The organism is Streptomyces sp. NPDC004031, from assembly GCF_053604375.1.
On the sequence record NZ_JBSGHL010000060.1, the window covers coordinates 1 to 51,814 of the forward strand.

Below are 51,814 nucleotides of genomic sequence, written 5' to 3' on the forward strand. Positions count from 1 at the left end.
GACGTCCGATGACCTCGACCGTTTCCCCCGCCGAACCTCCCGCGTCCCCCGCCCCGCTGGACGCCCTCCTGCGCCACTTCGCCGATCTGCGCGAGCCTGTCCGCGCGTCCAGGGCGCCCCGGCCCCGGGCCGCGTCAGGCCGCCTCCACGGCGGTGCAGCGCCAGCGCTCGGGCCCGTAGCCGGTGGCGGCGTCCGGGCCGCCGGCCTCCAGCCGGAAGGCCAGCGCGCGGAAGACGTCCTGGCCCAGGCACACCACCGCGCAGACCTCCAGCGCCCCGCCGGCCGTGCGGAAGGGGTGGCAGCGGTACACGAATGGGGTACGGCCGCGGGCACCGCGCGGGCGCCAGTCCGCGCGCCGGGCGTGCAGCTCCCACAGCCGCTGGTACGCCTCGTCGCGCACCTTTCCGGCCAGCATCGTCAGCGGCTGCCGCCCGGTCAGGACGTCCAGCAGCCGGCCGGCGAACCAGTCGTGCGGCGACTGCGGGCGCAGCACCCCGCCCGGCACCCGGCCCGCGGGCGGCCGCCCGCCGGGGCGGCGCGGGTCCCGGCGGCCGGGCGGGGCCGCGCCCGCGCCCCGCGGCCTGCGGGGCGGCGCGCCGGCGGCGGGAAGCGGGGCGGAGGCGGCGGGCTGGTGCGGTGGCTGCGGCACGGTGGCTCCCCAAGATCGTTACTGGCTGGTAGTCCGGTTCTAGGGGGCGCCCCGGCGGATGGGCAAACGCGTCGGGCGCTGTGCGAGGCCGCCGCGGAATTCACCTGTGAGGCTGGTTGCGCACGTATGCTTCACGCCATGCGCGTCTATATTCCGACGACCATTGCGGGACTTGCCGAGGCGTACAAGGCGGGCGAGGTGGGGCCCGCGCCGATCGACGCCTTCGCCGTGACGCCGAGTCTGCGCGAGTGGTACGTCTCCGACGACATAGAGGAACTGGAGTACGCGGCGCTGTCCCGGGCCGCCCAGGCGTCCCTGCGGCTGCTGGCCGTCCAGCCCGACCTGCCACGACGCCGCACGGTCGTCGCGGTGGACGTGCCCGACGCCGCCGTGCGCTTCGACCCCGACCGGGGGCTGGACCCGTCCGCGCTGGGCGAGGTGCGGCTGAGCCGCCCGGTGCCGCTGTCCGACGCGGCCGCCGTCCACCTGGACTCCGACGAGGCCGAGGGCGACGTGTCCGCGGCCGCGGCCGCGCTGGGCGCCGCCGACGCGGGGGACGACGACGCGCAGTTCACGGTGGACGGCGCCGAGGACCACGAGCTGCTCTGGTACGCGACGCAGGAAATCCCCAACCTGATCGGGTGAACCGCGGGTCCACCGGTCGGCCCATCACCCGTATGTGCGTACGGTCCGACCGTGCGCCTGTCGGGTGTTCGGAATGTCGCACTGCGGGTGGAGTTATCCACAGGCCGTGAGACCCGGTGGGGGCTCACGCGAGTACGGTTCCTTCCATGAGCACGCATCTCGTATGGGACTGGAACGGGACCCTCCTCCACGACATCGACGCGGTGATCGAGGCCACCAACGCCTCCTTCGCCGAGATCGGACTGCCCCCGATCACCCTCGACCGCTACCGCGAGCTGTACTGCGTGCCCGTGCCCCGGTTCTACGAGCGGCTGACCGGCCGGCTGCCCTCGGACGCCGAGTGGGAGGTCATGGACAGCGCCTTCCACCGGCACTACTGGCGGCTGGCGCAGTCCTGCGGCCTCGCCGAGGGCGCCGCCGACCTGCTCGCCGCGCGGCAGGCGGCGGGGCTGACGCAGTCGCTGTGCTCGCTCGCGCCGCACGCCGAACTGGTCCCGTTCGTGGCCTCGCACGGCATCACCGAGCGCTTCGTGCGGGTCGACGGCCGCAAGGACGCCTCGACGGCCGGAAAGTCCGAGCAGATGGTCCGCCACGTCAGCTCGCTCGGCGACATCGACCCGCGCCGGGTCGTGGTCATCGGCGACGCCCTGGACGACGCGGCCGCCGCCGCGCACGCCGGAGTGCGCGCCGTGCTCTACACCGGGGGTTCGCACAGCAGAGCGGCTCTGGAAGCGGCCGGGGTGCCGGTGGTGGACAGCCTGGCCGAGGCGGTCGAGCAGGCCGAGCGAATAGCGTCCTGACGGATCGCCGCAGGTCGGGGCCCGATCGCGGCGGCATTCTGTCCATCGGGGCCAAAGGTGGCCGGTGCATTTGTACGAAGACGTCGCCTGACAGCCCTCCCGGGCGGAGCGATAGCCTGGACGCCGTGATCACTGGTGATCCGTTCTCCAGGGGCGGGTTCGTGCCGACGCGCACGACTGACCCCTTTCCCGGCATAGCGTCGTCCCGTAGCGGAAACCCCGCGTACCGGTACGTCGTGCCATCAACCGACGTCACGCAATGGCGCGCGACAGGAGTCAGAAGACATGCAGAGCAAGCTGGACGAAACCAAGGCCGAACGGCTGGCGCAGGCGGCGCAGGTCGGTGAGCACAGCCAGCAGGGGAGGCTGCCCGGCCAGGGACTCGACGCGGAGGCCCTGAGCGCGTTCCTCCAGCGGTACTACCTGCACAGCGCACCGGAAGACCTGGTCGACCGCGATCCGGACGACATCTTCGGGGCGGCGCTGTCGCACTACCGGCTCGCCGAGGTACGCCCGCAGGGCACCGCCAACGTCCGGGTGCACACCCCCACGGTGGAGGAGAACGGGTGGCAGTGCAGCCACACCGTCGTCGAGGTCGTCACCGACGACATGCCCTTCCTCGTGGACTCGGTGACCAACGCGCTGACGCAGGCCAACCGGGCGATCCACGTGGTGGTCCACCCGCAGTTCACCGTCCGCCGGGACCTGACGGGCAAGCTGCTGGAGATCCTGCCCGCCGGCACGGAGCCGGACAGCGGGGCGCTGCCGCACGACGCGCTGGTCGAGTCCTGGATCCATGTCGAGATCGACCGTGAGACCGACCGGGCCGACCTCCAGGAGATCACCGCCGACCTCCGTCGGGTGCTGTCCGACGTGCGGGAGTCCGTCGAGGACTGGGCCAAGATGCGGCAGGCCGCGCAGTCCATCGCCGACGAGCTGGCGGCGAGCCCGCCGCCGCTGCCGCAGCGGGAGATCGACGACGCCCTGGAGCTGCTGCGCTGGCTCGACGGCGACCACTTCACCTACCTCGGCTTCCGCGAGTACGAGCTGATCACCGAATCCGGCGAGGACGGCGGCAGCGAGGACGTGCTGGTCGCCGTGCCGGGGACGGGCCTGGGCATCCTGCGCTCCGACCCGCAGCACCCGCGGGCCGACAGCACCCACCCCGGCCACCCGGGGCACCCCAACTCGCCCTCGTTCAGCAGGCTGCCGGCCGACGCGCGGGCCAAGGCCAGGGAGCACAAGCTGCTCATCCTGACCAAGGCCAACAGCCGCTCCACGGTGCACCGCCCGTCCTACCTGGACTACGTCGGCGTGAAGAAGTTCGACGCCGAGGGCAACGTCATCGGCGAGCGGCGCTTCCTGGGGCTCTTCTCGTCGGCCGCCTACACCGAGTCGGTACGGCGGGTGCCGGTGGTCCGCCGCAAGGTCGAGGAGGTGCTCGCGGGCGCCGGCTTCTCCGCCGACAGCCACGACGGCCGCGACCTGCTCCAGATCCTGGAGACCTACCCGCGCGACGAGCTGTTCCAGACCCCCGCCGAGACGCTCCAGTCCATCGCCACCAGCGTGCTCTACCTCCAGGAGCGCCGCAAACTCCGGCTGTTCCTGCGGCAGGACGAGTACGGCCGCTACTTCTCCGCGCTGGTCTACCTGCCGCGGGACCGCTACACCACCGCGGTGCGGCTGCGGCTGACGAACATCCTCCAGGAGGAACTGGGCGGCCACAGCGTCGACTTCACCGCCTGGAACACCGAATCGGTGCTCTCCCGGCTGCACTTCGTGATCCGTATCGATCCCGGCGGCTCGCTGCGCGAGCTGACCGACTCCGACGTCGAGCACATCGAGAACCGGCTGTCGGAGGCCACCCGGTCGTGGTCCGACGGCTTCGCCGAGGCGCTGACGGCCGAGTGCGGCGAGGAGCGGGCGGCCGAGCTGCTGCGCCGCTACGGGCAGGCCTTCCCCGACGGCTACCGCGCCGACTTCCCGCCGCGGGTGGCCGTCGCCGACCTCCAGCACTTCGAGCACCTCGGCGAGGACGACTTCACCCTCAGCCTGTACGAGCCGGTGGGCGCCGCTCCCGAGGAGCGCCGCTTCAAGATCTACCGCACCGGGGCGCCGGTGTCGCTGTCCGCGGTGCTGCCGGTGCTCCAGCGGCTCGGCGTCGAGGTCGTCGACGAACGCCCCTACGCGCTGCGCCGCTCCGACGGCTCCCGGGTGTGGGTCTACGACTTCGGGCTGCGGCTCGACCCCGCGCTCGGCGACCTCGGGGAGGACGCCCGCGAGCGCTTCCAGGAGGCCTTCGCCGCGGCCTGGACCGACCGCGCGGAGAACGACGGCTTCAACTCCCTGGTGCTGCGCGCGGGTCTGGACTGGCGGCAGGCGATGGTGCTGCGCGCCTACGCCAAGTACCTGCGGCAGGCCGGGTCCACCTTCAGCCAGGACTACATGGAGGACACCCTCCGCACCAACGTCCACACCACCCGGCTGCTGGTCAACCTCTTCCAGGCGCGGCTGTCACCCGACCACCAGCGGGCCGGCAGCGAACTCACCGACGGCATCCTGGAGGAGCTGGACGGCGCGCTCGACCAGGTCGCGAGCCTCGACGAGGACCGCATCCTGCGCTCCTTCCTCAGCCTGATCAAGGCGACGCTGCGCACCAACTACTTCCAGCGCGCCGAGGACGGGCAGCCGCACCGCTACCTGTCGATGAAGTTCGACCCGCAGGCCATCCCCGAACTGCCCGCGCCCCGGCCCGCGTACGAGATCTGGGTGTACTCCCCGCGGGTGGAGGGCGTGCACCTGCGCTTCGGCAAGGTCGCGCGCGGCGGCCTGCGCTGGTCCGACCGCCGGGAGGACTTCCGCACCGAGGTGCTGGGCCTGGTCAAGGCGCAGATGGTGAAGAACACGGTCATCGTGCCGGTCGGCGCCAAGGGCGGCTTCGTCGGCAAGCGGCTGCCCGACCCGGCCGCCGACCGCGACGCATGGCTCGCCGAGGGCATCGACTGCTACAAGACCTTCATCTCCGGCCTGCTCGACATCACCGACAACCTGGTGGCCGGCGAGGTCGTCCCCCCGCAGAACGTGGTGCGGCACGACGGCGACGACACCTACCTGGTGGTGGCCGCCGACAAGGGCACCGCGTCCTTCTCCGACATCGCCAACGAGGTCGCGATCTCCTACGGCTTCTGGCTCGGCGACGCCTTCGCCTCCGGCGGCTCGGTCGGCTACGACCACAAGAAGATGGCCATCACCTCCTCCGGTGCCTGGGAGTCGGTCAAGCGGCACTTCCGGGAGATGGGCGTCAACACCCAGGAGGAGGACTTCACGGTCGTCGGCATCGGCGACATGTCCGGTGACGTGTTCGGCAACGGCATGCTGCTGTCGGAGCACATCCGGCTGGTCGCCGCCTTCGACCACCGGCACATCTTCCTGGACCCCGACCCGGACGCCGCCACCTCCTACGCCGAGCGGCGCCGGCTGTTCGAGCTGCCCCGCTCCAGCTGGGCCGACTACGACACCTCGGTCATCTCGACCGGCGGCGGCGTCTATCCGCGCACGGCCAAGTCCATCCCGGTCAGCGCGGCGGTCCGGGCGGCCCTCGGGATCGAGAAGGGACCGGGCCCGGCCAAGCTCACCCCGGCCGAGCTGATGAAGGCGATCCTCCAGGCCCCCGTGGACCTGTTGTGGAACGGCGGCATCGGCACGTACGTCAAGGCCTCCACCGAGAGCCAGCTCGACGTCGGCGACAAGGCCAACGACGCGATCCGCATCGACGGCACGGATCTGCGCGTCAAGGTGGTCGGCGAGGGCGGCAACCTGGGCTTCACCCAGCTGGGCCGGATCGAGTTCGCCCGCTCCGGCGGCCCGGAGGGCACCGGCGGGCGGATCGACACCGACGCGATCGACAACAGCGCCGGCGTGGACGCCTCCGACCACGAGGTCAACATCAAGATCCTGCTCAACGGTCTGGTCACCGACGGCGATCTGACGGTCAAGCAGCGCAACACGCTGCTGGCGGAGATGACGCACGAGGTCGGCAACCTGGTGCTGCGCAACAACTACGCGCAGAACGTCGCGCTCGGCAACAGCATGGCGCAGGCCGGCAGCCTGCTCCAGGCGCACCAGCGGTTCATCCGGCGGCTGGTGCGTGACGGCCACCTGGACCGGGCGCTGGAGTTCCTGCCCACCGACCGGCAGATCCGCGAGCGGGCGGGCGCCGGACAGGGCCTGAGCGAGCCGGAGATGGCGGTGGTCCTCGCCTACGCCAAGATCACCACGGCCGACGAGCTGATCGGCACGGGCCTGCCCGACGACCCGTATCTGCGCGGGCTGCTGCACGCGTACTTCCCCGTGCCGCTGCGCGAACGCTTCGCCGCGCAGATCGACGCCCACGCGCTGCACCGCGAGATCATCACCACGCTGCTGGTCAACGACACGATCAACACCGCCGGTACGACCTTCCTGCACCGCTTCCGGGAGGAGATCGGCGCGACCACCGAGGAGATCGTGCGGGCGCACACCGCGGCCCGGACGATCTTCGGCCTCGGCGGGATCTGGGACGACGTCGAGGCGCTGGACAACCAGGTGACCGCCGACGTGCAGACCCGGATCCGGCTGCACTCGCGGCGGCTGGTCGAGCGCGCCACCCGCTGGCTGCTCAACAACCGGCTGCAGCCCCTGCAGATCGCCGAGACCATCGACCACTTCGAGGACGGGGTGGCCGCGGTCTGGTCGCAGTTGCCGAAGCTGCTGCGCGGCGCCGACCTGGAGTGGTTCGACACCGTGCACGGCGAGATGACCGGCAGCGGGGTGCCGGAGGACCTGGCCACCCGGGTCGCCGGGCTCTCCTCGGCCTTCCCGGCGCTGGACATCGTGGAGGTCGCGCACCGCAGCGGCAAGGAGCCGCTGGACGTCGCGGAGGTCTACTTCGACCTCGCCGACCGGCTGCAGATCACCCAGCTGCTCGACCGGATCATCCTGCTGCCCCGGTCCGACCGCTGGCAGTCGATGGCCCGCGCCGCCATCCGTGAGGACCTCTTCGCGGCGCACGCGGCGCTGACCGCCGACGTGCTGTCCGCCGGGGACGACGTGGCGACACCCGAGCAGCGCTACCAGGCCTGGGAGGACCAGAACTCCGGTCTGATCGGCCGGGCGCGGACGACGCTGGAGGAGATCCAGGGCGCCGAGGAGTTCGACCTGGCGAGCCTGTCGGTGGCGATGCGCACCTTCCGGACGCTGCTGCGCACGCACCGCTGAGCCGGCCGGGCCGTGGGGGCGCCGGTACGGCCCGGCGCCCCCACGGCCCCCCGCCGGAACCTGAGCAGGCCCCGCAGCCGGCCCCGGGCTCCCGCCCGGACCCCGCCCCGGTCCCACGGCCGGGCCCCACGGCCCCGGCCCCCCGCCGGGCCACCGGCCCTACGGTCCGAGGCGGAAGAGACGCTCGCCCGTGTGCGGGGAGACGGCGACCAGGGTGACGCCGCGCGGGGACGGGCGGTCCGCGGGCAGCAGCAGCCACCGCGCGCCGTAGCGGCGGGCGATGGCCGAGCGGCGCGCGGGTGAGGTGCCGCGGGCGAAGTACGTCCGGACGTCGGCCCAGCGGCGGGCGCGCTCGGCGGCCGGGGTCGACGGGTCGGGCCATGTCGGGGCGGCCAGGAAGAGGCCGTAGGCGGGCAGCACGTGCAGCGGCACGTTGTCGTCCGTCAGGACGGTGCCGCCCGCTGGCACCCGGTCCGCGACCCAGCGGTAGTCCGGCCAGCGCGCCGGGTGCGGGGTCGCGGCGGGCAGCCAGCGCTGCGGCACCACCGCGCCGACCTGGGCGAAGAGCGCGAAGCCCAGCGCCACCGCGGCCAGCGGCGCGAGCACCGCGCGCAGCCGGGTCCACGGCGGTACGGCCGCCAGCTCCACCGCGAGCGCGAACTGCGGCGGCACGAGCAGCAGCCCGATGACCCGCCCGTAGGTGTAGTGCCCGCTCACCCACCCGTATCCGGCGAGGAGGGCGTCGGCGGCGAACATCAGCACCAGCGGGTCGCGCGGCCGCCGCCGCACCCGCAGGGCCAGCGCCGGGAGCCCGGCCAGGGCGAGGCCGTACCACTGCCAGGGGTGGGTGTAGAGGCGGCGGTGCACCGCGTCCACGGTGGTGTCACCGGCCAGCGCGAAGACGTCGAAGTACGGCCAGGCCGCCGCTGCCGCGACGCCCGCCGCCGCGGTGAGGGCCCAGCGCAGCCACACCGTGCGGGACCGCCCGCGCTGCCGCCCCGCCACCGTCGCCGCGATGCCGACGGCGGCGCCCAGCGCGGTGATCGGGTGGATCAGCAGCAGCGCCCCGCCCGCCGCCCCGAGCCCCGCGTGCTGCCACCACGAGCCTCCGCGCCGGGCCAGCCGGTCGGTCCAGGCCCACAGCAGGAAGGTCACCCCGACGGCGAAGGTGCTCGGGTACGAGGCCCCGCGGGTCAGCGACCACACCCCGCAGAAGCCGCTCCACTCCTTGCCCCGCACCCCCCACAGCAGCGTGAAGGCGAGCAGCGCGTACACCGGTGCGAGGCGGCGCGTGCTCAGCGTGCGGGCGTAGGCGCCGACACCCGTGACGAGCACCGCGAGGTTGAGCGGCCCGGCCCAGCGCACGGCCTCCCACCCGGCGGCCCCGGTCAGCCGGGCGGCCAGCCCCAGCGCGACGATGTACGGCGAGTAGTACGGGCTCCCGGCGCCGGATTCGTCCAGCAGCGGGTTCGCCGGGTGCCACGGGTCGTCCCGGACGCGCTGGACGGCGGAGGCGTGCTGCCCGAAGTCCGACATCACCGGGGTGTGCCAGGCCACCACGGCGATCAGCAGCCAGAACGCGCTCCCGGCCACCGCGTACGGCGACGGCCGCCACGCCCGCACGCGCGGTGCGACCGTGACCCGCGCCGTCCCCGTCACCACCGGCCCCACCCCGCGCCCGTCACCGCTGCTCCCCACCCGGTCCCGTCCCCCGCCGTCCCCGTCACCACCGGTCCCACCGACCCCACCCGGTCCCTTCCCCCCGCCCCGCAGCCGCGGGCCCCCGCGTCCTCACGCCGCCGCCTCCTCCTCCGGGCGCGGGGGAGCCGACCGGCCGCGGAAGGGGCGGCGCCAGGCCGGGACCGGTTCCGCGGGCGGCCGGTCGGCGGGGTGCGCCGCGGCGAGCAGCGGCACCGACAGGAAGCCCAGCAGCACGGGCGCCGCCATGTAGCGGAAGAGCCCCGCGGGTGTCGCGACCAGCACCGCGATCTGCAGTCCCGCGGTGGTGGCGGCGAGTGCGAGGGCGGCGCGCAGCGGGCGCCGCCGCATCACCCGGGCCACGATCAGGTACGTCGCCCAGCACCACAGGGAGCCGGTCCACAGCAGCCAGGTCAGTTCGGGTGCGCGGGCGGCGGTGTAGGCCCACACGCCCGCGCGGTGCAGGGTCGCGGAGGGTACGCCGGTGCGCAGCGCGGGCAGCCAGCGGCTGCCGGCCATGGGGTGGCCGGGGAGGGCGTAGCCGAAGCGGTCGGCGGGGATCACCGGCGGCTGGACGTAGATGTCGGTGTCGTTGTGGGGCAGGGCCCAGGCGATGCGTCCGCGGCACAGGTGCGCGGAGATCATCAGGTCGGGCCGCTGGGTGAGTACGTGCTTCCACACGCCCATCAGCCGGCCGTTGAGGCGCTCGGCGGCGGGCCGGTCGAACGGCGGGGCCATGAGCGGGTCGACCCAGGCGCAGTTGGCGCCGCCGCCCGACCAGTGTGCGAGCGGTGCGACCTGCCGCATCACCGCGAGGTCGGAGCCGCGGAAGGACTGCGGGGCGCGGTGGTAGGCGACGGCGATGTCGGCGTAGTTGAAGGCGTAGTACGAGCTGGTGCGCGGTGACTGGATGCCGATCGCCGGGTAGACGGCGAAGTTCAGGCCGAGCGCGACCGCGGTCGGGATCAGCGTGACCGCGGCGATCCGGCGCCACCAGCGCGGGATCGCGGCGAGCAGCACCAGGCCCGCGACGACGACCGCGGGGTAGGCGTTGTTGCGGAAGAGCGACAGGCCGGTCATGGCCGCGGCCAGCATCCACCAGTGGGCCGTGGGCCGCTGCCGCACGGCCAGGTGCGCGCACGCGCCGAAGGCCAGCACGGCGGCGATGGCGTAGGCGCTGTCCTTCCACACGAAGATGCCGAACGTGCCGGTGGACGGGATCAGCACGACCACCAGCGGGGCGAGGGCCGCCCACCGGCCGCGCACGCCGAGGGCGCGCAGGCCGTGGCAGGCGTAGCCGAGTCCGGCGGCCAGCACCACCGTCTGGAGGAAGGTCAGCGCGCCGAGGCCGCCGGTGATCTGGAGCGACAGCCACACCAGCACGTCGTAGGCGACGGAGTGGTCGCTGCGCCAGTGACCGGTCGTCACCTGCCAGACGTAGGTGACCGTGTCGAAGCTCATCAGGCCCGGGTAGAAGGCCAGCCACCACAGCAGCAGCACGAACTCGCAGGCCGCGGCGACCGCGAGGGGCAGCCGGGCGTGCGGCGGGACGCGGTCGGCGGCCCGCCGCAGCGCGGCCGGCGGCAGCGGCAGGCGGCGGGCCCCGGACGGCGGTGCGTCGACGCTCACCTGGCGGTCCGGCGGTCCGCCGAGGGGGCTGCGGGCACCGCGCAGACCATCACGAACTCGTTGTACTTGAAGATCCGTCCGGCCCGCCGCGGCAGCGGGAAGGAGTACGTCCGGCGGATCGCGAGCCCGGCGGTCGCGGCCTCCTTGGCCAGCTCCTCGAAGCCCACGTAGCGCACGTGCGTGGCGTCGCTCGCGAAGCCCGCCTCCTGCGGGGTGATCAGCACGACGCGCCCGCCGGGCCGTACGTACGGCAGGTAGGCGTCCAGCAGCGCGGTGGCCGTGTCGCCGTCGAGGTGCTCCAGGACATGCGCGCACAGCAGGGCGTCGAAGGCGCCGGGCACGAAGCCCGCGGCGGTGAACTCGTCGGGGGTGTACGCGGTCAGGCCGCGTTCGCGGGCCGCGGCGACCGAGTACGGGTTGTGGTCGACGCCGACGCTGCCCGGCGGGCAGTGCTGGAGGTTGCGGCCCACCCCGCAGCCGACGTCCAGTGTTCTGCCCAGCCGCAGCCGGCGCAGGTTCCAGCGGTAGGGCGCCTGGGTGGGCAGCAGCCGCCGCCCCAGCAGGCGGGCGGTGTAGTCGGGGGTGGTGGTGTCGGACATCGCGGGTCTTTCACGCCTTTCACGTCACAGCTGGTACGGCCGGGTTGGCCGAGGGGAGTCCGGCGGCCCGTCGGCGTCCCGCCCACCGGGCCGGGCCGCCTGGGCCGCCTCCGGTACGGGCCCGGTCCCGGCGGGGTCCGCGCCGGGTGCCCCCGGCGCACGGACCGGCGGGGCCTCCGGCCACGGGGCCCGGCGCGGGGCGAAGGCGTGCCGCAGCAGGGCCTGCGCCGCCGGGCGGGAGGACACGGCGGCCGGCAGCAGCGTCAGGGCGTGCAGCCGGGAGGACCAGTGGCGGCGGGCCGCGCGGGCGGCGCGCGGCCACCCGTGGGCGAGCAGCCGCGCGCAGGCGCCGAGGAAGAAGTCGCGGGCCTCGTCGAAGCGGGCGCCGGTCGCGGCCTGCGCGGCGGACGCGCTCTCCGCGTGCCGCCGGTAGCGGAAGCAGATCTCCGGGTCGGTGGCCAGCCGCCCGCCGTCCAGCAGCAGGTCGAGGACGACGGCCAGGTCCTGGATCACGCCCAGGTCGGCGCGGAAGGGGTGGCGGCGCAGCGCGTCGGTGCGCCAGCACACGGAGGGGAAGTAGAGCCAGTTGCCGCGCAGCAGCGACACCGCCAGGTCCTCGCCGCCGAGCAGCGCGGGGGCCCGGCGCACCCGGCCGGGCGCGTACAGCCGCTTCTTCGCGGTGTCGGTGAGGGTGCGGCAGGGCCGTCCGTCGGCGTCCACGACCTGCACGCCCGGCTGCACCATGACGGCGCCGGGGGAGCGGCGCAGCGCGCGCCGCACGGTCTGCAGGTAGCCGGGCAGCATCAGGTCGTCGCAGCCCATGAGCACGACGTAGGGTGCGCGGGCCAGTTCGACGCAGCGGTTGAAGTTGCCGGTCACCCCGAGGTTCTCGGGGTTGCGCAGGTAGTGCACGCGCGGGTCGTCGAGCCCGGCGAACCACTCCGGCACGCCCGGCTCGCGCCCGTCGTCCACGACGGTGAGCCGCCAGTCGTCCCCGTCCTGCGCCTGCACGCTGCGCACCGCCGCCCGGAGCAGGGCGACGTCCCCGTAGTACGGGATCATCACGTCGAACCGCACGCCGCCGCCGTTCACCGGTGGGCTCCTGGGGTGTGCGGCATACGGGGCAGGTCGGCGCGGGTCGGGGCGGGCACCCGGCGGGTCAGCGCGAGCAGCAGCACCAGGCCGGTGCGGGCGAGGTAGACCAGGGCGCGGCCCGCGGACTGGCTGGGCGCGCCCGCCGCGCGCGGCCGCATCGCGACCGGCACCTGGCACACGTGGTAGCCGCGGCGCAGCGCCCCCACCATGCTCTCGACGGTGTCGCCCAGGTATTCGGCCGGGTACCAGCGGGCGAAGAAGGCGATGAGGTCGCCGTTGCAGGCCCGGAAGCCGGACGTGGAGTCGGTCAGCCGGGTGCCGGCGAGCGCGGACAGCACGAGCGACAGCAGCCGCATCGTCCAGCGCCGCGGCCCGCGCACCTGGTAGTCGCCGACGCCCGCGAAGCGCGCGCCGACCGCGAGGTCCGCGGTGTCCAGGGCGGCCAGCAGCGCGGGCACGTACGCGGGGTCGTGCTGGCCGTCGGCATCGACCTGCACGGCGGCGTCGTAGCCGTGGTCGAGGGCGTAGCGGTAGCCGGTGCGCATCGCGCCGCCGACGCCCAGGTTGTACGGCAGCCGCGCCACCATGGCGCCCGCGCTGCGGGCGGTCGCGGCGGTGAGGTCGGTCGAGCCGTCGTCGACGACCAGGACGTCCGCCCACGGCACCGCGGTGCGCAGCTCCTTGAGGACGGCGGCGAGCCCCGCGGCCTCGTTCCACGCGGGCACGATGACCAGCACCCGGCGCGTCCCGCCCGGCGTGCGGGGGGCGGCAGGGGCGGTGCCCGGCGCGGTGGCCGTCCCCGCGCCCGCCGCCGGGTCCGCCGTGCCCGGGGCCGTGTCCGTGCGCGCGGCGCCGCCCGTTCCGGCGCCGAGACCGGCGCCCGCGTCGAATCCCGCTCCCGACCTCATCCGGAGCGCTCCGGGCGCTGCGCGGCCGTGGGGGCGGGCGCGGGGGAGGGGGCCGGGCCCGGGTCGGGGGCGTCGATCTCCGTCCTGAGCAGGGCGATCTCCTCGGCCAGCGTCCTGGTCTTCTCCTCCAGGCGGCTGGACTCCCAGCTCAGGTGCAGGCAGACCAGGAGCAGCAGCACGATGCCCGCGAAGAGCACCAGGCTGACGCCCGACTTGATGCCGACGCTGCCCGCGACGGAGTCCAGCATCCACGGGAAGAGCCCGAGCGGGACGACCGCGGAGCCGACCGCGAGCCACAGGGCCGCGTACTTCTCCTTGAGCTGGTGGCGGCGCAGCAGCTCCAGGATGCAGGCCAGCAGGGCCAGTCCGGTGAGCGAGGTGATCACGGACAGCTGCACGGTGACGGCCTCCAGGAATCGCAGGGGTGCCGGGGTGCGTGGGGCATGAGAGACCAGGGGGGTGAGGGAGGGGAGGGGGGTTCGGCGGGGCGCGGGCCGCGGGGCGGGGCCGTTCCGCGGCCCGCGCCCCGCCTCATCAGATCCGCGGCCCGCGCAGAATCAAGTCCGCCACGCGGGCGGCGGCGCCGCCGTCGTCCAGATGGCAGAAGGCGGCACGGAAGGCGTCGTACGCGGCCCCGTACGGCCCGACCGCGGCGGCCGGGTCGCGCAGCGCGGCGATCAGCTCCGCGGTGTCCGACAGCAGCGGGCCGGGGGCCTGCGCCTCGAAGTCGAAGGTGAAGCCGCGCAGGGTGTCCCGGACGTGCGCCAGGTCCGGGGCGAGCAGCAGGACCGGGCGGCCGGTCACCGCGAAGTCCGCGAGCAGCGAGGCGTAGTCGGTGACCAGCACGTCGGCGGCGAGCAGCAGCTCGGCCAGGTCCTGGTGGCCGGACACGTCCCGGACGAAGCCGGTGCCGTCCGGCGCGGCCGGCACGGTGTCGGCGACGCGCGGGTGGGCGCGCACCAGCAGCACGTGCGTGTCGCCGAGTTCGGCCTCCAGCGCCGCGAGGTCGGCGGCCAGGTGCAGCCGCTGGTGCCCGGCGTCGTAGGCCTCGTCGTCGCGGACGGTCGGCGCGTACAGCACGACCGTGCGGCCCGGCGGCAGGGCGAGCCGGGCACGCACCTCCTCGGCGACCTTCTCCCGGTCCTCGCCGCTGAGCAGGTCGGTGCGCGGCAGCCCGGTCTCGGCGGTCTCGCCGTGGAAGTCCAGCGCGCGCCGCAGCACGGGCGTGCTCTGCGCGTTCGGCGAGAGCAGCAGGCTCCACTGGTCGCCGCGCCGCGGCTGCGGCCACATGTGGGTGAGATCCGCGCACAGCGTGCCGGCCAGGTCCTGGCCGAAGCGCTTGACCGGGCTGCCGTGCCAGGTCTGCACGACGTGCTGCCCGTCGCGGCGGCGGAAGAAGGCGGGCAGATGGGTGTTGGTGACGACGCAGCGGCTGCGCGCCAGCGCCTCGTACCAGTCATGACTGCCGATCACCACCGCGCGCGCGGCCGCCGGCACGGGCACACCGCGGTCGGCGACCGCCCACACGTGCTCCATCGCCACCCCACGGCGCACCAGCTCGCCGTGCACGGCGCGCGGCGAGTCGTCGCAGCGGCGGCCGTCGAAGCTGCTGTAGAGGACGGTCTCGGTCAGCTCGCGGCGCAGCAGCACGGGGTAGCGGCGCTCGCGCAGCATCCGCTGCCGGTACGGGCCCCGGTCGTCGGCCGGTACGGGGTCGCCCGCGGCGACGAACAGGTGGTCGTGGAAGCGCCGGTCGACGGTCACCGGGCGGGCACCCTCGGCCTCCGGCCGCGCCAGCGGCAGCGCGGGCATCGCGGTGGGCGCGATCCGTACGGGGGTGTCCCGGCCGTCCGCCCGCAGGTGCAGATACCAGCGTCCGGCGTGCGGGAGGGCGCCGACGTCCACGGACGCGGCGAACCGGGCGCCGCCCTCCTCCTTCCTGACGCCGACACCGGTCTCGGCGCCGTACGTGCCGTGCCGCAGCACGAGCCGCACGGATTCCGCGGCCGCGGGCGCGGCGGGGTCGGCGGCGGTCCCGGCCACGGCAGCCGGTTCGGCGGCGGGCTGCGGTACGGCCCCGGGCTCGGCGGCGGGTTCCGCGGGCTCGCCGGGTGCGGCGGCCTCGTCGGTACGGCCGGGTCCGGCTGCTGCGGCGTCCTCGTCCGTGCGTCCGGGTTCGGCGCCGGGCGCGGCTGCTCCGGCCGGTTCGGCGGTGGGCTCCGTACCCTCGGCAGGTCCGGCGTCCGCGTCTGTACGCCCGGGTTCGGCCCCGCCCGCCTGCGCGGCCCCGCCCGCCTCTGCGGCCTCGTCCGCCGGGCCGGGCTCGGCGGCCTCCGTTTCCGTGCCCTCGTCCGCCGGGTCCGGCTGCCGCCGCGGGGTCAGGGAGGACGGGAGGTCGCCCTCGACCAGGAGCTGGCCGTCCGGGGTCAGGGTCACGTGGTCCGCGACGGCGTGCGGGATGCGGTCGCGCAGGACGAGGTTGCCGGCGGCCGTGCCCTCCACTGTCAGTTCGCGGGGCACCGGGCCGTCCGCGCCGCGGTCGTCGGCGGGCAGCGGGTAGTGGCCGGGGGGGAGGGGGCGGTCGAGGGCGACGCGGGCGGTGCCGCCGTCGGGGAAGACGAGGTCGGCGGTCCAGGTCGCGGTCGTCTCCGGCGCGACCTCCTTGGGCAGCCCGGTGAGGTCGGGCCGCGCGCGGCCCAGCCGGGCGAGCGGCACCTCGGCGGTCAGCGGTGTCCAGCCGCCCGACGCCTCGCCCGGCGCCAGCCGGACGTCGAGCACGGAGCCGGCGGCCTGCTGGGCGAGCCGCAGCGAGACCGGCAGGGTGCCGTCGCGGACGTCGAGCGCGAGCCGCAGCGCCGTGCCGTCGGGGCTCTCCCGGTGGCCGGTGAGGCGCCGGGTGACGGGTTCGACGGACAGGTGCAGCCGGCCGTCCTTGTACCAGGGCACGAGGCGGATGTCGTCGGTGAGCGGGAAGGGCACGGGAGAGGATCCGGCGCCGGTCTCGGCGGCGCGCAGCGCGGCGGGGCGCACGCCCGCGGCGCCCGCGAGCACCACACCGATCCGCCACTGCCCGGCCTTCCACTGCCCCTGGTCGCGCAGCCGCGCGGGGTCGACGGTGATCTCGAAGCCGGACCAGTCGTAGCAGTGGCGTTCCTGACGCTGCTCGTCGGTGACGTCCTGCGTCCGGACCGCGCGCAGCGGCAGCAGCAGGCGGCGCCGCCCGCAGGTGGCCACCGCGGTGGTGAACTGGGTGTGGCGGCCGCGGGCGTCGGCGTTGCGGACGTAGGCGTAGCCGCTGAGCACCAGTTTGCCGTCGCGCCACCGCAGGTCGCGCAGCCGGGCGACGACGGGCAGGTCGGAGCGGCCGACGGCGGTCGCGGCGCGGGACAGCGGCACGGGTGTGCCGTCCGGGCGCGGCAGGGCGGCGCGCTTGCGCAGCGGCGGGCCCGTGAGGTCGAAGACGGTGCGGCCGCCGTGCTGCTCGTGGGCGAGGACGTCGAGCAGGTCGTCGAGCCGGCCCTCGCGGATCAGCTCCCAGCGCAGCCGCAGTTCGACGGGCAGGCCGGGGAAGAGGCCGGGGTCGACCCGGCTGAGGTAGTCGGCCGCGCGGTCCATGAAGACCCGGCGGTAGTCGGGGCCCGCCATCGGCAGCGCCTCGATGAAGTAGAGCAGGTCGTCGGTGAGGACGGAGCGGTCGTAGTCGCGCTTGTACCTGCTCCAGCGGGTGTTGGCGGGGTCGGCGAGGAAGCGGGAGACACCGTCGACGGCGGCGATGCGGTCGGTGACGCCCTTGACGTCGGTGCGCCGCCGGGTGATCGAGCCCTCCCGGATGCGCCAGTAGTACACGTGCTCGTGGGAGACGTCGACGGCCTCGGCGAGGAAGTGCGCGGGGATCGTCACCGGTGTGTCCTCGTAGAGGACGCCCTCGGGGAAGGCGAGCCGGTGCCGGTTCCAGAAGTCGCGGCGGAAGACCTTGTTCCAGGCCACGCGGTCCGACAGCAGGCCCAGGTCGCGGGTGATGTGGGTGCGGCTGACGGTCTTCGTCATGCCGCGGTGCTGCCAGGCCTGGCTGCGCCCGGCGGCGGTGAGCCGGTAGACGTTGCCGGTCGCGAAGTCCGAGCCGGAGCGGTCCAGCAGCGCGGTGAGCCGGTCGTACGCGTACGGCGGGAGGACGTCGTCGCTGTCGGCGAAGGTCAGGTACTCGGTGTCCGGGTGGGCGTGCCGGGCGCCGGTGTTGCGGGCGTGGCCGAGCCCGCCGTTGGCCTGGGAGACCAGGCGGAAGCGGGAGTCGCCCGCGGCGAACGCGCGGGCGATGTCCGCACTGGCGTCCGTGGACCCGTCGTCGACCATCACCACGTCGAGGGCGGCCAGCGACTGCGCGGCGATCGACCGCAGGCACTCCTCCAGGTACTGCTCGACGTTGTAGACGGGCACGACGACGGTCAGGCGGGGCGTCATGGGACGGCAACGCTCCTTTCAGTGGCGGCGGCAGACCATGCCGTGTGGTTCAACTCGCCGCGCCCTGAGCGGTCACCGTAGGTAGGCCGAACGAGCGACACGACCCCGCGGATCGACACACGGTGTCCGTGTGATTACCCTCGGAAGCTACCCCGTGCCGGAAACCGCCGATCTGTCCAGGATGGTCATGCCACGCTTCAGCGTCGTCGTCCCCGCCCACCGAGCGCAGGGCTTCCTGCGCGTCTGCGCCGAGTCCGTGCTCGGCCAGTCCTACGGCGACCTCGAACTGGTCGCCGTCGACGACGCCTCGCCCGACGCGTCCGGCGCGGTCGCCGCCGACCTCGCGGCCGCCGACCCGCGGGTCCGCCCGGTCCGGCTCGACGTCCACCGCGGCACGGGGCTCGCCCGGGACGCCGGAGCCGCCCACGCCACCGGCGACTACCTGCTCTTCCTCGACGCCGACGACGTCATGACCCCCGGCACCCTCGCCGCCCTCGACGCCCGCCTGACCCGCACCGGCAACCCCGACGTGCTGCTCTTCGACCACGAGCGCTTCACCGTGTGGGAGAACGTCCAGGAGAGCGGCGACGGCGACTTCCTGGCCGCCGCCGGGGAGCGCGTCTTCACCGCCGCCGAACGCCCCGGCTGCCTCGGCTGCTACCCCGCCGCCTGGAACCGCGCGGTGCGCCGCGACCACTGGACGGCGCACGGCTTCGCGTTCGGCGACGCTCCCTACGCCGACATCGCCGTCGCCGCCCGCGTGCTGACCGCCGCCGAACGGATCGCGTGCCTGGACCGGGTGTGCGTCCGGTGGCGCAAGCGCCGCTCCGGCAGCCTCACCACCACCCGCGGCCCCCACCACCTGGCCGTACTCGACCGCTACGACGAGCTGTTCGCCGAGATCACCGACGGGCCGCAGCGCGCCGCGCTCTACGGGCAGATGGCCGCGCAGCTCATGGCCGTCGGCGAGGACCGGCTCACCCCCGACGCCACCCCCGACTTCGTCCGCCGCGCCGGGCGGCTGCTCACCGCGCACCGCCCCGCCGGATGGACCGCGCCCGAACCCGCCGAGGCCCGCTGGGTACGGGCCGCCGGCAGCGGCTCCTACCCCCGCTACCGCGCCGCCATGGCCCTGCGCACCCTCGCCGCGGGCGCCCTCCGGCGGCTGCGCGCCCAGCGGCACGGCCTGGCCCGCGCGGCCTACCAGCGCTACTACCGGATGCGGCTGCGCCGCCCGATCGACCCGAACCTGGTCGTCTACGCCGCCTACTGGAACCGCGGTGTCGCCTGCAACCCCGCCGCCATCGCCCGCAAGGCCGCGGAGATCGCCCCGCACCTGCGCGCCGTGTGGGTCGTCACCAAGCGCGACCGGGACGCGCTGCCGCCCGGCACCGACCACGTCGTCGTCAACACCCGCCGCTACTGGGACGTCCTCGCGCGCGCCCGCTACCTCGTCAACAACGCGAACTTCACCGGGACCGTCGTCAAACGCCCCGGGCAGACGTACGTCCAGACCCACCACGGCACACCGCTCAAGCACATGGGCATGGACCTGCGGGCCCGGCCCGCCGTCGGCAAGGGCATGAGCTTTGGGCGGCTGCTCGACCACGCCGACCAGTGGGACTACTCGCTCGTCGCCAACCAGCACTCCGCGGAGGTCTTCGACCGCGTCTACCCCAGCGGCTACACCACGCTGCCCAGCGGATACCCGCGCAACGACGTCTTCTACGCGGCGGGCGCCGAGCAGGTACGGGCCGCGCGGCAGGCCCTCGGCATCGCCGACGGCACGGTCGCGATCCTCTACGCGCCCACCCACCGCGACTACCAGCGCGACTTCGTGCTGCCGCTCGACCTCGGACGGCTCGCCCGCGAACTCGGACCCGGCCACACGCTGCTGGTGCGCGCCCACTACTTCTACGGCGAGAGCCCCGAACTGGAGGCGCTGCACGCGGCCGGGGCGATCGTGGACGTCTCCGCCCACCCCAGCGTGGAGGAGCTGTGCCTCGCCTCCGACGCGCTCGTCACCGACTTCTCCTCGCTGATGTTCGACTACGCGAACCTGGACCGGCCGATCGTCGTCCACGCGGCCGACTGGGAGGCGTACCGGGCCGCGCGGGGCGTCTACTTCGACCTGCTGTCCGGCAGGCCCGGCGAGACGCCGGGCGCTGTCGCGCGGGACGAGGCATCGCTCGCGGAAGCTTTCCGCTCCGGGGCGTACCGCGGGGAGGCCGCGGCTGCTCTGCGGGCGGCTTTCCGGACGCGCTTCTGCGCGTACGACGACGGGCTCGCGGCGGAGCGCGTCGTCCGCCGCGTGTTCCTCTCCGAGGAGGGGCTGCTTCCTTACCGGCCGCTGGAGGAACGGCGTCCGGCGCCGGCGCCCGTGCTCGCGCCCGCTCCCGCGGAGACCTCGGCCCCTGCGGTGCCGGCGCCCTGACGCCGGGGGCTGCCTCTTGCCGTAGACGTCGCGATCTGCCGGTGCGTGGGGGCTGAGCGCGCAGTTCCCCGCGCCCCTGGGTGATTGCCACTTGGCGTGGCATGTCGCCTTCCCCCGGTGGGGGCTGAGCGCGCAGTTCTCCCCCAGGCTTCGCCCGGGAGGTGCCCCCACGCGCCCCTGAAAAACGCTCACCCTGCGGGGGAGGGCACCCACCGGGGGCGCGTGGGGGCACCCCCCGGGCGAAGCCTGACCGCAAGGTCCGGAGCGGAGCTCAGGGGGCTGGGCGAACGGCCCCGCGGGTCGGGGCCGGGGGCAGGCCCGGGACCGGGGTGCGGTCGGGGAGGGGGACGACCGCGGGGAGGCCGCCCTCCTCGGAGAGGAACACGCGGCGGACGACCCGCTCGGCCGCGTGCCCGTCGTCGTAGGGGCAGAAGCGTGCCCGGAAGGCCGCCCGCAGGGCGGCCGCGCGGGTGCCGGACCAGGAGCCGGTCGCGAGGATGTCGGTCAGCTCGTCCTGGGTGCGGGCGACGGGGCCGGGCGGCGTGGCGGTGACGTCGAAGTACACCCCCCGGGTGGCCCGGTAGGTCTCCCAGTCGGGGACGTGCAGGACGATCGGCCGGTCCAGCCCGGCGTAGTCGAACATCAGGGACGAGTAGTCGGTGATGAGCCCGTCGGAGGCGAGGCACACCTCCTCCGCGCAAGGGTGCGCGCTGACGTCGATGACGCGGGGGTGGGCCGCGGGCGGGGCGGTGTCCGGCGTGTGGAAGTAGTGCGCGCGCATCAGCAGGACGACGGAGGGGCCGAGTTCCTCGGCGAGCCGGGGCAGGTCGAGCAGGGGCCGGAAGCCGCGTTCGTAGTCGCGGTGGGTGGGGGCGTAGAGGAGGGCGGTCGCGGTGCGTGGGATGCCGAAGCGGTCGCGCAGCGCGAGGACGTCCTCGGGGGTGGCCCGGTGGAAGACGTCGGTGCGCGGCTGCCCGTACTCCAGACAGGTGAACGCCGCGGGGTAGGCGCGCTCCCACACCAGGCTGGAGTGGCGGCTCGCGGAGACGCTGTAGTCCCAGCGGTCGACGTGCCGCAGCATGCGTTCGAAGTCCGTGCCGCGGGCGGCGGCCGGGTGCGCCATCAGGTCGATGCCCATGTGCTTGAGCGGGGTGCCGTGGTGGGTCTGGACGTTGACCTGGCCGGGGCGTTTGGCGTAGCGGCGGTGCAGGTTGACGTTGCTGACCAGGTAGGACGCGCGGGCCAGGGCCTTCCAGCAGGCGGCCGAGCCGGGTTCGAGGCGCTGGACACCGTGGGGGAGGGTGTGCGCGTGGGCCTCGGTGGTGATCCAGGCCGTCCGCATGTGCGGGGCCAGTTCGCGTACGGCGGCCTCGATCGCGGCGGGGTTGCAGGCGTAACCGCGGTCCCAGTAGGCGGAGAAGACGGCGAGGCCGGGGTCGAGCGGGCGGCGCCGCTGGAAGCGGTAGTACGCGTGCAGGGCGGCCTCGCGGGCCCGCCGCCGCAGCACACCGGCCTGCCGGGCGGTGCGCAGCCGCAGCCGGTGCAGCCCGCCGAGGGCGGTGAAGGTGCGGCGGGCGCCGAGTGCGATGAGCAGGTAGCGCACCCCGCTGCGGCGGCCGGGGGCGATGCGGAAGCCCTCCGGGCGCAGCTTGCGGTACTGGGCGCGGCAGCGGCGGAAGAACTCCGGGCGGGAGGAGGGGGGCAGCCGGTCGGGCAGGGTGAAGACGGTCGAGAGGTGGTCGAGCATCCGGCGGAAGAGCACCCCGCGCCACTGCTCCAGCGCGGGGTCGGCGTCGATCAGGGCGAAGAGCAGGTCGTACTGCCTGAAGATCTCGAAGTGCCGGCGGCTGGTGGTGCGCAGGATGCCGCGGCGGCGGCGCTGCCGGTAGTGGACGCACACCTGGTCGAGCAGGGCGATGCTGCGCGCGGTCATCAGCGCCGGGTACGTCCAGGGGGTGTCCTCGTAGTAGCCGGTGGGGAAGAGCAGGCCGGTGCGGGTGAGGAAGTCGCGGCGGTAGGCCTTGTTCCAGGCGACCATGATGAGCCGCAGCAGTTCGGGGCGCTCGGCGAGGGTGAAGACCTGCGGGCCGGTCTGTGCGAGCAGCGCCGCGAACTGGTTGCGCTCGGCCCGGCCGTCCCAGTACGTGCGCACGTAGTCGAAGACCAGCAGGTCGGGGTGGCCGGTGGCGTCGATACGGGCGGCGACGGCGGCGAGCGCGCCGGGCGCGTAGGTGTCGTCGCTGTCGAGGAAGAGGACGTACTCCCCGGTGGCGCGGGCGAGACCGGCGTTGCGGGCGGGGCCGAGGCCGACGTTCTCCGGCAGGTGCAGCACGGTGACGCGGGGGTCGCGCGCGGCGTAGGTGTCGGCGATCTCTCCGCTGCCGTCCGGCGAGCAGTCGTCCACCACGATGACCTCGATGTCGCCGTAGGACTGGCCGAGCACGGAGTCCAGGCAGGCGTGCAGATAGGCCTGCACGTGGTAGACGGGCACGATGACGCTGAAGCGGGGCACAGCAGCACATCCAGGTTCGGCACGGGGGCAGGGACGCTTACGCCGCATACGCGAGGAATGCGGCGTGTGACGCTATATATCCTGCGAACGCGCGGCCGCCCCGGTGGTTACGCCTGGTGGCGCAGCGCCGCCCTAAGCCTTACGAAGCCTTGGGACACGAACGGCGGCAGCACGGCGAGCGCGAACCGCCGCAGCGGCGACCGCCGCCGTACCGCCACCTGCGCGTCCGGCGGCTGCGGCACCTCCACGGCCGGCTCGGCGGGCGGCTCGGGCGGCCGGTGCCGGGAGACCGGGTGCGCGGGCGGTACGACGGCCTTGCCGCCCTTGACCCGCACCAGCGTCCCGCCGCCCACCGTCTCGCTGCCGTGCCACAGGTCGTCACGGCCGGCCAGGAAGGCCAGCAGTGCCTCGCGCACCGGCGCCGGGTCGCCCCAGGTGCCGTAGAGCTTGGTGCCGGTCACGCACACCGGGTTGAGGCCGCCGGTGGCGACCGCCTCCCAGACCGCGGCGGCCACCCCCGGGCAGTGCTCGGAGCGGTAGTCGTCGAGGGCCACGACGCCGTGCGGGTGCAGCAGGGCGCGGGCGCTGTCGATGTCGCCGCGCACGTGCTCGTACAGGTGCGAGCCGTCGATGTGCGCGAAGCGGCAGCTGGCCGCGGCCACCCGGTCGGGCACGAGCGAGGACAGGCCCTGGACGACGGTCGGCAGGGCGTCGTGGAAGGACAGGTAATTTGCCTCGAACGAGCGACGGGTGAGCGTCGCGTAGGAGTACCGCATCTCCGCGGAGTTGGCGTCGTCCTGCGCCGGGGAATCGAACAGGTCGCAGACGGTGAAGGTCTCGCCGTCGCGCAGGTAACCGCCGAGGAAGATCGCGCTCTTGCCCATGTAGGCGCCGATCTCCAGCAGGTCGCCGGGTTCGGTCAGCTCCTGCTGCCGGGTCAGGAACCAGTCGAAGAGCACCTGGTCGGCGGGGAAGAACCAGCCCTTGACCTCGTCCAGCGAGGTGGGCGCGGGCAGCTGCTCGCCGGCCGGTCCGGCGGCGGCGGGGGAGAGCGTCATGACGATCCGTTCGAACGGGTGGCGGCCCCCGGCGGGGGCCGCTCCGGGCTGCGGGGGGCGTCAGTGTAGACGTCCCCCGCTGCCCGGAATGCCCGGTCGTACCCGGCCGGCTCACTTCACGGCGCCGGCCATGACCCCGTTGACGAACTGCCGCTGGAAGGCGAAGAAGACCGCCAGCGGGATGACCATCGACACGAAGGCGCCGGGCGCCAGGATGTCGATGTTGTTGCCGAACTGCCGCACCTGCTGCTGCAGCGCCACCGTGATGGGCTGCGAGTCGCTGTCCGCGAAGATCAGCGCGACCAGCATGTCGTTCCACACCCACAGGAACTGGAAGATGCCCAGCGACGCGATGGCCGGGCCGCCCAGCGGCAGCACCACCCGCAGGAAGAGCCGCAGTTCGCCCGCGCCGTCCAGCCGCGCGGCCTCCAGCAGCTCGCGCGGGATCTCCGCGAAGAAGTTCCGCAGCAGGAAGATCGCGAACGGCAGCCCGAAGGCGGTGTGGAAGAGCACCACCCCGGAGATGTCGCCGAAGATCCCGATGTCGCCGAACAGCTTCGCCACCGGGATGAGCGCCACCTGCACCGGCACCACGAGCATCGCCACCACCGCGATGAACCACCAGTCGCGGCCGGGGAAGTCCATCCAGGCGAAGGCGTAGCCGGCCAGCGCGCCGATCACCACGACCAGCAGCGTGGCCGGGACGGTGATCAGCGCGGTGTTCACCAGCGAGTCGGTGACGGCGTGGTTGTCCAGCAGTGTGCGGTAGTTGGTCACCGTCAGCTGCGAGGGGGAGGTGAAGACCTTCCACCAGCCGCTCGCCGCGATGTCGGTCGGGGTGCGCAGGCTGGACAGCAGCAGGCCCACCGTCGGCAGCAGCCAGAACAGGCCCACCACCAGCAGCACGATCCGCGTCAGCCCGCCGCTCGCCAGCTCCGCCAGCCGCGCCCCGAGCCGTCGGCCCGGCTTCTCGGCGGGCCGCGCCGCGCGGGCCGGCTCCACCGCGGGTCCCGCGGATCCCGCGGCCTGGTCCGCGCTCATCGGCGCCCCTCCTTCCGCAGCCGCCGGATGTTGAAGATCATCACCGGCAGCACCAGCAGCAGCAGGATCACGCCGATCGCGCTGCCCACGCCCTGGTTGTTGCCGCCGCCGAAGGACGACAGGTACAGCTGGAGCGCGAGCACGTTGGCGTCCTGCTGGCTGTCGCCCGGCGCGATGATGTAGACGAGGTCGAAGATCTTCAGGACGTTGATCATCAGCGTCACGGTGACGACCACCAGCACCGGCGCCAGCAGCGGCACCGTGATCCGGCGGAAGACCTGCCACTCGTTGGCGCCGTCCACCCGGGCCTGCTCCAGCAGCTCGCGCGGCATCCCGGCCAGACCCGCCGCGATGAGCACCATCGCGAAACCGGCCCACATCCAGATGTACGACGCGATGATCGACGGCGTCACCAGGCTCGGGCCGAGCCAGTTGATGCCCTCGTACTTGCCGGAGAAGTTCGACCCGGGCAGCCGCAACTGCGCGCCGACCGCGTCCGCGGGCAGCTCGTACGTCCCGTCCTTGCCGGTCTTCGCCGACGCGACGACCTTGCCGTCCTTGACCGCCTGCACCTTCACGCCCGACAGCGCCTTCTCACCCGGGTCGATCTTCCCCGGGGTGCCCGTGCCGCCGGGCCGGAAGTCCAGCCACACCGTGCCGGTGACCGCGCCCTGCTTCGGCGCCGCGGGCCTGGCGTCCCGCGCGCCCGAGGGCACCTTGTTCTGCGGGATGCCGACGAGCGGCAGATCCGCCGGGGTGTCCGCGGCCGCCTTCGCCTGCGACGTGAACGAGCCGCCCGCGGACGGCTTCAGGTCGCTGTTCGGCCGCGGTCTCGCGCCCGGGTAGGCCGCCGAGTCGCTGAAGGTGTCGTGGACCGCCACCACCACCGCGTTGGCCACACCCTGGTGCGGGTCCTGCTCGTAGACCAGCCGGAAGATGATCCCCGCGGCCAGCATCGAGATCGCCATCGGCATGAAGACGACGAGCTTGAACGCCGTGCCCCAGCTCACCTTCTCCGTCAGCACCGCGAAGACCAGCCCGAGCGCGGTCGCCACGGTCGGCGCGACCAGCACCCACACGACGTTGTTGCGCACCGCCGTGAGGATGCCGTGGTCGCTGAAGACCGTGCCGAAGTTCTTCAGCCCCACGAAGGCGCTGTCGTCCGCGTCGTACAGGCTGCGCTTGACCGTGTAGACGATCGGGTACGCCACCAGCGCACCCAGCAGCACCAGCGCGGGCAGCAGGAAGAGCGCCGCCACCCACGGCCGGGTCGTCATCACACTGCGCCGGGGCCCCTTGGCGGGCCCCGGCGGGGGCGGGACGGCGGCGGCACCGCCGCCGCCCGCCCCCGCGGTGGCGTCCGCCACCGATGCCGGGGCCACCCTCAGCCCCCGTAGGCCTTGGCGGCGTCCGCCTCCAGCTTGGCCTGCGCGCCCGCGATGTCCGACGGGTTGGCGAGGAAGTCCTGGAGGTCCTTCCACTCGCCCTGGCCCTTCGTGCCGCCGAAGGCCGCCGGCGCCTGGTCCGACATGTCGAAGCGGAAGTCGTCGCCCGCGCCGATCAGCGAGGTGGCGATGTTGCGCTGCACGTCGTCCGGGTACGCCGCCATGTCCAGGTTCTTGTTCGGCGACAGGTAACCGCCGCCCTGCGCCCAGATCTTGGCCGCGTCCGGCGAGGCGATGAAGGTCAGCAGCGCCTGCGCCGCCGGGGTGTCCTTCAGCGCGACCGCCACGTCACCGCCGCTGACGACCGGCGCCTTGCCGCTGCCGACCGCCGGGAAGGCGAACTCCTTGGCGTCCGTGCCGACCTTCGCCTTGGTGTTGCCCGAGATGAACGCCGAGACGAAGTCCGCCTCGTAGACCATCGCGGCGGCCGGCGGGTTGCCGGTGAAGGTCTGCGTCACCGACTTCGGGAAGTCCGTCGCCAGCGCGCCCTTCGTGCCGCCCGCGATCAGGTCCTTCTTGCCGAACAGCTGCGCCAGCGTGGTCAGCGCGTCCTTGACGGACGGGTCCGTCCACTTGATCTTGTGCGCGGCCAGCTGGTCGTACTTGTCCGGACCGGCCTGCGACAGATAGACGTTCTCGAACCAGTCGGTGAGCGTCCAGCCGTCCGCGCCGCCGATCGACACCGGCGCGGTGCCCGAGTCGAAGACCGTCTCCGCCGTCTTCAGGAAGTCGGCCCAGGTCTTCGGCTCCGTCGCACCCGCGTTGCTGAAGGCGGAGGTGTTGTACCAGATCATCGACTTGTTGGACACCTTGGCGTAAATGCCGTACTGGGTGCCCTTCCAGGCGCCGAGATCCTGCCAGCCCTGGGAGAAGTTCTTCTGCAGCTCGGCCTTGGCCTGCGCGCCCAGCGGCTTGAGCCAGCCCTTGTCGGCGAACTGGTGCAGCACGCCGTTCTGCGCGAGGAACGCGACGTCCGGCGGGGCGCCGCCCTGGATCTTCGCGCCCAGGAAGGTCGACTGGCTGTCACCCGTCGGCACGAACGTGCTCTTCGCACCGGTGCGCTTGTCGAACTCGTCCAGCACCTTCTGGAAGTTCTTCTGCTCCGGACCCGTCCAGACCGCGGCCACCTCCAGCTTCTGGCCGTGCAGATCCGGCAGTTGCAGCGCGTCGCCCGCGGCGCTGCTCGAACTCGCGCCGGAGCTGGGCGCGTTCTTCTTGTCCCCGTCGTCCTTCTTGCTGCCGCCGCACGCCGCGGCCGTCAGCGCGAGGGCGGACGCCACCGCGGTCGCCACCGCTATGCGCGTAGCGCGCCGGAAAGCGGTTCTCTGCGGCTTGCCCTTTAACGTGTGCATCTCGCATCCCCTCAGTCCCGTGGCGTCCTGTCCTACGCCCGGTGAACTTCCCCCGGCAAGGCCGCGAACGCCGCGCCCGCGGTGCTGTGACCACTCCGTGATCTTGGCGCAAACACGTTGGGGGGTACGGGGGTTGACGCTCCCGTCCGCCCCGCGCGGTGCGTCGCGCGATCTTCCGCCGGTGGGTGGCCGGTCGCGCAGTTCCCCGCGCTCCCTTCGCCACGGGCCGGCCTGCGCGACGCCTGCCGCAGGAGGCAGCCCGGAGCGCACGGGGGCGCGAAAGACCGCGTGGAGGTCAGGAGGAGAGCGGGGCGGCCTCCGAGGCGCGCTGCAACGCGCTGGCGAGAAGCGCGAGGTCGGTGGGCCCGTTCCCCAGCTCACGGACCTGCCGCCGCGCCGGCGGATCCCCCATCCGCTCCCACTCGACCGCCACCACCGTGGGCCGCAGCGTCGCCGTCCGGGGAATGCGCCCGCTGACCCGCCCGGCCTGGAAGGCCGTCACCGCCCCGCCCGGACGGCGGAGATAGCCGCGTCCGGGCACCGCCTCGTCGAGCCCCGCCGCGTCCTCGACGCCCACCAGGAGCGCCGCGGACTCCGGATCCGCGCTCCGCAGCGCGATCCGCAGCGGCGCCCGCTCGTCCGCGTCCGTGCCCGCGGTCCGCTCGGGCCGCCCGGTCGCGGCGACGAGGTGGACGCCGAGCCGTTCGCCCTCCCGGGCCACCGCCTCGACCGCGCGGACGACGCTGCCCGCCGCGGGCCGCCCGGGGCTGCCGAGCGCGGGCGCGACCAGCGCGTCCAGGTCGTCGACGAGCAGCACGATCCGCGGCATCGACGGCGCATCGGGCGGCTGCTCCGCGTCCGCGGGCCGCCCGCCCTGGTGCGGGACGCTCGCGGTGACGACCTGCTCGGCGTGCCACGCCGCGAACGTCTGCTCCCCGAGCACCGCGGCCCGCCGCTTCAGCTCCGCGCCCAGCGCCTGCGCGAACTCCCGCATCCGCACCGGGTCGGTCGCCACCAGGTGCTCGGTGACGTGCGGCAGGTCCGCGCACGCGGCGAGGCCCTCGCCGCGTTCCTGGCCGCCGCCGTCCAGCAGGACGAGCGCCAGCCGTTCGGGCCGCTCGCCCGCGGCGAGCGCGGCCGCGACCGACCGCAGCAGCTCCGTCTTGCCCGCGCCGGGCGCGCCCCCGACGAGCAGGTGCGGCCCCTCGGCCACGAGGTCGACGGCGACCCGCCCGCCGCCCGCCCCGGCCCCGCCGCCCGCGCCGAGGACCGCGCTCGCGGCCGGCACCGCGGGGTGCGCGGCCGCCCAGCGCGCGGCGATCTTCGCGGGGGTGGCGAGCGCGAGATCCAGCTCGTCGAGCAGCCGTACGGCCGCGGGCAGCGCGTGCCGCGACCCGGCGCCGTACGACTCCGCGTCGGCCTCCCGCAGCGGGGCCAGCGCGCGGGCGAAGTGCTCGGCCCAGGCCGCGGACACCGCGTCCAGCACGATCTCGTCGGCCTCGTCCGTGCCGTCGGCGTCCGCCGGGCCGCCGCCGCCCGCGGGCTCGACCCGCAGCGTCGTCGCGACGTCCCCGGACAGCCGGGCGACCACGCCGGTGTCCACCGCGGGCCGCTCGCCCGGCTCGGCCAGGCACAGCACGTGCACCCCGGCCGCGGGCCCGGCGGCCGCGATACGGGCGACCGTCTCGCGCAGCGCGGCCGAGCCGGGGTCGCCGTCGACGACCAGCAGCGTGTACGTCCCGGCGCCGCTGCCCGTACCGCCGGGGGCGTCTGTCGCGTCCGCCGGGTCCGCGGCGCCCGCAGCGCCCGCTTCGAGCCTGCGGACCAATTCCGCCGTCCGTGCCTGGGCCTGCTCGCGGTCGAAGGCGAGCAGCAGCCGGCAGTCCTGGCCGCGGGCCGGACGCACATGGGGGAGCCAGTTCAGCCACGCCCACTCCTCCGCCCGCTGGTCGGCGGGGCGGGCGCGGTCGGCGCTGAGCAGCACGATCTCCAGCGTGCCGGGGGCGTGCAGGGCGCACAGCTGGGCGAGCACCGCGCGGGCCAGCCCGGACAGCCGCGGGCGCGGACCGGCGAGGGTCAGCGCGGCGGACCGCGGTTCGCGCAAGCTCACGGCGAAGGGGACGCCCGCGGGCTGCCGCGGGCCGTAACCGGTCGTGCCGAGCCGTACGGCCAGCGCGTCCCGGTGGCCGGGGCCGCGCTCCCACAGGCGGCGGCCCGGCCCGAGGGCCGTCAGCAGCACCGCCGCCGGATCCGGCCACCGCTCGCGCAGCGCCGCGGCCTCCGCCCCGGCGTACGCCTCGGCGCCCTCCGCGCGCCCCGCGCCCTGGAGCCTGCGCCGGGCCCACGCGCCTATCGAGCCGACGACCCCGCCGCGCCCGGCGCCCACCCCGGGCCGCCGGGCCTGGCCGGTGTCCCGGCGCCCGTACCCCGCGGTTTCTTCCGCCTCTTCCGCGCCTGCGGGCCGGGCGCGCGGGGGAGCGCCCGGCGCGTTCCCGTACGCCGGGGGGTCGGCGGGCGGCGGGGGCGCGGCGGCCGGCTGGAGCGTGCCGTGGCCGTACGCGGTCGGCCCAGGGGCGTACGCCGCGGGCTCCGCCTCCGGCTTCGGCTCAGGCCCCGCGTCCCGCAGGCTCACCCGCAGGTGGCCCTCGCCGTCCGGGACGGCCGGCAGCGGGTGCGGGGCCGGGGCACCCGGCGGGTCGAGGCGCAGCGTGGACTCGCCGAGCTGCAATAGCGCGCCCGGCGGCAGCGGCACCGGCTGCGGGCCGACGGGCCGCCCGTCCAGCGTCGTGCCGTTCGTGGAGCCCAGATCAGCGACGACCGGCGTGCCGTCCGGGCCGAAAGCCACCTCGCAGTGCAGCCGCGAGACGTCCGGGTCGTCCAGCGGGACGTCCGCCTCCGCGGACCGGCCGATCGTCACCCGCCCGCCCGGCAGCAGATGCACACCGCCCGCGTCCGGGCCGCCGACCACCAGCAGCCGCGCCGCACCGGCCGCGGGGCTCCCGTACTCCCCGAAGCTGCCGTACGGCCCCGGGTCGTGCGGGCCCGCGGGCGCGTGCAGGGCCAGCACCGCGCCGTCCACGAGGGGCGGCACACCCAGCACCGCGGTCGGCGGTACGCGCTCCTGCCCCGCGAAGAGGGCCACCGAGGACCCGGCGGAGCGGCCCGGCTGCCCGGACCCCGCCGCGGACGCGAGCGCGCCCGCGACCGAGCCCAGCACGGTGCCCGCGGGCGCCGTCACGAGCACGTCGCTGCCGCGGGCTGCCCGGCCGCTGCGCGGCCCGAGGACGGTCAGCCGGATCTGCATCTCGTCCGCGGTCCCTTCTGCCCGGGGCGTGCGGCGGGGCGGACGTCCCTCCCCCGGCCGCGCGCACGGGCGCGTTGGCGTTGCACTGGCACTGCACTGGTACGTAGCCGCACCGACCGCGTACCGGAACGGGCGGCTCCCGGCGGAACGCGGGCACATGCACGGCGGGGCGCCGTGACCCGCCTGCCCCGCCGGGCCGTACGGGTGCATCCTCCCACCCGCCGCGGACATCGCGCCGCCGGTACCGGCACTCGCGATCTTGCCCGTGGCTGCGCTGGGCTATACGTGTGGGCCGGCGGTGCCCTGGGCGGCCTGTGCGCTTCGGGGTGCCCCCGGGGCTGCTTTGCGCGATCGTCTCGCCGTGGGTGGTTGCTCGCGCCGTTCCTCGCGCCCCTGGTTGTTGCCCGGCGGGGCATCGCGCGTCTTGTCCGGTGGCTGGGTCGGGTGCCGCCACGGGGCACCTCCTCGGAATGCGCCTTCACCCTCCCCCGTAGCCGCTGAGCCCCTCCCAGCGCATTCCTGCGGGGGCACCCCGCACCGTCCCCCTCCAGGCCGGTCTGGCGGCCACCTGCCGGTGGGGGTGATGCGCGCGGGGTGACGGCACTCGTTTTTCAAGGGCGCGGAGGCGCCGGGCACGGGCGCGTGGGTGGGCACCCGTTTTTGAGGGGCGCGGGGTACGGGTGCGTGGGTGGGCACGCGTTTTTTAGGGGCGCGTGGGGGCACCTCCCAGGCGAAGCTCTGGGGGAGAACCGAGCGACCAGCCACGACGGCGGGGAGGTCGCGGCGCCCGCCGCAGCAGGCAGCCCGGGGCGCAAAGGGGCGCGGGGGTACGGGTGCGTAGGTGGGCACTCGTTTTTAGGGGCGCGGGGAACTGCGCGACAAGCCCCCACCGACGGGGAGGTCGCGACGTCCGCCGCAACAAGCACCCCCGGGGCGCAAAGGGGCGCGGGGCGCCCCGAGGGGGAGGGGCGCAACCGGTGGGGGGTTGGGGGCGTCCTACCCGGGGATTCGGCGTTGCCGCCCGCCCCACCCCGCGCCGCACGGCACTACGCTTGGCCGGAACCGGGCATCGGGCACCGGGAGGAAGCGCCCGGTCACTACGCAGCAGGGAGCGCATGACGTGCGGCCGGTAGGCAGCAAATACCTCCTGGAGGAGCCGCTCGGGCGCGGAGCCACGGGCACCGTGTGGCGTGCCCGGGTGCGCGGCGCCGCGGAGGGCGGGGACGGCTCGGACGCGCCGCCCGCGGCGGAGGGGCTCGCGCCCGGGGCGACGGTGGCGGTGAAGGTCCTCAAGGAGGAGCTGGCCGGCGATCCCGACGTGGTGATGCGTTTCCTGCGCGAGCGCAGCGTCCTGCTGCGGCTGCGGCATCCGCACATCGTGCGGGTCCGTGATCTCGTCGTCGAGGGCGATCTGCTCGCACTGGTGATGGATCTCGTGGACGGCCCGGATCTGCACCGCTACCTGCGGGAGAACGGTCCTTTCACGCCGGTCGCGGCCTCACTGCTCACCGCGGCGGTCGCGGACGCGCTCGCCGCGAGCCACGCGGACGGCATCGTCCACCGCGATCTGAAGCCCGCGAACGTGCTGCTGGCCACCCTCGTCGACAGGGACGGCAACGAGCGCATGCACCCGATGCTGACGGACTTCGGCATCGCGCGGCTGGCCGACTCCCCGGGGGTGACCCGGACGCACGAGTTCGTGGGCACGCCCGCGTATGTGGCGCCCGAGTCGGCGCAGGGCCGTCCGCAGACGTCGGCGGTGGACGTCTACGGCGCGGGCATCCTGCTGTACGAGCTGGTCACGGGCCGGGCGCCCTTCCAGGGCGAGAGCGCGATCGAGGTGCTGCAGGCGCATCTGCGGCAGCAGCCGCAGCGGCCCGGCAACATTCCCGAGCCGCTGTGGACGGTCATCGAGCGCTGCATGCGCAAGGAGCCCGCGCAGCGGCCGAGCGCGGAGACGCTGGCCCGCGCGCTGCGGGTCGTCGCGGCGGGTGTGGGTGTGCATGCGACGCCCGCCGCCGCGGAGGCCGCGCTGGGCGTGGGGGCCATGCTCGTGCCCGACGAGGCGCCGACGCTGCCGCGCGGCGCCAACCTCGCGGCAGCGGCGGGGGCGGCCGGTCCGGACGCCGATCCGACGCAGGTGCTGCCGTCGGGGTCGGGCGGCGGGCAGCAGTACGACCCGTCGGCCGCCACCAGCGTGCTCCCGCCGACCGGCGACGGCACCCGCGTGCTGCCGCCCGTCCCGGACGCGGGTCCGCCGCAGCCGCAGGGCCCGCATCCGTGGGAGTCGCAGCTCAACGCGGCCCGGCAGCGCAACGACCAGACCGAGGCGCACTACCTGCCGCCCGAGATGGACCCGCTCTTCCGCCGCCCGCGCCGCCAGCCCGCCCGCCCCGCACAGGGTCAGGGCCAGGGACGGGGCCAGAACCAGGGCCAGGGGTACGGCTATCCGCAGCAGCAGCAGCAGGGCGGGCAGGGGCAGGGCTACGGCTACCCGCAGCAGCACCAGCCCCAGCAACAGCAGCCGCGCTACCAGCAGCCCCCGCAGCAGCAGGCGTACGACCAGCGGCGCTACGAGCAGCAGCCGCAGCGGTACGAGCCGCCGCAGCAGCAGCGCCCGCAGGCGCCGGAGCGCGAGCCGCGGCGGCGCGGCGCCAATCCGGTCAAGATCCCGGGTCTGGGGTGCCTGAAGGGCTGCCTCGTGGTGATCCTGGTGCTCGTCGCGCTGTTCGTGCTGGTCTGGTACACCACGCCGCTGCCCGACTGGTTCAACACCACGCGCAACCTGTGGGACGCGTCGTCGGACTGGCTCAAGTCGGCCTGGCACACCATCTCGTCCATCACCGGCGACTCCGGCGGCGGCAACGGCACGGGCACACCCACGCCGGGCATCAACGGCACGCCCGGGATCGACGGCGACCGGCTGAAGGACCTCGGCAACGGGCTCACCGGCGGCTGACCGGCGGGGTGTGCCGGGCGACATGGGCGACGGTCGCGGTGAGGAAGGCGCGCAGCACCTCCTCGGTCTCCGGCGAGGTGCTCCCGTCCGCCGCGATCAGGTCCGGCGTCCACCGCAGGCACGTCTCGGGGGCGCCGAGCACCACCGTGCCGCAGTAGCCGAGCACGGCCCGCAGTTGGGCCTGCGCGACGGCCGTACCGGCGGAGCCGAGGCCCGCGCCCACGAGCGCGACCGGCTTGCCCGTCCAGGAGTTGTCGCCCCAGGGGCGGGAGGCGTAGTCGACGGCGTTCTTCAGCACCCCGGGGACGCCCCGGTTGTGCTCGGGGCTGACGACGATCACCCCGTCCGCCGTCTCGACGGCCTTCTTCAGCGCGAGCGCCGCCTCGGGGAAGGCCGCGTCGTCGTCCTGGTTGTAGAGCGGCACTCCGGCGATCGGGATCTCGCTCATGGTCACCTCCGGGGGTGCCAGCCGGGTCAGCGCGCGGGCCACGCGCCGGTTCACGGAGTGCCGGGAGAGGCTGCCGACGAGATAGCCGAGGGTGAGGGTCATGCGGTGCTCCTGGAGGGGTCCGGCGGGCGGGTCGTGACCACCGTCGCGGACGGCCGCACCCCGGCAGAAGACCGGTCCTGCGCATGGACTCATACACTGCGCGCATGAATACCGACGCCGTGGACGTCCGCGAGCTGCGGGTGTTCACCACCGTCGCCGCGTGCGGCAGTTTCAGCGCCGCCGCGCGGGAGCTGGGCATCACGCAGCCGTCGGTGTCGCGGGCGGTGGCGCGGCTGGAGGCGGCCGTCGGCGTGCCGCTGGTGGTCAGGACGACCCGGCGGCTGAGCCTCACCGACGCCGGTACGGTCCTGCTGCGCGAGGCCCGGCAGGCCCTGGACCAGCTGGCGGCCGCCGTGACGCTGGCGCGCCGGGCCGCGCGCGGACCCGGGCGGCTGACCGTCGCCGTCAAGCCCGACGGGGACGCCGGGCTGCTGGCCACCGCGCTGCCGGGCCTGGAGGCGCTGCTCGGCGACCGGATCGACCTGGTCCTGGCCGAGACCCCCGAGCTGGCCCCCGCGGTGCGGACCGGCCGCGCCGACGTCTGCCTGGTCGCGGGCCCGGTCGATCTGACGGGTCTGGACCACGACCTCGTCCTGAGCGAGCCCCGGCTGGCCGTCCTGCCCGCCGCGCACCGGTTCGCCGGGCGCGACCGGCTGGAGCGGGCGGAGCTGGACGGCGAACCGGTCGTCCGGTGGCCCCGGCTGCCGCGCCCACTGGACCGCTTCTACCAGGGCCTCGTCGGCGACGAACCGCCGCGGACGGTCCCGGCGCCCGACGCCCGCGACCTCGCCGAGGCGCTGCGGCTGGTCGAACTCGGGCGCGGCGTCACCTTCCTGCCGGTGAGCGTCGTCCGCCGCTTCGCCGCGCGCGCCGTCCGTACCGTCGCGGTCGGCGGCCTCCCGCCGAGCGAACTGCGCCTCGCCTGGCGGGCCGTCAGCCGCGATCCGGCCGTCTCCCGGCTCATCGACCACATCCACGCCACGGCGGCCTCGTGACGGCCCGCGGCGCCCGTGCGGAAGGCCAGTGAGGGGATTTGTCGACTTCTGGAGGGTGATTTCTCGTGCGGAAAGCGTCCTCACCGACCTCCCGTATCCCGAACCGCCGCTCATCCGCGTAGCTTTGTCGCCAACGCGACGGACCGTCGGAGGAGTCGGAGCAAGCCTTGGCCAGGAAGATCGGCAGCCGCTACACCGCCCACCAGGTGCTCGGGCGGGGATCCGCGGGCACGGTGTGGCTCGGTGACGGCCCCGAGGGACCGGTCGCCATCAAGCTGCTGCGCGAGGACCTCGCGTCCGACCAGGACCTCGTCGGACGCTTCGTGCAGGAGCGCACCGCCCTGCTGTCGCTCGACCACCCGCACATCGTCGGCATCCGCGACCTCGTCGTCGACGGCAGCGACCTGGCCCTGGTCATGGACCTGGTGCGCGGCACCGACCTGCGCTCCCGGCTGGAGCGCGAGCGGCGCCTCGCCCCGCAGGCGGCGGTCGCCATCGCCGCCGATGTCGCCGACGGGCTCGCCGCCGCGCACGCCGCGGGCGTCGTGCACCGCGACGTCAAACCCGAGAACGTACTGCTGGACTCCGCCGCCCCGACCGGCCCCGGCGGCGCGCCGCCCGCGCTGCTCACCGACTTCGGTATCGCCCGGCTCGTCGACACCCCGCGCCGCACCCGCGCGACCCGCATCATCGGCACGCCCGACTACCTCGCCCCGGAGATCATCGAGGGCCTGCCGCCGCGCGCCTCGGTCGACATCTACGCGCTGGCCACCGTGCTGTACGAGCTGCTCGGCGGCTTCACCCCGTTCGGCGGCGGCCACCCCGGCGCGGTGCTGCGGCGGCACGTCACCGAGGCCGTCCAGCCGCTGCCCGGCCTGCCCCCCGAGCTCGACCGCGTCCTCACCGCGTGCCTGGCCAAGGCGCCCGCCTCCCGGCTGACCGCCGCCGAGCTGGGTGCGAAGCTGCGCGACCTGCTGCCGCGGCTGGCCGGCCTGCCCGCCCTCGACGTCGCCGCGCCCGGCGACCAGGGCGAGGGAGGCGACGCCGGGTACGACGCCGAGGACGGCACGGAGCCCGGCGTCCCGCTGCCGCCCCCGCCCCCCGCCGGAGCCGACGGCGGCGACCGGCGGCGCGGCGCCGTACCGCTGGTCCGCGGCTCGGCCCCGGACTCCAGCCGGGACACCCACACCAGCATCAAGCTGCCCACCCCCGAGGAGCTGGCGAGCTACGGCGCCGCCTCCCGCGCGGGCGGCAAGGCGCGCGCGTCCTCGCCCGGCCGCCCGGCGAGCCCGCGGCACCGCTCCGTCTCGGACGCCATACGGCAGCGCCGCATCCGCTTCGCCGCCGCGGCGGCCGCGGCGCTCGCCGTCGCCGGGATCGGCGGCTGGGGCATCGCGGCGGCCGGGTCCTCCGGTTCGTCCGGCTCCGGCGACTCGCGCGGCGACACCCCGCCCAGCGACCCGCCCGCGACGCAAGCGAAGCACGCGACCACCCCCGCCGCCCCCACGGCCGCCGCCGACGCCCCGCAGAGCCGCACCGGGCAGCCCATCGCGCTGCCGCGCTGGTCCGGCTTCCAGGGTGTCCCCGCCGCCGGGGTCCCGCTGACCGGCGGCCCGCGCGCGCTCGCCGTGCACGGCGCCACGTACGTCTTCGCGCGGGGCAAGGACAAGAACGTCTGGTACGTCGTCCGCGACAGCCACGGCGGCTACGGGCGCTGGCACAAGCTCACCGGCATAAACGTCGACGACGACCCCGCCGTGGTCTCCGCCCGCGACGGCCGGATCGACCTCTTCGCGCTCGGCACCGACGGCCTGCTCTACCGCCGCACCATGACCGGCGCGACCGGCGCCACCTCCGGCGGCGACTGGAACGCCTGGTCGCAGGTCGACGAGCGCACCCACTTCGACGCCGCCCCCGCCGCTGCGTCCTCCGAACCCGGCCGGGTCGACCTCGTCGGCCGGGTCGGCGGCGACCTGGTCACCGCCTCGCTCGTCGGCGACCGCTGGAACGCCTGGGCCGTCGTGCCCACCGCAGGCCGTGTCACCGCCGCCCCCGCGCTGGTTTCGCGGGCCCGCGGCACCCTGGACGCCTTCGTCGTCCGCAAGGCCGACGGGGCCGTGCTCCAGCTCCCCTACTCCGGCGGCGCGTGGCGCCCCTCCGCCGTCGTCCAGGGCCTGGACGCGACCGCCCGGCCCGACGCGGTGGCCGCGGGCGGCCGCCTCTACGCCTTCGCCGCGGGCAGCCAGGCCGCCGCCACCCCCGACACGGACTGGTCCGCCGCCCCGCTGCCCGGCACGGACGCGGACCGGGCGGTCGGCACGGTCGCCGCCTCCCCGCACACCCTGGAGCTGTTCACCCGCACCGCGGGCGGCACCCTGACCCGCGCGACGGCCTCGGTATGAGCCGCGGCGGGCGGCACCGGCCCCGCGGTGCGGCGGCGGGCGGACGGCGTCGGCTTGATTCGGCCAGCCGGTAGGCTGGACCCGTGGCAATCGTCGATGTATCCGAAGAACTGAAATCCCTGTCCTCGACCATGGGGTCGATCGAGGCCGTCCTCGACCTCGACCGGATGCGGGACGACATCGCCGCGCTTGAGGAGCAGGCGGCGGCGCCGACCCTCTGGGACGACCTGGACAACGCCCAGAAGATCACCAGCCGGCTCTCCCACCTCCAGGCCGAGCTGCGCAAGGTCGAGGCACTGCGCGGCCGGATCGACGACCTCGGGGTCCTCTTCGAGCTGGCCGAGGCCGAGGACGACGCCGACACGCGCGCCGAGGCCGAGGCCGAGCTGGGCGACGTCCGCAAGGCGCTGGACGAGATGGAGGTCAGGACCCTGCTGTCGGGCGAGTACGACGCCCGCGAGGCCCTGGTCAACATCCGCGCCGAGGCCGGCGGTGTCGACGCGGCCGACTTCGCCGAGCAGCTCCAGCGCATGTACCTGCGCTGGGCCGAGCGCCACGGCTACCCGACGGAGATCTACGAGACGTCCTTCGCCGAGGAGGCCGGCATCAAGTCGACCACCTTCGTCGTCAAGGCCCCCTACGCCTACGGCACCCTCTCCGTCGAGCAGGGCACCCACCGCATGGTGCGCATCTCGCCCTTCGACAACCAGGGCCGCCGCCAGACGTCCTTCGCGGGCGTCGAGGTGCTGCCGGTCGTGGAGCAGAGCGACCACGTCGAGATCGACGAGTCCGAGCTGCGCGTGGACGTCTACCGCGCCTCCGGTCCCGGCGGCCAGGGCGTCAACACCACCGACTCCGCCGTCCGCATCACCCACCTGCCGACCGGCATCGTCGTCTCCTGCCAGAACGAGCGCTCCCAGATCCAGAACAAGGCGAGCGCCATGAACGTCCTCCAGGCCAAGCTGCTCGAACGCCGCCGCCAGGAGGAGCAGGCCCTGATGGACTCCCTCGGCAAGAGCGACGGCGGCAACTCCTGGGGCAACCAGATGCGTTCGTACGTCCTGCACCCCTACCAGATGGTCAAGGACCTGCGCACCGAGCACGAGGTCGGCAACCCCCAGGGCGTCCTCGACGGCGACATCGACGGCTTCATCGAGGCGGGCATCCGCTGGCGCAAGTCCCGCGAGAAGTCCGCCGCCTGAGTCCCGGGCAGCCCCGCCATGTCACAGACGTGTACGGAAGTGCCGTGCACGTCAGGGCAATTGGTGCATTGTGTGCTTAATGCCCTTGACGGTCCGCCGGAAAGCCGCAAGGGTAATGCGCGGCATGCGCATGCGCGGAGGAGTCAGCGCACGGGGGAGAGCGTCGAAGCCCTCCAGTGACAACACCACCACGATGCTGCGCAGCCCGAAGCAGACATCTACTGGGGGTAATTGACTCATGAGCAAGCGCAACACGCGGGTGCGTGTGGCTCGCATAGCCGCGGCGGTCGTCGTCGCCGGCGGCGCGTCGCTGACGGCGGTGGGCGCGGCGCAGGCCGTCTCCCCGAACCACACGGTCGTCAAGGCTCTTGACGGCGAGGGCGACACCGACGGCACGATCTCCGGCACGTCGGAGGGCACGTCCACCGGTACGTCGGAGGGCACGTCCACGGGCACGTCCGAGGGCACCTCGACGGGTACGTCGGAGGGCACGTCCACGGGTACGTCCACCGGCACCTCGACGGGTACGTCCGAGGGCACGTCCACGGGTACGTCCACGGGCACCTCGACCGGTACGTCCACCGGTACGTCCGAGGGCACGTCCACCGGTACCTCGACGGGTACCTCCACGGGCACGTCGGAGGGTACGTCCACCGGTACCTCGACGGGCACGTCCACCGGTACGTCCGAGGGCACGTCCACGGGTACGTCCACGGGCACCTCGACCGGTACGTCCGAGGGCACGTCCACCGGTACCTCCACGGGCACGTCGGAGGGCACCTCGACCGGTACGTCCACGGGCACCTCGACGGGTACGTCCACCGGTACGTCCACGGGCACCTCGACCGGCACGTCCACCGGCACCTCGACCGGCACGTCCGCGGGTACGTCCCAGGGCAACCAGAACGGTGGAAACCAGAACGGCGGCAACCAGAACGGTGGAAACCAGAACGGCGGCAACACCGGCACCGACGGCAACAACAACACCTGCACGCTGACCGGCGAGAGCGTCGACTGCGGCAACAACAACACCAGCACCGACAACACGGCGCCGGTCCCGCAGGGCAACACCACGAGCCAGCTCGCCGAGACCGGCTCCAGCGGCACCACCTTCCTGCTGATCGGCGCCGCGACGCTGATCGCGGGCGGTGTCGGCTTCACGCTGACCCCGCGCCTGGCGGGCCGTCGCGGCGGCGGCACCGCCGCCTGACGGCAGCCGTACGCCACCCACGCACGAGACCGGGGCCCGGAACGCGACAAGCGTTCCGGGCCCCGGTCTGTGCCGATGTACGGCGGGTGTTCTCAGCGGCGCCTTTTCCTCACGGAGGGTGACGAACGGCGGCTCACGCCGTGGCGTGCTCCACGACCAGCACGACCGCGAGGAGGGCCACCAGGAGGGCGACGAGGGTCGCGGGGGATATCGAGGACCAGCCGGGCTCCTGCTGCATGCGGGCGCGGTTGGCGCGGCACACGGGGCAGCGGCCCTCGGCCACCGGGCCGGAACAGTTCGCGCACACCAGTCGGTCGACTGTCATGGTGATCTCCTCACTCCGTCCGGTGAACGCAGCCGGTGGGGGAATCGTTCCCGAGCGGACGCGCTCTAGTCCTGCGACACCGTGCGTTCACCGTGTGCTCGAAGGGGTCACGCTGTCTCCACTGTGCCAGGTTCCCGGGCGGTGTGCGCAAGGGGGCGGTAGAACGCGCGGGCGCGAGGCCGCGGCCGCCGGACGGGAATGCCAGAGCTTGCCCGGTTATGCCCTGTGGGACGGCGCACGAACCCTCCGCGACGACTGCGCGGCAGTTGCGCTCTCGCGTAGTGTCGCCCTACATCCCCAGTCCGCTCACCCCGCAAACCATTGGTGCGAACGTGATCCGATTCGACAACGTCTCCAAGACCTACCCGAAGCAGAACCGTCCCGCCCTGCGCGATGTATCGCTGGAGATCGAGAAGGGTGAGTTCGTCTTCCTGGTCGGCTCGTCGGGGTCGGGCAAGTCGACCTTCCTGCGGCTGATCCTGCGCGAGGAGCGGACCGACACCGGCATGGTGCACGTCCTCGGCAAGGACCTCAACCGGCTGTCGAACTGGAAGGTCCCGCACATGCGGCGCCAGCTCGGCACCGTCTTCCAGGACTTCCGGCTGCTGCCGAACAAGACCGTCGGCGAGAACGTCGCCTTCGCCCTCGAAGTCATCGGCAAGCCGCGCGGCACGATCCGCAAGACCGTGCCCGAGGTGCTGGACCTGGTGGGCCTGGCCGGCAAGGAGGACCGCATGCCCGGCGAGCTCTCCGGTGGTGAGCAGCAGCGTGTGGCCATCGCCCGCGCGTTCGTCAACCGCCCGATGCTGCTGATCGCGGACGAGCCGACCGGAAACCTGGACCCGCAGACGTCCGTCGGCATCATGCGGCTGCTCGACCGCATCAACCGGACCGGCACGACCGTGGTGATGGCCACGCACGACCAGAACATCGTCGACCAGATGCGCAAGCGCGTCATCGAACTGGAGAAGGGGCGACTGGTGCGCGACCAGTCGCGCGGTGTCTACGGCTACCAGCACTAGCGCCCGCGGCGGCGCCCCCGCTGGCCCCCGCCGGAAGCCTCGCAGGCCCCTACGGGCCGCGGCCCGGCGGAGCGGCCGTACGACAGCAGCCCCCTTCCGAAAGGACCCCGACCCCCCATGCGCCTCCAGTTCTTCCTGTCGGAGATCGGCGTCGGTCTCCGGCGCAACCTCACGATGACCTTCGCCGTGATCATCTCCGTGGCGCTCTCGCTCGCCCTCGCCGGTGCCGCCCTGCTCGCCAACAAGCAGGTCGACTCGATGAAGGGCTACTGGTACGACAAGGTCCAGGTCACCGTCTACCTGTGCAACAAGGCCGACTCGACGACCACGCCGAGCTGCGCCAAGGGCGCGGTCACCGACGACCAGAAGAGCCAGATCCTGCAGGACATCAAGGCGCTCCCGGTGGTGGAGAAGGTCTACTACGAGAGTTCCGAGAGCGCCTACAAGAACTACGAGAAGCAGTTCAAGAACTCCCCGATGGCCAGCTCCATCACGCCCGACCAGATGCCGCAGAACTACCGGGTCAAGCTCAAGGACCCGAAGAAGTTCGCCGTCGTGGCGAGCGCGTTCCAGGGGCGGCCCGGCGTCCAGTCGGTCGAGGACCAGCGCGACACGCTGCGGAACCTCTTCGCGCTGCTCGGCGGTATGACCAAGGCGGCGTACGTGGCGCTGGCGTTCATGCTCACCGTCGCGATGCTGCTGATCATCAACACCGTGCGCGTGTCGGCCTTCAGCCGCCGCCGCGAGACCGGCATCATGCGGCTGGTCGGTGCCTCCAGCTTCTACATCCAGATGCCGTTCATCATGGAGGCGGCCTTCGCCGGGCTGGTCGGCGCGGGCGTGGCGTGCGTGATGCTGCTCGGCGGGCGGTACTTCATGATCGACGCGGGCCTGAAGCTCCAGGAGAAGATCCCGCTGGTGTCCTTCCTGGGCTGGGACTCCGTCGTCAAGGTGCTGCCGCTGGTGCTGCTGATCGGCGTACTGATGCCGGCGCTGGCCGCGTTCATCGCGCTGCGCCGCTATCTGAAGGTATGACGGACGGCGGAGGGGGGCGTGCGGGCGGTGTCCACAGCACCTACCGGCGGACGTCGTATCTTTCCGTACGACGCCCGTTTCTCGCCTAGACTTCCGGCCATGTCCGGCCCGTTGCTCTTCGGGACGCCCCGCCGCATCCGCCGCGGGGCCACCCTGACGTTGGTCTTCGGCACGATGCTCGCCACCGGCGCCGCCGCGGGCAGCTTCGCCGAGCCGCAGCCGCAACCCCGGGAGCGGACCCGGGTGGCCGCGGCCACGTCACCCTCGCCCGCCGCCCTCGGCGGCGCCAACTCCGCCCAGGCGGACGGCGCGACGGGCGACGGCGCGGGCGGCGGCAAGGACCGCTCCGCGGCGGCCGGCCGGCAGCGCCCCTCGGGCACGGGCACCTCGAACCCGGCACGGGACACCGGACAGGGCGCGGCCGGCCCGCAGGCCGCCCGCAGGCTCGTCAGCCGCAGCGGCGACCGCTGGTCGTCGTACTACACCGCGCAGGAGTACGCGGGCCTCCAGGAAGCGCTGGACGGCCGCTACGTGGGCGTGGGCCTGTGGGTGCGGCAGGTGGACGGCGGGCGGGTCGAGATCGCCCGTGTGCAGGCGGGCAGCCCCGCCGCGTCGGCCGGGCTGCGCGTCGGTGACGTCCTGGTCTCCATCGACTCGACGGCGTGCACCGGCCTCGCCGTCACCGAGGTCGTCGCGGACCTGCGCGGCGAGAACGTCCCCGGCAGCACCGTGACCCTCGTGCTGCTGCGCGGCGACCGCCGGCTGTCCGTCACCGTCCAGCGGGCCACCCTGCCCACCGAGGCGGTCACCGTCACCCACCCCGACGGCCCGCAGGGCCCCACCCTCGTCGCCGTCGACGCCTTCTCCCTCGGCGCCGGCGAGCAGGTCCGCGCGGCCGTCCGGGCGGCCCGGCACGGCGTGCTGCTGGACCTGCGCGGCAATTCCGGCGGCCTGGTCGAGGAGGCCGTCGCCACCGCCTCCGCCGTCCTCGACGGCGGCCTGGTCGCCACCTACGACGTCCACGGCAAGCAGCGGGCGCTCTACGCCGACGCCGGCGGCGACACCGCCGTCCCGCTCGTGGTGCTGGTCGACGGCGGCACGATGAGCGCCGCGGAGATGCTGGCCGGCGCCCTCCAGGACCGCGGCCGCGCGGTCGTCGTCGGCTCGCGCACCTTCGGCAAGGGCTCGGTGCAGATGCCCAGCACCCTGCCGGACGGCTCCGTGGCCGAGCTGACCGTCGGCCACTACCGGCTCCCGGACGGCCGCACCGTGGAAGGCCACGGCATCGAGCCCGACGTCCAGGTGACCGGCGGCGACGACGCCCTCGCCGAGGCCCGCTCGGTAATGGCTGGCCTCGGTACCCCCTCGTAGTGCGAGAATGGGCCCGCTATGGCAAAAGAGACCGGTCGCAAGCTGATCGCGCAGAACAAGAAGGCGCGGCACGATTACCTCATCCTGGACACGTTCGAGGCGGGCCTGGTGCTCACGGGCACCGAGGTGAAGTCGCTGCGCCAGGGACGCGCGTCCCTCGTCGACGGCTTCGGCCAGCTCGACGGCGGCGAGGCGTGGCTGCACAACGTGCACATCCCGGAATACACCCAGGGCACGTGGACCAACCACACCGCCCGCCGCAAACGCAAGATGCTGCTGCACCGCGCGGAGATCGACAAGCTCCAGCAGAAGTACGACGAGACCGGCCACACCATCGTGCCGCTCGCCCTGTACTTCAAGGACGGACGCGCCAAGGTCGAGATCGCGGTCGCGAAGGGCAAGAAGGAGTACGACAAGCGGCAGACCCTGCGCGAGAAGCAGGACCGCCGCGAGACCGACCGCGCGGTGTCCGCCGCCCGCCGCCGCCAGCGCTGACCCCTCCGGGGCCTTCCTGGGGCCTCCCGGGGGAATACGCTGGCCGCGCCGCGCGCTGATCACGTACGATGGACGCAGCGCCACCGGGCCATGGTGAGTCCGGTGTGCACCTTGAAAACACCACATGGGGATGATCGGTTTCGACTGGGGATGTCGAAGCAGGGGAAGCGAGCCGAGGAAGCGGCAATGATCTCGTTAACCATATGTCGCAACCAATAATCGCCAACACCAAGCGCGATTCCTTCGCCCTCGCTGCCTAAGTAGCGACTTGCGAAGTGTCAGCCCGGGGGTGATCCCGACCCGGATCCTGGCATCATCAAGGGATCTAAACTTCTAGGACCGGTCACGGGTCCTTGAAGGAAATCAAACAGTGACTGGGCCCGTCGGCGGCTTGTCCGCGTGACCGCCGGGGCCGAGAAAAGCACAGCGGACTGCGCTCGGAGAAGCCCTGTTTCCGCACCACAGGACGCGGGTTCGATTCCCGCCATCTCCACTCATCCCATGCGCCGAACGGCGCCTCCCGCACGCGGGGGGCGCCGTTCGGCGTTTCGGGGGGCTCACAGGGGGGTCGGGCGGGGAATGAGAGCACGGTTGCGTTCGTGTCACGTCGGGGCATCAGGGGGTAACGCGGCGTTCCTATCGTCGGGGGCGACATCCGGCGGAGCACACAGGGAGGCGCCATGAGTCGGTGGACGGGCCGGTGGATCGAGACGTGGGATCCCGAGGACGAGCGGTTCTGGAACGAGGGCGGGGGGCGGCGAACCGCGCTGCGCAACCTCGTCTTCTCCGTGCTCTCCGAGCACATCGGCTTCTCCATCTGGAGCCTGTGGTCGGTGATGGTGCTCTTCATGGGGCCCGACTACCACGTCGACCCGGCCGGGAAGTTCTTCCTGGTCGCCCTGCCCACCCTGGTCGGCGGGGTGCTGCGGGTGCCGTACACCTTCGCGGTCGCGGTGTTCGGCGGGCGGAACTGGACGATCGTCAGCGCGCTGATGCTGCTCGTGCCGACCGCCACCGCGGCCGTCGTCATGCACCCCGGGGTGTCGTACGGGACGCTCATGGTGGTCGCCGCGCTCACCGGGGTCGGCGGCGGGAACTTCGCCTCCTCCATGACCAACATCAACGCCTTCTACCCGCTGCGCGAGAAGGGCTGGGCGCTCGGCCTCAACGCGGGCGGCGGCAACATCGGGGTCGCCGCGATCCAGCTCGTCGGGCTGCTGGTCATCGCGACCGCCGGGGCCGGGCACCCGCGGGTCGTGCTCGCCGTCTACATCCCGCTCATCGTCGTGGCCGCGCTGCTGTCCGCGCTCTTCATGGACAACCTCGCGCCCGTGAAGAACGACACCGGCGCCGCGATCGACGCCGCGAAGGACCCGCACACCTGGATCATGTCGGTCCTCTACATCGGCACCTTCGGCTCCTTCATCGGCTACAGCTTCGCCTTCGGCCTGGTGCTGCAGAACCAGTTCGGCCGCACCCCCCTGCACGCCGCCTACCTCACCTTCATCGGACCGCTGCTCGGTTCGCTGGTCCGGCCCGTCGGCGGGCGGCTCGCCGACCGCTTCGGCGGCGGGCGCATCGCGCTGTGGAACTTCCTCGCCATGGCCGCCGCCACCGGCGTCGTCATCGCCGCCTCCGCCCGCGAGTCGCTCGGGCTCTTCCTGCCCGGCTTCATCGCCCTGTTCGTGCTCAGCGGACTCGGCAACGGCGCGGTCTACAAGATGATCCCCGGCATCTTCCAGAAGAAGGCCGAGGCCTCCGGACTCACCGGGGAGGCCGCCGCCGCGCACGCCCGGCGGCTGTCCGGCGCCTCCATGGGCCTCATCGGCGCGGTCGGCGCGCTCGGCGGCGTCGGCATCAACCTCGCCTTCCGCGAGTCCTTCCTCGACACGGCCGACGGCACCCCCGCCTTCGTGGCCTTCCTGGCCTACTACGCGGTGTGCTTCCTCGTCACCTGGGCCGTATACCTGCGCCGCCCCGCCCGCACCGGCACCACGGGGGAACAGGCCACGCCGGTGACCTCCGCCGCGTACGCCGAGGTGTGAGCGGCGCGCACCACGTAACACCCGGGAAATCCCGGCGAACCGAACCCGTCACCCCGCCTTGGGACGATGCGAGTCCCCGGGCGGGGCGGCGGGGCGCAACAGGAAACCGAGCGGCAAGGTGGACGAGACGATGGAGCCGACTTCCCCCACGGCGGTACCGCCCCTCGCGGGCTTCACCGTCGGCGTGACCGCGGCCCGCCGCGCCGACGAGCTGGCCGCACTGCTGGAACGCCGCGGCGCCGCGGTGCTGCGCGCGCCCGTCCTGCGCATCGTGCCGCTCTCCGACGACGCGGAACTGCTCGACACGACCAAGCAACTCCTCGACGACGCGCCCGACATCGTCGTCGCCACCACCGCGATCGGCTTCCGCGGCTGGATCGAGGCCGCCGACGGGTGGGGCCTCGGCGAAGCGCTGCTGCGGCGGCTCGGCGAGGTCGAACTCCTCGCCCGCGGGCCCAAGGTACGCGGCGCCGTCCGCGCCGCCGGGCTCACCGAGGCGTGGTCGCCCGCCTCCGAATCCATGGCCGAGGTCCTCGAACGCCTCCTGGACGAGGGCGTCGACGGCCGCTGCGTCGCCGTCCAGCTGCACGGGGAGCCGCTGCCCGGCTTCAACGAGTCGCTGCGCGCCGCCGGGGCCCGCGTCGTGGCCGTCCCCGTCTACCGCTGGATGCCCCCCGAGGACCTCGCCCCCGTCGACCGCCTCCTCGACGCGGTGACCTCCCGCGCCCTCGACGCCGTGACCTTCACCAGCGCCCCCGCCTCCGCCTCCCTCCTCAACCGCGCCGCCCAGCGCGGCCGCCTCGACGCCTACCTCGACGCCCTCCGCGGCGACGTCCTCGCCGGATGCGTCGGGCCCGTCACCGCGCTGCCCCTCCAGGCGCACGACATCCCCACCCTCCAGCCCGAACGCTTCCGGCTCGGACCCCTCGTCCAGCTCCTCGCCCGCGAGCTTCCCGGGCGGGTCCGGCCGCTTCCCGTCGCCGGGCACGAGATCCAGATCCGCGGCCAGGCCGCGCTCGTCGACGGCGCGCTCCGGCCCGTGCCGCCCGCCGGCATGGCCCTCCTGCGGGCCCTCGCGCGGCGACCCGGATGGGTCGTCTCCCGGGCGGACCTGCTGCGGGTGCTGCCCGGGGCCGGGCGGGACGAGCATGCCGTCGAGACGGCGATGGCCCGGCTCCGCGCCGCGCTGGGCGCTCCGCGCCTCATCCAGACCGTGGTCAAGCGCGGTTACCGCCTCGCGCTCGACCCGCACGCCGACAAGTACGCTCCGCCGTCCTGACCTCGCGCTCCGGGCCGCGCCCTGCGGTGCCCCGCGCCCCGGGGGGTGCCACTTGCGGTGGCAGTTCGCCTTTCCCCCGGTGGGGGCTTGTCGCGCAGTTCCCCGCGCCCCTGGGTGGTTGCCACTTGCGGTGGCATGCCGCCTTTCCCCCGGTGGGGGCTGAGCGCGCAGTTCCCCGCGCCCCTAAAAAACGGGCGCTGTCCCACGCTGCCGTGCCCCGGGCCTCTGAAAGACGGGTGCTGTCCCACGCTGCCGTGCCCCGGGCCTCTGAAAGACGGGTGCTGTCCCACGCTGCCGTGCCCCGGGCCTCTGAAAGACGGGTGCTCTCGCACGCTGCCGTGCCCCGGGCCTCTGAAAGACGGGTGCTGTCCCACGCTCCCGTGCCCCGCGCCCCGGAAAGACGGGTGCTGTCCCACGTACCAGCGCCCAGCACCCTGGAAAAACGGGTGCCCGCACCCCGCGCGCATCACCCCCACCGGCAGGCAGCCGCTGAACCGGGCTGGAGGGGGACGGTGCGGGGTGCCCCCGCAGGAATGCGCTGTCGGTGCCTCACCAACACAGTAAGAGGGTGAAGGCGCATTCCGAGGAGGTGCCCCGTGGCGGCACCCGACCCCACCCCCCTGAGGGGAAGCGCGATGCCCCGCCGGGCAACAACCACGGGCGCGGGGAACTGCGCGAGCAACCCCCACCCACCGCAAGCTCGCGCAGCGAAACCGCACCGCGCAGAAACGGAGCGTCACGGATCTAGCCCCCCCGGCGAGGGCGCGGCACTCTGGGGGGCGACCGTGTGGGAGGGAGGGGACCGTGGGGGAGTTGAGGTTCGACGGGGGGCGGGTCTGCCTGGACCTCGTCGCGACACGCGTGGCCCGCCCGGTCGGCGAGCGCCTCGACCGCGCCGACCGCGTCACCGAGTGGCTGTACGGCACGGGCCTCGTCCCGCCAGGGACCCCGCTGCCCGCGGACGCGGACTGGGCCGCCTGGGCGCGCGGCCTGCGCGAGCTGCGCGCCCTCCTGGAAGAGCTCGTGGAGGCGCAGCTCACCGCCGCCCCGCCCCCGCCGGACGCGGTCGCCCGGCTGAACGCGCTCGCCCGTCACGCCCCGCCCGCCCCGCGCGCCGCGCTCGGGCCGGACGGCGAGCTGACCCGGACCCTCGCCGCGCCCCCCGACGCGGCCTCGCTGCTCGCGGCGGTCGCGCGGGACGCGGTGGACCTCTTCACGGACCCGGTCGCCCGCTCCCAGCTGCGCCGCTGCGAGGGCGAGAACTGCTCGCTGGTCTACCTCGACACCTCCCGCGGAAGGCGCCGCCGCTGGTGCAGCAGCGAGGTGTGCGGCAACCGCGAGCGTGTCGCCCGGCACCGCCGCCGTACCGGTCCGGCGCTGCGGAACGCCTGAGCGGGGCCGCCCCGGGCCCACCGGGGCGAATCCGACAGGTCGGGCCGGTACCGCCGGGTGGGCAGAAGCGCGCAGGTCGCGTACGGTTGCAGGCTGTCGTTCGCGCGGAACGGGCTACGGAACGGGACACCGCGGGCGCAAGCATGACGTACGGACGAAGGACGAAGGGGGCCCTGCGTGGCCGCGCAGACCGCAGTTCAGGACCGGCAGGGGGGCGGCGGCGCCAGGGAGCGGGAGATCGCCGTCGAGCAGGACCACCTCGACCGGGTCTACCGCCGCCTGGAGGAGAAGATCCACGAGGTGGAGTTCCTGATGAGCGACGCGGCCAAGGCCGGCCACGTCGGCACGCCGGGCGCGCTCGCCGAGCGCGACGCGCAGGTCTACCGGGCCGGCGTGCACCTCAACCGCCTCAACTCCGAGTTCGAGGACTTCCTCTTCGGCCGGATCGACCTGCTGCGCGGCAAGGACGGCCAGAAGGGCGCGGACGGCGCGTACACCTCCGTCGAGCCCGCCGACGACGCGATCCGTCCCGACGCGACCGCCGACATCGCCGAGACCCTGCACATCGGCCGGATCGGCGTGCTGGACTCCGACTACTCCCCGCTCGTCATCGACTGGCGGGCGCCCGCGGCCGCGCCCTTCTACCGGTCGACGCCCGTCGCGCCGGGGCGTGTCGTGCGCCGCCGCGTCATCCGCTCCAAGGGCCGCCGGGTCCTCGGCGTCGAGGACGACCTGCTGCGCCCGGACCTGACGACGGGCCTGCCGGTCGTCGGCGACGGCGCGCTCATGGCCGCGCTCGGCCAGGCCAGGACGCACAGCATGCGCGACATCGTCGCGAGCATCCAGGCCGAGCAGGACATGGTCATCCGGGCGCCCGCGGCCTCCGTCACCGAGGTCACCGGCGGGCCCGGCACCGGCAAGACCGCGGTCGCCCTGCACCGCGCGGCCTACCTCCTCTACCAGGACCGGCGGCGCTACGCCGGCGGCATCCTGTGCGTGAGCCCCACACCGCTGCTGGTCGCGTACACCGAGGGCGTGCTGCCGTCGCTCGGCGAGGAGGGGCAGGTCGCGATCCGTGCGCTCGGCTCGCTCGTCGACGGTGTGACCGCCGATCTGTACGACGAGCCCGCCGTCGCCCGCGTCAAGGGCTCGCTGCGGATGCTCAAGGTGCTGCGCAGCGCCGCCCGCGGCTGCCTCGACGCGGTGCCCGGCGCGCCCGAGACCCTGCGGGTCGTGGCCTTCGGACGGCGCATCGAGCTGACCGCCGGCGAACTGGGCGCCGTACGCCGCAACGTCCTCGGCGGCACCGCACCGGTCAACCTGCTCCGGCCGCGCGCCCGCCGCCTGCTGCTGGACGCGCTGTGGCGCAAGACCGGGCGGACCTTCGACGACGCCGAACTCGCCGCCGAGGAGCGCCAGGGCTTCGACGAGGACATCAGCACCGAGCAGGACTTCACCGACTTCCTCGACGCGTGGTGGCCGCTGCTGGAGCCGCGCACGGTGCTCGCCGCGCTCGCCGACGACAGGCGGCTCGGCCGCTGGGCGCGCCGCACCCTCACCCCGCCGGACATCCGGCGGGTCGCCCGCTCGCTGCGCCGCACGGGCGTCAGCACGCACGACGTCGCGCTGCTCGACGAGCTGGCCGCGCTCCTCGGGCCGCTGCCCCGGCCGGTACGGCGCGAGGCGGACCCGCTCGACGAGCTGACCGGCCTGGAGGAGGTCACCACCTACGCCGACCGGATGGCCGGCGGGCGGCGCGGGCGCGCGGAGCGGCTGGAGGAGGAACGTACGGAGTACGCGCACGTCATCGTCGACGAGGCGCAGGACCTCACACCCATGCAGTGGCGCATGGTCGGCCGCCGCGGACGCGCCGCGACCTGGACGATCGTCGGCGACCCCGCGCAGAGCTCGTGGTCCGACGTGGACGAGGCCGCGCAGGCGCGCGACGAGGCGCTCGGGACGCGGCCGCGGCGGCGCTTCACCCTCACCGTGAACTACCGCAACCCCGCGGAGATCGCCGAGGTCGCCTCCACGGTGCTGGCGCTGGCGATGCCCGGGACGCAGCCGCCGCGCGCGGTCCGCTCCACCGGGATCGCGCCCCGCTTCGCCGTCGCCGGCGACGACCTCGGCGCGGACGTCCGCGCGCAGACCGAGCGGCTGCTCGGCGAGGTGGAGGGCACGGTGGGCGTCGTGGTCGCCATGCACCGGCGGGCGCAGGCGCGGGAGTGGCTGGACGGGCTGGGCGACCGGGCGGTCGCGCTCGGCAGCCTTGAGGCGAAGGGGCTGGAGTACGATGCGACGCTCGTCGTGAGCCCGGCGGAGATCGCGGAGGAGTCCCCCGCGGGCCTTCGCATTCTGTACGTGGCCCTCACCCGGGCGACCCAGCGTCTTGCCGTCCTGGCGACGGCCCCCGACTCCCCGAACCCCGCGGGTGTCCCGGACCTCCTCCTCCCCTAGGCGGGGAGCTGCCCCTTGCGGTGGCAGTTCCCCTTCCCCCGGTGGGGGCCGAGCGCGCAGTTCCCCGCGCCCCTTTGGGGCGCTGCCCCTTGCGGTGGAGGGTTCACTTTCCGCCGGTGGGGGCTGGTCGCGCAGTTCCCCGCGCCCCTGAAAAACGGTCACTCTGCGCGCAGAGGGCAACCACCAGGGGC

32 protein-coding genes, 1 other RNA gene and 1 pseudogene are annotated in these 51,814 nt (G+C 74.2%); 18 read left to right on the forward strand and 16 right to left on the reverse strand.

Annotated elements, in window-relative coordinates; genetic code table 11:
• Window positions 1–134 precede the first annotated feature (134 nt).
• Entirely contained in the window at window positions 135–650 is a 516-nt protein-coding gene (locus ACWERV_RS29670; protein WP_398180939.1) for an Rv3235 family protein, read from the reverse strand.
• A 138-nt stretch (window positions 651–788) separates the two neighbouring features.
• Between ACWERV_RS29670 and ACWERV_RS29675 the strand changes: the two genes are divergently transcribed.
• The 3 genes from ACWERV_RS29675 to ACWERV_RS29685 all read left to right on the forward strand — a co-directional run bounded on the left by ACWERV_RS29675 (window position 789) and on the right by ACWERV_RS29685 (window position 7,351).
• Entirely contained in the window at window positions 789–1,295 is a 507-nt protein-coding gene (locus tag ACWERV_RS29675; protein ID WP_452938846.1) for a DUF6912 family protein, read from the forward strand.
• 146 nt (window positions 1,296–1,441) lie between these two features.
• Complete coding sequence (locus ACWERV_RS29680) at window positions 1,442–2,095, forward strand: HAD family hydrolase (RefSeq protein WP_452938848.1); 654 nt, start codon at window positions 1,442–1,444, stop codon at window positions 2,093–2,095.
• Window positions 2,096–2,380: 285 nt separating this feature from the next.
• Window positions 2,381–7,351, forward strand: coding sequence for an NAD-glutamate dehydrogenase (locus ACWERV_RS29685; RefSeq protein ID WP_452938851.1), 4,971 nt, complete (start codon window positions 2,381–2,383; stop codon window positions 7,349–7,351).
• A gap of 159 nt (window positions 7,352–7,510) precedes the next feature.
• On the opposite strand, the gene ACWERV_RS29690 is transcribed toward ACWERV_RS29685, so the two are convergent.
• From ACWERV_RS29690 to ACWERV_RS29720, 7 genes are all read right to left on the reverse strand, one after another.
• Window positions 7,511–9,013 (reverse strand): hypothetical protein, encoded by a 1,503-nt coding sequence (locus ACWERV_RS29690; protein WP_452938853.1) that lies wholly within the window; start codon window positions 9,011–9,013, stop codon window positions 7,511–7,513.
• A gap of 129 nt (window positions 9,014–9,142) precedes the next feature.
• Window positions 9,143–10,678, reverse strand: a complete 1,536-nt coding sequence (locus ACWERV_RS29695; RefSeq protein WP_452938856.1) for a hypothetical protein — start codon at window positions 10,676–10,678, stop codon at window positions 9,143–9,145.
• Window positions 10,675–11,277 (reverse strand): class I SAM-dependent methyltransferase, encoded by a 603-nt coding sequence (locus ACWERV_RS29700; RefSeq protein ID WP_452938859.1) that lies wholly within the window; start codon window positions 11,275–11,277, stop codon window positions 10,675–10,677. The genes ACWERV_RS29695 and ACWERV_RS29700 overlap by 4 nt, the downstream gene beginning before the upstream one ends.
• 24 nt (window positions 11,278–11,301) lie before the next feature.
• On the reverse strand, window positions 11,302–12,369 hold the full coding sequence (locus ACWERV_RS29705; RefSeq protein WP_452938862.1) for a glycosyltransferase: 1,068 nt from the start codon (window positions 12,367–12,369) through the stop codon (window positions 11,302–11,304).
• Window positions 12,366–13,280, reverse strand: a complete 915-nt coding sequence (locus ACWERV_RS29710) for a glycosyltransferase family 2 protein (RefSeq protein WP_452938865.1) — start codon at window positions 13,278–13,280, stop codon at window positions 12,366–12,368. The genes ACWERV_RS29705 and ACWERV_RS29710 overlap by 4 nt, the downstream gene beginning before the upstream one ends.
• Window positions 13,277–13,678, reverse strand: a complete 402-nt coding sequence (locus ACWERV_RS29715) for a DUF2304 domain-containing protein (protein WP_398180966.1) — start codon at window positions 13,676–13,678, stop codon at window positions 13,277–13,279. The genes ACWERV_RS29710 and ACWERV_RS29715 overlap by 4 nt, the downstream gene beginning before the upstream one ends.
• 136 nt (window positions 13,679–13,814) lie before the next feature.
• Window positions 13,815–17,738 carry a CDP-glycerol glycerophosphotransferase family protein gene (locus ACWERV_RS29720; RefSeq protein WP_452938868.1) on the reverse strand — a complete coding sequence of 1,308 codons (3,924 nt, stop codon included), beginning with the start codon at window positions 17,736–17,738 and terminating at the stop codon, window positions 13,815–13,817.
• 187 nt (window positions 17,739–17,925) lie between these two features.
• Between ACWERV_RS29720 and ACWERV_RS29725 the strand changes: the two genes are divergently transcribed.
• Window positions 17,926–20,172, forward strand: coding sequence for a bifunctional glycosyltransferase/CDP-glycerol:glycerophosphate glycerophosphotransferase (locus tag ACWERV_RS29725; RefSeq protein WP_452938871.1), 2,247 nt, complete (start codon window positions 17,926–17,928; stop codon window positions 20,170–20,172).
• Between the two features lie 271 nt (window positions 20,173–20,443).
• Here the strand turns inward: ACWERV_RS29725 and ACWERV_RS29730 are convergent, their stop codons facing one another.
• From ACWERV_RS29730 to ACWERV_RS29755, 6 genes are all read right to left on the reverse strand, one after another.
• Window positions 20,444–22,684, reverse strand: coding sequence for a bifunctional glycosyltransferase/CDP-glycerol:glycerophosphate glycerophosphotransferase (locus ACWERV_RS29730; protein ID WP_452938873.1), 2,241 nt, complete (start codon window positions 22,682–22,684; stop codon window positions 20,444–20,446).
• 107 nt (window positions 22,685–22,791) lie between these two features.
• Window positions 22,792–23,742 (reverse strand): class I SAM-dependent methyltransferase, encoded by a 951-nt coding sequence (locus tag ACWERV_RS29735; protein ID WP_452938876.1) that lies wholly within the window; start codon window positions 23,740–23,742, stop codon window positions 22,792–22,794.
• Window positions 23,743–23,853: 111 nt separating this feature from the next.
• Window positions 23,854–24,783 (reverse strand): carbohydrate ABC transporter permease, encoded by a 930-nt coding sequence (locus ACWERV_RS29740; protein WP_452938879.1) that lies wholly within the window; start codon window positions 24,781–24,783, stop codon window positions 23,854–23,856.
• Window positions 24,780–26,060: a carbohydrate ABC transporter permease gene (locus tag ACWERV_RS29745; RefSeq protein ID WP_452938915.1), complete on the reverse strand. Its 1,281-nt coding sequence runs from the start codon at window positions 26,058–26,060 to the stop codon at window positions 24,780–24,782. The genes ACWERV_RS29740 and ACWERV_RS29745 overlap by 4 nt, the downstream gene beginning before the upstream one ends.
• Before the next feature lie 107 nt (window positions 26,061–26,167).
• Window positions 26,168–27,580: an ABC transporter substrate-binding protein gene (locus ACWERV_RS29750; protein ID WP_398180983.1), complete on the reverse strand. Its 1,413-nt coding sequence runs from the start codon at window positions 27,578–27,580 to the stop codon at window positions 26,168–26,170.
• Between the two features lie 295 nt (window positions 27,581–27,875).
• Complete coding sequence (locus tag ACWERV_RS29755) at window positions 27,876–30,884, reverse strand: FtsK/SpoIIIE domain-containing protein (RefSeq protein ID WP_452938882.1); 3,009 nt, start codon at window positions 30,882–30,884, stop codon at window positions 27,876–27,878.
• A 1,120-nt stretch (window positions 30,885–32,004) separates the two neighbouring features.
• Between ACWERV_RS29755 and ACWERV_RS29760 the strand changes: the two genes are divergently transcribed.
• On the forward strand, window positions 32,005–33,843 hold the full coding sequence (locus ACWERV_RS29760; RefSeq protein WP_452938885.1) for a serine/threonine-protein kinase: 1,839 nt from the start codon (window positions 32,005–32,007) through the stop codon (window positions 33,841–33,843).
• Here ACWERV_RS29760 and ACWERV_RS29765 read toward each other — a convergent pair.
• The gene (locus tag ACWERV_RS29765; protein WP_452938887.1) at window positions 33,830–34,393 is read right to left on the reverse strand and encodes an NADPH-dependent FMN reductase; all 564 of its coding nucleotides are present in this window, start codon (window positions 34,391–34,393) and stop codon (window positions 33,830–33,832) included. The genes ACWERV_RS29760 and ACWERV_RS29765 overlap by 14 nt on opposite strands.
• Window positions 34,394–34,497: 104 nt before the next feature.
• Here ACWERV_RS29765 and ACWERV_RS29770 point away from each other — a divergent pair, with 104 nt between their 5' ends.
• The 4 genes and pseudogenes from ACWERV_RS29770 (at window position 34,498) to ACWERV_RS29785 (ending at window position 40,202) form a co-directional block, all read left to right on the forward strand.
• The gene (locus ACWERV_RS29770) at window positions 34,498–35,388 is read left to right on the forward strand and encodes a LysR family transcriptional regulator (protein ID WP_452938890.1); all 891 of its coding nucleotides are present in this window, start codon (window positions 34,498–34,500) and stop codon (window positions 35,386–35,388) included.
• Between the two features lie 167 nt (window positions 35,389–35,555).
• Window positions 35,556–36,839 (forward strand): annotated as a pseudogene (locus ACWERV_RS29775) (serine/threonine-protein kinase); the annotation flags it as partial.
• A gap of 1,034 nt (window positions 36,840–37,873) precedes the next feature.
• On the forward strand, window positions 37,874–38,992 hold the full coding sequence (prfB, locus tag ACWERV_RS29780; RefSeq protein ID WP_452938893.1) for a peptide chain release factor 2: 1,119 nt from the start codon (window positions 37,874–37,876) through the stop codon (window positions 38,990–38,992).
• Window positions 38,993–39,230: 238 nt separating this feature from the next.
• Window positions 39,231–40,202, forward strand: a complete 972-nt coding sequence (locus tag ACWERV_RS29785) for a hypothetical protein (protein WP_452938894.1) — start codon at window positions 39,231–39,233, stop codon at window positions 40,200–40,202.
• Between the two features lie 133 nt (window positions 40,203–40,335).
• Here the strand turns inward: ACWERV_RS29785 and ACWERV_RS29790 are convergent, their stop codons facing one another.
• Entirely contained in the window at window positions 40,336–40,527 is a 192-nt protein-coding gene (locus tag ACWERV_RS29790) for a hypothetical protein (protein ID WP_031525189.1), read from the reverse strand.
• Window positions 40,528–40,859: 332 nt separating this feature from the next.
• On the opposite strand from ACWERV_RS29790, the gene ftsE reads away from it, so the two are divergent.
• The 9 genes from ftsE to ACWERV_RS29835 all read left to right on the forward strand — a co-directional run bounded on the left by ftsE (window position 40,860) and on the right by ACWERV_RS29835 (window position 51,623).
• A complete protein-coding gene (gene ftsE / locus ACWERV_RS29795; RefSeq protein ID WP_031525191.1) occupies window positions 40,860–41,549 on the forward strand; it encodes a cell division ATP-binding protein FtsE in 690 nt (229 codons plus the stop codon).
• Between the two features lie 117 nt (window positions 41,550–41,666).
• Window positions 41,667–42,584, forward strand: coding sequence for a permease-like cell division protein FtsX (ftsX, locus tag ACWERV_RS29800; protein ID WP_452938897.1), 918 nt, complete (start codon window positions 41,667–41,669; stop codon window positions 42,582–42,584).
• 99 nt (window positions 42,585–42,683) lie between these two features.
• On the forward strand, window positions 42,684–43,955 hold the full coding sequence (locus tag ACWERV_RS29805) for a S41 family peptidase (RefSeq protein ID WP_452938900.1): 1,272 nt from the start codon (window positions 42,684–42,686) through the stop codon (window positions 43,953–43,955).
• Window positions 43,956–43,973: 18 nt separating this feature from the next.
• A complete protein-coding gene (gene smpB, locus ACWERV_RS29810; RefSeq protein WP_398181011.1) occupies window positions 43,974–44,450 on the forward strand; it encodes an SsrA-binding protein SmpB in 477 nt (158 codons plus the stop codon).
• Window positions 44,451–44,576: 126 nt separating this feature from the next.
• Window positions 44,577–44,946: a transfer-messenger RNA gene (gene ssrA / locus ACWERV_RS29815) on the forward strand.
• Window positions 44,947–45,130: 184 nt separating this feature from the next.
• Window positions 45,131–46,495 carry a nitrate/nitrite transporter gene (locus ACWERV_RS29820; RefSeq protein ID WP_452938904.1) on the forward strand — a complete coding sequence of 455 codons (1,365 nt, stop codon included), beginning with the start codon at window positions 45,131–45,133 and terminating at the stop codon, window positions 46,493–46,495.
• A gap of 130 nt (window positions 46,496–46,625) precedes the next feature.
• The gene (locus tag ACWERV_RS29825) at window positions 46,626–47,774 is read left to right on the forward strand and encodes a uroporphyrinogen-III synthase (RefSeq protein ID WP_452938907.1); all 1,149 of its coding nucleotides are present in this window, start codon (window positions 46,626–46,628) and stop codon (window positions 47,772–47,774) included.
• Between the two features lie 804 nt (window positions 47,775–48,578).
• A complete protein-coding gene (locus tag ACWERV_RS29830) occupies window positions 48,579–49,166 on the forward strand; it encodes a CGNR zinc finger domain-containing protein (protein WP_452938909.1) in 588 nt (195 codons plus the stop codon).
• Between the two features lie 177 nt (window positions 49,167–49,343).
• Window positions 49,344–51,623: a HelD family protein gene (locus ACWERV_RS29835; RefSeq protein ID WP_452938911.1), complete on the forward strand. Its 2,280-nt coding sequence runs from the start codon at window positions 49,344–49,346 to the stop codon at window positions 51,621–51,623.
• Window positions 51,624–51,814 lie beyond the last annotated feature (191 nt).

Excerpts from the sequence above, each read along its gene's own strand:
- ACWERV_RS29675 (WP_452938846.1), top strand. The coding sequence starts at position 789 with ATGCGCGTCTATATTCCGACGACCATTGCGGGACTTGCCGAGGCGTAC.
- ACWERV_RS29680 (WP_452938848.1), top strand. The coding sequence starts at position 1,442 with ATGAGCACGCATCTCGTATGGGACTGGAACGGGACCCTCCTCCACGAC.
- ACWERV_RS29685 (WP_452938851.1), top strand. The coding sequence starts at position 2,381 with ATGCAGAGCAAGCTGGACGAAACCAAGGCCGAACGGCTGGCGCAGGCG.
- ACWERV_RS29700 (WP_452938859.1), bottom strand. The coding sequence starts at position 11,277 with ATGTCCGACACCACCACCCCCGACTACACCGCCCGCCTGCTGGGGCGG.
- ACWERV_RS29710 (WP_452938865.1), bottom strand. The coding sequence starts at position 13,280 with ATGAGGTCGGGAGCGGGATTCGACGCGGGCGCCGGTCTCGGCGCCGGA.
- ACWERV_RS29720 (WP_452938868.1), bottom strand. The coding sequence starts at position 17,738 with ATGACGCCCCGCCTGACCGTCGTCGTGCCCGTCTACAACGTCGAGCAG.
- ACWERV_RS29725 (WP_452938871.1), top strand. The coding sequence starts at position 17,926 with ATGCCACGCTTCAGCGTCGTCGTCCCCGCCCACCGAGCGCAGGGCTTC.
- ACWERV_RS29735 (WP_452938876.1), bottom strand. The coding sequence starts at position 23,742 with ATGACGCTCTCCCCCGCCGCCGCCGGACCGGCCGGCGAGCAGCTGCCC.
- ACWERV_RS29740 (WP_452938879.1), bottom strand. The coding sequence starts at position 24,783 with ATGAGCGCGGACCAGGCCGCGGGATCCGCGGGACCCGCGGTGGAGCCG.
- ACWERV_RS29745 (WP_452938915.1), bottom strand. The coding sequence starts at position 26,060 with ATGACGACCCGGCCGTGGGTGGCGGCGCTCTTCCTGCTGCCCGCGCTG.
- ACWERV_RS29750 (WP_398180983.1), bottom strand. The coding sequence starts at position 27,580 with ATGCACACGTTAAAGGGCAAGCCGCAGAGAACCGCTTTCCGGCGCGCT.
- ACWERV_RS29755 (WP_452938882.1), bottom strand. The coding sequence starts at position 30,884 with ATGCAGATCCGGCTGACCGTCCTCGGGCCGCGCAGCGGCCGGGCAGCC.
- ACWERV_RS29765 (WP_452938887.1), bottom strand. The coding sequence starts at position 34,393 with ATGACCCTCACCCTCGGCTATCTCGTCGGCAGCCTCTCCCGGCACTCC.
- ACWERV_RS29770 (WP_452938890.1), top strand. The coding sequence starts at position 34,498 with ATGAATACCGACGCCGTGGACGTCCGCGAGCTGCGGGTGTTCACCACC.
- ACWERV_RS29785 (WP_452938894.1), top strand. The coding sequence starts at position 39,231 with ATGAGCAAGCGCAACACGCGGGTGCGTGTGGCTCGCATAGCCGCGGCG.
- ACWERV_RS29790 (WP_031525189.1), bottom strand. The coding sequence starts at position 40,527 with ATGACAGTCGACCGACTGGTGTGCGCGAACTGTTCCGGCCCGGTGGCC.
- ftsX (WP_452938897.1), top strand. The coding sequence starts at position 41,667 with ATGCGCCTCCAGTTCTTCCTGTCGGAGATCGGCGTCGGTCTCCGGCGC.
- ACWERV_RS29805 (WP_452938900.1), top strand. The coding sequence starts at position 42,684 with ATGTCCGGCCCGTTGCTCTTCGGGACGCCCCGCCGCATCCGCCGCGGG.
- smpB (WP_398181011.1), top strand. The coding sequence starts at position 43,974 with ATGGCAAAAGAGACCGGTCGCAAGCTGATCGCGCAGAACAAGAAGGCG.
- ACWERV_RS29820 (WP_452938904.1), top strand. The coding sequence starts at position 45,131 with ATGAGTCGGTGGACGGGCCGGTGGATCGAGACGTGGGATCCCGAGGAC.
- ACWERV_RS29825 (WP_452938907.1), top strand. The coding sequence starts at position 46,626 with ATGGAGCCGACTTCCCCCACGGCGGTACCGCCCCTCGCGGGCTTCACC.